Below are 44864 nucleotides of genomic sequence, written 5' to 3'. Positions count from 1 at the left end.
TGTCGTGGGAGGGGCGCTTCGCCGCTGCCAAGAAGGTCGCGATGGCGATGGAGAGCCTGATCCGCGCCCGCTATCCGCGCGACTACTTCGCGATCGTGGGCTTCTTCACGCGCGCCGTGGAGCTCCGGCTGCGCGACCTCCCCGAGGCGAGCTGGAACATGGGCGACCCGTTCACCAACCTGCAGGACGGGCTGCGCCTCGCCGCCGACCTCCTCGTCCGCCACCCGAGCAACAACCAGCACATCATCATCATCACCGACGGCCAGCCGACGGCCTACTTCCTGCGCGGCCGGCTCTACTGCGAGTGGCCGCTGTCGTTCGGCGGCATCTCCATGCGTGCCGCGCAGGAGACGCTCAAGGAGGTCGAGCGTGTCACCCGCCGCGGCATCGTCATCAACACCTTCATGCTCGACGACAGCCCGAGCCTGCGCGCCTTCGTCGAGCGCATGACGCGCATCAACAAGGGCCGCGCGCTCTACACGCGTCCGGACCGCCTCGGCGAGTACCTGCTCGTCGACTACATGGCGAAGAAGCGCAAGCGCGTGTGAGGCGCGCGAAGGGGGACGGGATGCTCCAGAAACGGATCGGCCGCGGGCTTCGCATGCTCGCGGTAGCGGGTATTTTCGGCGCCGGCTACCTGTGCGGAGCCCTCGGGCCGCGGAGCGTCGAGGCGCAGCTCGGCGACGTCATGAAGAAGGCGGGCGAGCAGGGCGGCGCGCTCGGCTCGGCCGCCCAGCTCGGCTCGAGCATCGTCGAGATGCAGCAGCACGTCGACGGCCTCAACAAGGACCTCGAGACCCTGCGCAAGGTGAAGGCGGCGCTGGGCGGGTAGCCGCCCGTCCTGCGTCCCCGGCCCCCGAGGTGCGGCCTCGGTTCGCGCCGCAGCACCGGTAGCAGGCACCGACTCGGGCCTCGAGCCTCCACCAGTGGCGCCGGCCGGACTTCCGCGCTCCGTGACCGTCCGGGGGCGTCGGTGCCGCCCCGGCTGGGTCGCGGGCGACACAGGCGGGCGCCGACGGCACACGCCGTGCGCTCGCCTCGCCCGGGACTCCTGCCCGGCGCCATGGCCGAGCCGAGCACGATCCTTGCTCTCTCTGCGGATGCTCCCTGCCGAGACGGAACTTGCCTCGGCGGGCCGCGGGGTGGATCAGCCACCGTCTCGGGAGTCTGGAGGATCGATGCAGCTACCGACGATTGCTCGCTCGCTCTCGCTGATCGCGCTGGCGATCGGCATGGCGGCCGCCCCCGCAGCGGGGGCGCCTGGCAGGTCATCCTCGCTCTCGCCCCACCTGAGGGACGTGGTCGATCTCGGTCGCGCGCCCACCGCCGAGCGCCATCACGTGGTGGTGAGCCTCGATGTGCGCGACCGCGCGGCGCTCGAGGCCTTCCTCGCCGACGTCCAGGACCCTGCCTCGCCTCGCTACCACGCGTTCCTGAGCCAGGCGGAGTTCGACGCCCTCTACGCGCCCACCCCGGCCGAGGAGGAGGCGGTGGTCGGCCATCTCCGCGATGTCGGGCTGCGGGTCACGACGCGCTTCCCGAACCGGCTGCTGGTCGGCGCGGTGGGCAGCGTCGCGGCGCTCGAGCGGGCCTTCGGGGTGGAGATCCACCGCGTGCAGCGGGCCGGCAAGCTGCACTATGCGGCACTCGACGAGCCCTCGTTCCCCGACGCGATGGCGAGCTACGTCGTGGGAGTGATCGGGCTCGACGACCTGAGCGAGCGGCATCCCCACGTGCGGTCGGTCGAGCCCGCCGTCGCCCCGCGGGCGGCGCTCGGGTCGAACTGCTGCCACCTGAGCCCGAACGACCTCTTCACCTTCTACGACAACACGGCGGCCCTGGCGGGCGCCGGCCAGACCATCGTCATCGCCGGCGCCTACGCGTGGAAAGACACCGACACCTCGGCCTTCAACAGCCAGTGGGGTCTCCCCCAGCTCCCGGCAGGCAGCGGCCAGGTCTGCACCGGCCCGTCGGGGTCCCCGGGCTGCGCGTTCAGCAGTAACAACTCGCTCGAGATCGCGCTCGACGTGGAGTACGCCCACGGCACGGCGCCGGCCGCCCGCATCCTCAACTACATGGCGGCCTCGACCTCCCTCGCCGCCTTCACGACGATGTACAACCGCATCGTGACCGACAATCCCGGTCACGTGGTGTCCACCAGCTGGGGCGCGTGCGAGGCGGGCGTGTCGTCGGCCACGCAGCAGACCGACGACAACATCTTCGCGAACGGCAATGCGATCGGGCAGTCGTGGTTCGCAGCGTCGGGGGACAGCGGGAGCCGCGACTGCAGCAACATCCTCGGCGTCGACAACCCGGCGAACTCGCCGCACGTGATGGGCGTCGGGGGCACGACGCCCGCCTGCGGCAGCGGCCTGACGCCCTCGAGCCCGGGTTGCGGCGGCTACGGCTCGGAGACCGGGTGGAGCGGCTCGGGCGGGGGCGTGAGCCAGGTGTTCGCGCGCCCGGCCTTCCAGCAGGGCTGCGGCGTCCCGGCCGGCACGATGCGGCTCGTCCCCGACGTCGCGCTCGAGGCCAACACCTCGCCGGGCAACTACGTCCTCGAGGGCGGCTCCTGGTACATCGTCGGCGGCACGTCGGACGCGGCGCCGCAATGGGCGGGCCTCGCTGCCGAGCTCGTCCAGCAGCACGGCGGGGCGCTCGGGAACCCGGGCGCGCTCCTCTACGGCCGCTGCGGGACTGCCGCCCTCCATGACATCACGTCGGGCTCGAACGGCGACTACAGCGCGGGCGTCGGCTACGACATGGTGACGGGCCTCGGGAGCTTCGATGCGCGGAACCTGCTCGCCGCGGTGGCTCCGACCAGCACGACGACGACCTCGACCACCACCACCACCACGGCCCCGCCGACCACCACGACGACGACGGCACCACCCATCACCACCACGACGACCACGACCGCGCCGAGCACCACCACGACCACGGCATCGACGAGCAGCACCACGACGACGACGCTCGCCGCGTGCCTCGTGTCCGGTTCCACCTGCACCGGGAACGCCGACTGCTGCTCGAAGAGCTGCAAGCGCAGCCGCCAGGGGAGGGTCTGCAAGTAGCACGCTGCCCCCGGACTGCCTGACGGCGGCCGGCCCGACCCGTTGCGGGTCGTGGCGGCCGCTGGCAGAGCGAGCGGCGCTTCCGGTATATCTCCTGGACCCATGGCGGAGGCGGTCGAGGAGCGGGGGTCGGGAGGACGCCAGGGGGCGCTCCTCGCGCAGTATCTCCGCATCAAGGCGCAGCACCGCCAGGCGATCCTCCTCTTCCGCCTCGGCGACTTCTACGAGATGTTCTTCGCGGACGCCGAGGTGGCCGCGCGGGACCTCGATCTGACGCTCACGGCGCGGAACCGCGGCGACCCGGACGAGGTTCCCCTGTGCGGCTTCCCGGCGCACGCGGCGCAGCCCTACGTCACGCGGCTCCTCGCCAAGGGCCACACGGTCGCGGTCTGCGAGCAGACGCCGGCGCGCGGGCGCGGGCTCATGGAGCGCGAGGTGGTGCGCGTCATCACGCCCGGCACGATCCTCGAGGAGGAGAGCCTCGAGCCGGACGCGCCGAGCCTCCTCGCCGCGCTCGCCGCCGAGGAGGAGCGCTTCGGCATCGCCGTGATCGACTTCGCGAGCGGCGCCTTCCGCGCCACCGAGGTGCATGGCTGGGAGCTCGCGCGCGACGAGCTCGAGCGCCTGGCGCCGCGCGAGCTGCTGCTCGCGCCCGACCTGCCGCCGGCGATCGACGCCGCCTGCCGGGCGGGCCGGCCGTGGGCGACGGCGCCGCTGCCCGAGCCCACCCCGGTCGAGGGCGACCTGCCGCGGCTGCCCGCACGTGCCGCGGGCGGCGTGCTGGCCTACGTCGACGCCGCCTGCCGGCGGCGGCCGGCCCACCTCCGGCCGCCGGAGGCGTACGCCCCGGCCGGCTTTCTCCAGCTCGACGCGGCGACGCGCCGGAACCTCGAGCTGCTGCAGACGCTCGGCGGCGAGCGGCGCGGCTCGCTCCTCTGGGTGCTGGACCAGACGGCCACGCCGATGGGCGCGCGGCGGCTGCGCGAGTGGCTCATCTATCCGCTGCTCGATCCCGCCGCGATCGGCCGGCGGCTCGACGCGGTAGAGGAGCTGGTGGAGCGCCTCGAGCTGCGCGGGGCGCTCGGGGCGGGGCTCGGCCGCATCGGCGACCTCGAGCGGCTCGCGGGGCGGGTCGGTGCGCGCAGCGCCGGTCCGCGGGACGTGGCGCACCTGGCGGTCGCGCTCGGGCGGGTGGGCGAGGCGCAGGCGGCCCTGGCCGGCGCCCGGGCCGAGCTGCTGGGTACCCTCGCCGGCGCGCTCGATCCGCTCCCCGGGGTGGCGGCGGAGATCGCCGCGACGCTCGTCGATGCGCCGCCGCCGCATGCGCGCCTCCCGGGCTTCATCCGACCCGGGCGCGACCGGGAAGTCGACGAGCTGCGCGAGACGGCGCGGGACGCGAGGGGCTGGCTCGCGCGCTTCGAGGCGGCGGAGCGCCAGCGCACGGGCATCGCGTCGCTCAAAGTCCGCCACAACAAGGTCTTCGGCTACTACGTCGAGGTAACGCGCCCGAACCTGCCACTCGTCCCCCCCGACTACGAGCGGCGGCAGACGCTGGTCGGCGCCGAGCGCTTCGTGACCCCGACCCTCCGCCAGCACGAGGCGCGCGTGCTCGGCGCCGAGGAGCGCCTGCGGGCGCTCGAGGTGCACCTCTTCGAGGCGTTACTCGACACCGTGGCGGCGCACCACCCGACGCTCGCGCGCACGGCGGACGCGCTCGCGGCGCTCGACGCGCTCGCCGCCCTGGCCGAGGTGGCGCACCGGCGGGGCTACGTGCGGCCCGCCATCACCCGCGCGCCCACCCTCACCATCCGCGCCGGCCGCCATCCGGTGGTCGAGGCGGTCGCGGGCGGCGGCTTCGTGCCCAACGACACGCGCCTCGATCCCGAGGCGGAGCAGCTCCTCGTCATCACCGGCCCCAACATGGGCGGCAAGTCGACCTACCTCCGGCAGGTCGCGCTCATCACGCTGCTCGCGCAGACGGGCAGCTTCGTCCCCGCGGCAGAGGCGGAGATCGGGCTCGTCGACCGCATCTTCACGCGCGTCGGCGCGAGCGACAACCTGGTGGGCGGCGAGTCGACCTTCATGGTCGAGATGCGCGAGACGGCAAACATCCTGGCCGGGCTCACGCCGCGGAGCCTCGTCGTCCTCGACGAGATCGGGCGTGGCACGAGCACCTTCGACGGCATCTCGATCGCGTGGGCCGTGGCCGAGCACCTGCACGACGCGCTCGAGCGGCCGCGGACGCTGTTCGCGACGCACTACCACGAGCTGACCGCGCTCGGGGCGGAGAAGCCGCGGGTGCGGAACCTCTCGGTGGCGGTCGCGGAGTGGAAGGGCGAGATCGTGTTCCTGCGCCAGATCGTGCCCGGCCCGGCGCCGCGGAGCTACGGGGTCGAGGTGGCGCGCCTCGCGGGCGTGCCGGAGCCGGTGGTGGCGCGGGCGCGAGCGCTGCTGGAAGGGCTCGAGACGGGGCAGGGGCCGGTCGGGCGCGGGCCGGAGCCGGCGGCGGCGCAATTGTCGCTGTTCTCGGCGGACGAGGAGCGCATCCGGCGGGAGCTGGCCGGCATAGACCCGGAGCGGCTGACGCCGCTCGAGGCGCTGGCGGTGCTGGCGCGGCTCGTGGAGATGGCGGGGCGATGAGGGGCTCGCGGCGTTCGAGCCGGTCGCAGATCAGTGCAGCATGGGCTCCGCCGGCTCGACCGGCCTTGCCTCGGCCTTCGCCTTCGGCAGCTCGAACCAGAAGACCGAACCCGCGCCGGGCTTCGAGCTCACGCCTGCCTCGCCGCCGTGCGCTTCCGCGAGTCTGCGCACGGTCGCGAGGCCGAGGCCGAGGCCCGCGACGCCGTAGTTCCCGCCGCGCACGTACGGCTCGAAAATCCTCCCCAGGAGCTCGGGAGCGACGCCGGGGCCCGTGTCCTCGACCTCGAATCGCAGGCGAGCGCCGCGGTCCACGACGCGGATCTCGACCTCCCGCGGGAGGCTCTCGCCCATGTACTTGAGGGCGTTTCGCGCGAGGTTCGACACGAGGCTCGTCAGGATGCCCGGCTCGCAGGCGACCGCCTCGTTGGGAAGGGGTTGCACGAGGAGAGACACACGGCCCTGGCACGCATCCTCGCGCAGCTCATCGACGACTTCCTCGACCACTTCGCGGACGTCCGCGCGCGCGCCCGGCTCGGGCTTGGCCGCCGCCCGCGCGAACGCGAGGAGCCCGTCCGTCAGCGCCTCGACGCGTTTGAGCGCGCGCTGACCCCGCGCGAGCGACGCGGTTGCCTTCTGGTCGGCGGAGCGCGCGGCGGCGGAGAGCGAGAACTGCACCACCTGGAGCGGGCTCAGGATGTCGTGCGCCACGCGGCCGCTGAACGACTCGAGCTCGTCGGCGCGCCGCTTGAGGAGCCGTTCGTTCTCCGCAGTCAGGAGTTGCGCGCGCCGAAGGACCCGCCACAGGAGTGCGGCCGCGAAGACGGCGAACACCCCGCACATCGCGTCGAGCGCCCAACCCAGGACGATCGCCCGGTGCCGGATCGCCTTGATGTCGCGGGCGAGCGCGCCGCCCCGCTCGGCGTTGAAGCGGATGCCGCGGTAGGCGATCTCGACGATCGTGTCGGCCGTGTGCCGAACGTCCTCGTCCAGGGTCCGCCGTGCTCGGGCGTAGCTGCCGAGCTCCACCTGGTCCATTGCCCGCTGGGCGGCGCGCTGGTAGGCGAGCGACGCGGCCTGGAGCTCCTCACGCAGCCCCTCCTCGTCCGGCAAGCGCGGCAGGAGGAGGTAGCGCCGTTCGTCGTCGGTCAGTCGCTGGAGCGAGGCCTCGACCGCGGCGTCGTCGGCCTTTCGTCCGCTCGCATGCTTTTCGAGCCAGTCCCCGAGCAGGAACTCGCTCTGCCATACCTCGCTTCGCAGCGCGGCGAGATGCTCGATGCTGGGCGCGGCGTTCGAGACGATGGCGTCCGAGGCGAGGTCGACGTCGCGTGACGCGTACTGCTCCAGGACGCCGGCGGCTACAAAGCTCGCGACGACAGTAGCGAACGCGCCGAACAGCAATCTCGACGAGTTGATGCGCATGGCCGTGCTCCAAGACTGGAGATTACCTACCACACCGGACGCGCAGAGCGTACATGCGCATGAAGTGGTCGCCTCAAGGTGCCGGGGCGTACCTCCGGGAGGGGGCGTGCCAGCTGGCTCCCGGGGGCTCCTTGATTCCCTCCCCCGGCTTCCCTATCCTCGCTGCCCGTGCGGAAGGGGTGGTGGTGGTGGTGGACCGCGCCGCTCGGTGCGAGCCTCGCCCTGGCTGCGGCGCACGGTGACGCGGCCGAGCTGCGGCGCTTGGAGGTGACGCCGGCCCCCGGGGGTGCGACCGCGGTCCTGCTGCTCTCGGCCCCGGTCCGGGCCACGGTCCGCGACGTTGCCGCTGCGGACGGGACGCCGGCGCGCGTGTACGTCGATCTCCCGCGCGGGACCCGCCTCGGTCGCGGGGCGCTCCGCGCCGTGCGGGCGTCGGCGCCGGTCGGGCGGGCGCGGGTCGGTGTGGGAGAGCGCGGCCAGGTCCGCGTCGTGCTCGACCTCGAGTCGCCGGCGACCTACCGGGTGCAGGGTGACGGGCGCCGGCTCGCGCTCGCGTTCGCGTTCGCCGCGCTGGCCGAGCGCCCGGCGCCCGCCGCGCCCGCGCCCACCGTCCGTGCCCCCCCGCTTCACCCGCGCCCGCGGATCGTCCTCGACCCCGGCCACGGCGGGCACGACCCCGGCGCGCGCGGCTACGCGGTCGAGAAGGACGTGACGCTCGCCATCGCGAAGCGTCTCGCCGTGCTGCTCCGCGAGAGCCTCCACGCGGACGTCGTGCTCACCCGCAGCGCCGACACGACGCTCCCCCTCGCCGCCCGCACCGAGCGCGCCAACGCCGAGGGCGCGGATCTCTTCGTCTCCATCCACGCCAACGCGAGCCCGCGCCGGCAGCGCCACGGGGTGGAGACCTACTACCTCGACAACGCGCACGACCGCGGCACCATCCGGCTCGCCGCGATGGAGAACGGGCTCAGCCTCCCGACGCCCGCGCGCGGTGGCGCCGAGCTGCGCTACATCGTGAGCGACCTGGTGCAGGCGGCGAAGATGGAGGAGTCGATCGCCCTCGCCACCGCCGTGCAGCGCGGCCTGGTCGACCATGTCGGCGCGCGCTACCGCGGCGTCGCCGACCTGGGGGTGAAGCGGGGCCCGTTCTACGTGCTCGTGGGGGCCTACATGCCGTGCGTGCTGGTGGAGACCTCCTTCCTCACCAACCCCACCGAGGGACGGCGGCTCGCCGCCCCCGCCTATCGCGACGCGGTGGCCGAGGGCATCGAGACCGGCGTCGCCCGCTTCCTCGCCGACGCGCGACGCGCGCGGACGCTATAGGAGGCTGTCCGGGTAGGCATGGCGGATGCGGCGAACGATCCGGGGACAGCGTCCTGAGCGCGCAGCCCTGGAGCCTCGCGTGCAAGCAGGCTATCGTCGCTCGGTGATCCTCGCCCGGCCGCCCAGCTTCACGCCGTTCGCCAGCGCGGCGCTGCTGCCCGAGGCGCTGGAGGACGTGGCGCGCGCCGGCGCCGTCGCCCGCGAGTACCTCGGGCGGGTGCGGGCCGAGGTGCGTGCGCGTCACGAGACGGGGGCGGGCGGGCTCGAGCTGGTGGCCGCCTACACGGACGCGGTCGACCGCCTGGTGCGCTTCCTCTGCACCAACGCGAGGGCGCACTTCATGTCGCGCTTCGCGCGCCTCAACCAGCAGTGCACGGTCATCGCCCAGGGCGGCTACGGGCGGGGCGAGCTCAACCCCGCCTCCGACATCGACCTCCTCTTCCTCTACCCTTGGAAGGTGAACCCGTACGTCGAGACGGTCGCCGAGGTGATCCTCTACGCGCTCTGGGACGCGGGGCTCCAGGTGGGCAACGCGCTGCGCAACATCCGCGAGTGCGAGCGGCTCTCGGGGCGCGATCTCAAGGTCAAGACGGCGCTCTTGGACGCGCGCTACCTCGCGGGCGACGAAGCGCTCTACGCCGACTTCGACCGCCGCATGCTGGAGGAGGTCTGGGGCCAGAACCCGACGCACTTCTTCAAGGAGAAGCTCGCCGAGAACAACGACCGCCACGCGCGCTCGGGCAACTCGGTCTACCTTCTCCAGCCGCAGCTGAAGGACGGGCAGGGCGGGCTGCGCGACCTGCACACCGCGCTCTGGATGGCCAAGGTCCGCTTCAAGGTGCGGAGCTTCCGGGAGCTGGTGACGCTCGGGGTGATCGGCGAGGCGGCCGTCGCCGAGCTGGAGACGGCGCTCGACTTCCTGTGGCGCGTCCGCAACGCGCTCCACCTGGCCGCCAACGGCCACCAGGACCAGCTCACCTTCGACCTCCAGGAGCGGATCGCGCCGACGCTCGCCTTTGGCGAGGACCGCGCCGGCGTCGAGGCGTTCATGCGCGCGTACTACGAGCACGCGACCACGGTGGCGCGCTTCGGCGAGGCCGTCATCGCGCGCTGCCTGCAGCCGGCCGAGCCCTACCGCGGCACGCACCCGACGAGCCGCGTGGTTCGCGACGGCATGCGCATCCAGGGGCGCACGCTCTCGGTCGCCGGCCGCGAGGTCTTCGTGGAGGAGCCCGCCGCGCTCGTGCACGTCTTCGCCGAGGCGCAGCGCCACGGCGTCACGCTCTCGGCGGCCACGCGGGAGCTCATCCGCGAGTGCCTCCCGCTGCTCGCCCCCGAGCGGGCGACGCCGGCGGTCGCGGACGCGTTCCTCGGCATCCTCCGGGCCAAGGGCCACGTCTACGAGACGCTCTTCGAGATGCACAAGCTCGGTGTGCTGAAGGAGGTCGTCCCGGAGTTCGGGCACATCGACTGCCTGATCGCGAAGGACCCGTTCCACGTCTACACCGTCGATCACCATTCGCTGATGGGGGTGCGCGAGGTGGAGCGCCTGCGGGCCGGCGAGTTCGCGCGCACGCTCCCGCACCTGACGCAGGTGATGAACGAGCTGCCGCGGCCGGAGCTCCTCTTCCTGGGCATGATGTTCCACGACGTCGGCAAGGGGCATGGGCACGACCACGCGGGCCGCGGTGCGCGCATGATGGGGGACATCGCGGCGCGCCTCGGGCTCAACGAGGACGAGAGGGCGGCGTGCGAGTTCCTGGTCCAGCACCACCTCCTCATGTCGCACCTGGCCCAGCACCGCGACGTGGACGACGACCAGCTGATCGTCGACTTCTGCCGGACGGTCGGCAGCGTCGACAACCTCCAGCGGCTCTACATCCTGACCTACGCCGACATGCGTGCCGTGGGGCCGGGCGTGTGGAACAACTGGCGCGACACGCTGCTCGCGGACCTCTACCTCCGCGCGCGTGAGTTCCTCGAGAAGGGGGCGGTCGAGCCCGAGGACCGCGCCGCCCGGGCGATGCGGGTGCGGGCGCGCATCGCGGCGGCGGCGCCCGCCGCGGCCCGCGCCGAGGTGGAAGCGTTCGCGGCCAGCATGCCCGACGGCTACTTCCTCGGCACCCCCGAGGACACGATCCCCCAGCACGTCGACCTCCGCCGCCGCTTCGCCGCGGCCGAGGCGGCCGGCGAGCGGCCCCCGGTGGCCACCCAGCTCGCCCACTTCCCCGAGCGCGACTACAGCGAGTTCGCGGTCTGCACGCGCGACCGCCCGGGTCTCTTCGCGATGCTGTCCGGCGCGCTCGCCGCGCACGGCATGAACATCCTGGCCGCGCGCATCACCACCAGCCGCGACGGGGTGGCGCTCGACGCCTTCCGCATCTCGCACGACGAGGGCGACGGCGCGCCCGACGCGGAGCGCTGGGAGCGCGTCGAGGGGGCCCTCCGGCGGGTGCTGGCGGGCGAGGTGAACGTCGAGGAGCTGGTCGAGCGCTCGGCGCGGCCCTCGATCCTCGCGCGGCGGCGGCGCCGGGTCCCGACCAACGTCGAGATCCACAACGAGGTGTCGCGCGAGTACACGGTCGTCGACGTCTACACCGGCGATCGGGTCGGGCTCCTCTTCACCATCACGAACACGCTCTACCACCTCTGGCTCGAGATCCACCTCGCCAAGATCACCACCATGGTCGAGCAGGTGCTCGACGTCTTCTACGTGACCGACCACGAGGGGCGGAAGATCGAGGACCCCGCGCGCCTCGAGACCGTCCGCCAGGAGCTCATGCGGGCGCTCGAGAACGAGCCGGTGCCGGCCGCGGCGCAGGCGGCGGGCGCGTGAGCCTCGACCAGGCGGTCGACGCCTACCTGGACCACGTCGCGACCGAGCGGGGGCTCGCCCGCAAGACCGTCGAGGCCTATGCGCGCGACCTCGCGGCCTTCACGCGCTCGCTCCTCGCGCGCGGCGTGCGGAGCCCTGCCCGCATCGGCGCGACCGAGGTCCGCGCCCATCTGGCGGGGCTCGCGGAGCACGGCCTCTCCGCCCGGAGCCAGGCGCGGGCGCTCGCTGCGGTGCGCGGCCTGACGCGCTTCCTCGCCCAGCGCGGCGTGCTGGCCGACGACGTGCTCCGCCACGTGCGCGTCCGCCGCCCGCCCGCCCGCCTCCCGCGCGCGCTCGGCACGGGCGAGGTCGGCTCGCTCCTGACCCAGCCGGACCACCGGTGTCGCGGGCTCCGCGACCGGGCGCTGCTCGAGCTGCTCTATGCCTGCGGCCTCCGGGTCTCGGAGGCGACCCGGCTGCGCGGGGCGCAGGTGAACCTCGCCGCGGGCTTCGTGACCGTCCTCGGCAAGGGCGGCAAGGAGCGCGTGGTGCCGCTCGGGCGGCACGCGCGCGCGGCGCTCGAGGCGTACGTCCAGCAGGAGCGGCCGCGGCTGCTCCGCGGCCGGCCGAGCCCGTTCGTTTTCCTCGGGCCCGGCGGGCGGCCGCTCACGCGCCAGGCGGTGTGGAAGCTCGTCGGCCGCCGCGCGCTCGCCGCCGGCCTCGGGCGCCGCGTCTCGCCGCACACGCTGCGGCACACGTTCGCGACGCACCTCCTCACCGGCGGCGCTGACCTCCGCATCGTGCAGACGCTCCTCGGACACGCCGACATCGGCACGACGCAGGTCTACACGCACGTGGCACCAAGCCGGCTGCGCGAGGTGCACCGGCGGCACCACCCGCGGGCGTGAGGCGCGGGGGGCCCGGTGGCCCGCGCGTTGACCGGCGACGGTTTTGTACAGGATGGATGTGCATGACCGTCCTGCCGATCGGAGAGGCGCGGCGCCGGCTGCCCGAGCTGGTGCGGAAGGTGGCGGGCGGCCACGCTCCCATCCTCATCGGCAGGCGCGGCCGCTGCGAGGCGATCCTGGCGGCCGCGGCCGGGGCCCGGGACGCGGTCGTACGGCGGCCGCTTGAAGGACTGGTAGAGATCGTGGGGGCCTGGAAGGACGTCGAGCGGGCTCAGGAGGAGATCCGCAACGAGATCGCGGCGTCTCTGGACCGGACCGCGCGCCTCATCGCGGGGAAGCCTCCGAAGCGGCCGACTCGGCGCCGCCGGCGCGGATGAACCTCGTCGCAGATACGCACGTGCTCGTGTGGTATCACTCGGGGCAGCTCCGCCGCCTCAGCCGCCGTGCCCGGCACGCGTTTGCCGAGGCGGAGGCGGCGCGGTGGAGCCTCCGAGTTCCGACCGTCGTCCTCATGGAGATGGTCCTGCTCGAGGAGCGGGGGCGGATACGACTCTCGTATCGCGAACTCCGCGAGCAGCTTTCGATCCGTCCGGGCATACCGATCGAGCCGCTCACGCCGGAGGACGTGGACGAGGCGCGCGCGCTGGCGGCGCTCCGCGATCCGTTCGACCGTCTGATCGTGGGCACCGCCCGGCGTCTCGGCCTCGCCTTGCTGACGAACGACCCGGCGATCACCGGGGCCGGCGCGGTGGCCGCGCACGGGTGAGAGGCGGGGCAGAAGGCTTGGGATAGGTCAGCATGTGGAACACCCGCCTTGGTGCGTGGGGTCAGGCCGAGAGCCGAACAGCGGGCGAACGGCCCTGCTTCCCGGGCGCCGCTCGATTCCTTGCATCGTGGCGACTGGGCGAGTACGACCCGGGTCGATCGACCATGGGCTGGAGGACGGACGGACCGTCGGTGCGTGTGTGTCCCGTCGTGGCTCTGCTCGCCGCCGTCGTGTTCGTGCTGGCCGGTGGTGCGGCACACTCGGGGACGTCGCCTCCGAAGCCGCGGAACATCCTGTTCATCCTGACCGACGATCTCGACCGCGCCGAGGTGTCCGTGATGCCGAGGCTGAAGGCGCTGATTGCCGCCCGCGGCGCCAGCTTCAGGAACTTCTTCGTGAGCGTGTCGCTCTGCTGCCCCTCGCGAGCGACGTGCCTGCGCGGGCAGTACTCCCACAACACGGGCGTCCAGACGAATGGCGGGACGAACGGGGGATTCGAGACCGCCCACGCGCTCGGCATCGAGCAGTCCACCGTGGCGACGTGGCTGCACGACGCGGGGTACCGCACGGCGCTCATCGGGAAATACCTGAACGGGTATCCGAACACGGCGGGGGTCGCGTACGTGCCGCCGGGGTGGGACGAGTGGGACAGCCCCTCGCATGGGGATCCCTACAGCGAGTTCAACTACACGCTGAACGAGAACGGGACGCAGGTGGCGTACGGCGCCGGCGCCGGCGACTACGGGACGGACGTGTACGCCCGCAAGGCCGCCGAGTTCATCACCGCAGCGGCGCGCGAGGGCCGTCCCTTCTTCGTCTACCTCGCCCTGTACGCGCCCCACCAGCCTGCCACGCCCGCTCCTCGACACGCCAAGCTCTTCCCCCGCGCGCGGGCCCCGCGGACCCCGAGCTGGAACGAGACCGACGTGAGCGACAAGCCGCAGTGGCTCCGGGGAGCTCCCCTCATGACGCCCGACGTCGAGCGGCAGGTGGACGCTCTCTATCGCCGCCGGCTCCGGTCGCTGCAGGCGGTCGACGAGGCGATCGCGACGCTCGTCGCGACCCTCCGCACGAACGGCCAGCTGAGAGACACATACATCGTCTTCACCTCCGACAACGGCTTCCACCTGGGGCAGCATCGCCTGCCGAGCGGCAAGCAGACTGCCTACGAGGAGGACATCCACGTCCCGCTGATGGTGCGCGGACCGGGCGTCGCGTCCCGGACGACCGTGTCCGACCTCGCCGGAAACGTCGACCTCGCACCGACGTTCGCCGACCTGGCAGACGTCGCGTTCCCTCCCTTCGTGGACGGACGCTCGCTGGCGCCTCTCCTGCACCGTCGGGCGCCAGCGTCGCGCCGTTGGCGGCGCGCGTACCTCGTCGAGCGCTGGCAGGAGAGCGTCACCGCGCCCACGGCGCGCAGCGACGCGCCGCTCGAGCCGCTGGACGCCGATGCGCCGGGCCCGCGCGCGCGCCGGCGCCGCGCCGCCGCCTTGAACTTCAGCCCGGAGTACCACGGCATCCGCACGCGCCGTCATCTGTACGTCGAGTACGAGACCGGCGAGCGGGAGCTGTACGATCTCCGCCGCGACCCCGCCGAGCTGCACAACGTCGCCGCCACCGCTCGCCGTCGGCTCCTGCGCCGGCTCGCCGATCGCCTCGCTCGCCTGAAGACGTGCCAGGGCGCCGGCTGCCGGGATGCGGAGGAGCGGCGGTGATCCGCCCGACGGGAGGGGAGGCGCCATGTTGAAGCTCGTCTTCCCCCTCCGCCGCCTGCCCACCTTGAGCCGCGAGCAGTTCCAGAAATACTGGTACGAGACGCACGGCCCGCTCGTCCGGCAGCACGCGCAGGCGCTCCGCATCCGGCACTACGTGCAGCTGCACACGCTGGACGATCCGATCAACGCCGCCCTGCGGGAGAGCCGTGGTGCGCAGGAGCCGTACGACGGCGTGGCGGAGCTCTGGTGGGAGAGCCGCGACGACCTCGAGGCGGCGCTCGGCACCCCCGAGGCCCAGGAGGCCGGCCCGCGCGCTCCTCGAGGACGAGGAGCGCTTCATCGACCTCGCGTGCTCGGCGCTCTGGCTCGGGACCGAGCGCCCGATCATCGCGTCCTGACGCGCGAGCGCCGGACGGGCCCCGGAGTAGTTTATTTGCGCGCCCCCCGACCGGCCGGTAGACTCCTGCGATGCTGCCGGGTGCCCAGGTGATCGCCGAGGTGGCGGTCGTCGCCGTGCTGATCCTGGCCGCCATCGTCTTCCACGAGGTGGCCCACGGCGCTGTCGCCTACGCCTTCGGCGACCCGACCGCGGCGCGCGCGGGCCGGCTCACGCTGAACCCGATCCCCCACATCGACCCCTTCGGGACGGTCATCCTGCCGGGCCTGCTCCTGCTGCTGCCGCGGCTGCTCGGGACGCCGGGGTTCGTCTTCGGATACGCGCGCCCCGTGCCGGTGAACTTCGCACGCCTTCGCCGCCCGCGCCGGGACGCCGTCCTCGTGGCGCTGGCGGGCCCGGCGACCAACCTGCTGCTGGCCACCGCGAGCGCGTTCGTGCTGCGGCTGCTGCCCCCGCCGGAGGAGGCGACGGCGGCCACGGTCGTGCTCCACCACGCGGCCCTGGCGTCGCTCGCCGTCAACTGCGTCCTCGCCGTGTTCAACCTGCTCCCCGTGCCGCCGCTCGACGGCGGGCGGGTGCTGACGGCGTTTCTGCCGGCGGGTGCGGCCCGCGCGCTCGCGCGGATGGAGGGCGTCGGCCTGGTGATCGTTCTGCTCGTCGTCATGAACAGCAACGTGGTCGTCCGGCTCGTCCGTCCCCTGATGGCCTTCCTGCTCCGGATGGTCCGCTAGCGATGGCGCGCATCATCGTGAGCGGCGCGCGCCCCACCGGACGCCAGCACCTCGGGAACTACCACGGGGCGCTCAAGAACTGGCTCCGCCTCCAGGACGAGCACCGCTGCTTCTTCTTCGTCGCCGACTGGCACGCGCTGACGACCGACTGGGCGTCGCCCGAGGCGCTCGAGGAGAACACCGTCGAGATGGTCCTCGACTGGCTCGCGGTGGGCCTCGATCCCGCGCGCGCCACGCTCTTCCGGCAGTCGGCGGTGAAGGAGCACGCCGAGCTCTACCTACTCCTCGGCATGCTCACCCCCGTGCCCTGGCTCGAGCGCAACCCCACCTACAAAGAGCAGCGCGCCGAGCTCCAGGACCGCGACCTGTCGACCTACGGGTTCCTGGGCTACCCGGTGCTCCAGGCGGCCGACGTCCTCATGTACCGGGCCTGGGGCGTCCCGGTCGGCATCGACCAGGCGCCGCACATCGAGCTGACGCGCGAGATCGCGCGGCGGTTCAATGCGACCTACGGCGACATCTTCCCCGAGCCGCGGACGCTGCTCACCGACACGCCCCGGATCGCCGGCACCGACGGCCGCAAGATGAGCAAGAGCTACGGCAACGCCGTCTTCCTGACCGACACGGCGAAGGACGTCGAGCAGAAGCTCTCGCGCATGATCACGGACCCGCGCCGCGCGCGGCGCACCGACCCCGGCGACCCGAACGACTGCCCGGCCTTCCAGTCCTTCCACCGCCACTACTGCACGCCCGAGGAGCTGCGCTACCAGGAGGAGGGCTGCCGCACGGCGGGCATCGGCTGCCTCGAGTGCAAGCAGATCATGATCAAGCACGTGCAGGCGGAGCTGGAGCCGATCCGCGCCCGGCGCGCGCGCCTCGAGCCCGCCGACGCCCGCGCCGCGCTCGAGGCGGGCAACGCGACGGCCCGCGCCGTGGCGGCCGAGACCATGGCGCAGGTGCGCAAGGCGGTCGGCCTGTGAACCCGTCCTGCACCGTGCGGCTCCCCATCTTCGAGGGCCCGCTCGACCTCCTCCTCCACCTGATCAAGAAGAACGAGGTCCAGATCACCGACATCCCGATCGCCAACATCACGGACCAGTATCTCGCCATGCTGGAGGAGCTGCCCGAGCTGAACCTGGATGGCGCGGGCGAATACCTCGTCATGGCGGCGACCCTCATGTACATCAAGAGCCGGATGCTGCTGCCCTCGACGGGCGAGGACGAGGAGGCCGAGGAGGACCCGCGCGCCGAGCTGGTGCAGCAGCTGGTCGAGTACCAGCGCTTCCGCGAAGTCGCCGTCGCGCTCGGCGAGCGGAGCGTCCTCTATCGCGACGTGTTCGCGGCCCCAGGCGAGGCGCTGCTGCCCGGCGGCGACGACGAGACGCCGCCGGTGCGCGATGCGAGCCTGGCCGACCTGCTCGACGCGCTGCGCGACGTCCTCCGGCGCACCCGCCCGCCCGGCGCGCACGACGTCCAGCGCGAGCGGCTCTCGATGCGCGAGTGCGTGTCGCGTATCCTGGCCCGGTTCGTGCCGAGCCCGAAGCGTGAGTTCGCGAGCCTGTTCGCGTCCGACGCCGACCGCGCCGAGGTGATCGTCGTCTTCCTGGCGCTCCTCGAGCTGATCCGGTTGGGCGTCCTGCGCGCTCGACAGGCGGAGCGCTTCGGGCCGATCGCGCTCGAGCTGGCGGTGGGGACGGTCGAGGAGGCGGCGGAGCGCGTGCGCGACCTGGGAGAGATCGAGGACCGGAGGGGAGGGGAGGGGCGACATGGAGACGCCAGGGTTGGTGATCGGTAGCGAGAACGGGAGCCGCAACGGCAGCGGCGCCCAGGCGGCGCCGGACGGAGACGGCGGCGTGACGGGCGCCGAGGATCTCGGGCGCCTGCCCGCGCTGGTGGAGAGCCTGCTCTTCGCCGCGGGGCGGCCGGTTCCCATTTCCGAGCTGGTCGAGGCGCTCGACGGGCCGAGCCGCGCCGAGGTCCTGCGCGCACTCGAGCACCTGGTGGCGAGCTGCGAGCGCGAGGGGCGCGGGCTCCGGCTCGTGCAGGTGGCGGGCGGCTGGCAGCTGCGCACGCCGGCGGAGCACGCCCCGTGGATACGCCGGCTCCTGCGCGAGCGGCCACCGCGGCTCTCGCGCCCGATGCTCGAGACGCTCGCCGTCGTCGCCTACCGCCAGCCGTGCACGCGCATCGAGATCGAGGCGGTGCGCGGCGTGGACGCCGAGGCGGTGCTCACCACGCTCATCGAGCGGCGCCTGGTGCGCATCGTCGGCCGCAAGGAAGCCCCCGGGCGCCCGCTCCTCTACGCCACGACGCGCGAGTTCCTGGAGGTCTTCGGCCTGCCCGACCTGAAGGCGCTGCCGCCGCTCCGTGACCTGGGCCAGGGTGCCACGCTGCTCGCGGCGAGGGAGCCCGAGGTGGGCCCCGGGGGGGTGGAGGTCAGGCTCGCGTCGCCGCCCGCGCCGGGCGAAGACGTGTAGCCGCTGGCGGAGCGCCTGCAGAAGATCCTGAGCGCTGCGGGCGTCACCTCGCGGCGCCATGCCGAGGCACTCATCCTGGCCGGCCGGGTCACGGTGAACGGCGCCGTGGTGCGCGCGCTCGGCACGCGCGCCGATCCCGCGCGCGATACGATCGCGCTCGACGGCGAGCGCATCCCAGCGCCGGGCCCGCCCCGCACCGTCGTGCTGCACAAGCCGCGCGGGGTGGTGAGCACGCTCGCGGACCCCGAGGGGCGGCCGACGGTGGCGGCGCTGGTCGCGGGCGCGGGGCGGCGGCTCTATCCGGTCGGCCGTCTCGACGTGAGCTCGAGCGGCCTGCTCCTGCTCACCGACGATGGCGCGCTGGCCGCGAGCCTCCTCCATCCCCGGCGCGCCCTGGCGCGGGTCTACCGCGTGAAGGTGCGCGGCGCGCCGCCCGAAGATGCGATCACGCGCCTCAGGCGCGGCGTGCGCCTGGAGGACGGCAAGACCGCGCCCGCGCGCGTGCGCGTGCTCGGGCGGCTCCCGACCAAGACCTGGCTCGAGGTGACCGTGTTCGAGGGGCGGACCCACCTCGTCCGGCGCATGTGCGAGGCGGTCGGGCATCAGGTCGACAAGCTGGCGCGGCTGCGGCTCGGGCCGATCGCGCTCGGCACGTTGCCGCCCGGCGCGTGGCGGGACGTGACCCCGCGCGAGCTCGCCGCGCTGCGCGCCGCGGCGGGCCTCAGGCCCCGCGCAGGCGGCGGCGCCCCGGCACCGCCACGCCGAGCGCGCGACACGCGCCCCAGAAGACCGCGACCGCGACCGGGATCACCGCCGCCAGTCGCAGCCCATGCTGAAGCGTCCGCGCCGCCGGGAGCGCGCCCGCCAGGCCGGTGTCCACGCCCCAGGCGACCGCGGCCATGACCGCGGTCGCGAGCGCGATGCGGCCGATGGCCGCCGCCCGCCCGAAGCCCCCGACCCGGCGGCGGAGCACGACCAAGAGGATGCCGAAGTTGCCGAGCGCGACGGCAGAGGTGGCGAGCGCGAGCCCCACGTGCCCGAAGCCGAGCCGCCGCACGAAGAGCCAGTTGAGGACGTAGTTGGTGACCATCGAGAGGACGCTCACCCGCATCGGCGTGCGCGCGTCGTCGAGCGCGTAGAAGGCCGGCGCCAGGACCTTGATGCCGGCGTAGCCCGCGAGGCCGAGCGCGTAGCCCGCCAGCGCCCGGGCCGCCGCGTCCGTGTCGGGCGGGGCGAAGCGCCCGTGCTCGTAGATGAGGCCGATCACGGGGACACCCATCAGCGCGAGCCCGGCGGCAGCGGGCAGGCAGAGGAGCGCCACCAGCTCGAGCGCCTGCCCGACCGTGGTGCGGAAGGCCCGCGTGTCGCCGCGCGCCCCGTGGCGCGACACGAGCGGCAGCGTCACCGTCCCGATCGCCACGCCGAAGACGCCGATCGGGAGCTGCATGAAGCGGAAGGCGACGTTCAGCCACGAGACCGGGCCGTTCCCGAGGTAGGAGGCGAAGTTGTTGTTGACGAACACGTTCACCTGCACGGCGGCCGCGCCGATGGTGGCGGGCCCCATGAGCCGCATCACCTGCCGCAGCCCCGGGTCGCGCAGGGCGACGAGCGGCCGGTAGCGGAAGCCGACCCGCCAGAGCGACGGCACCTGCGCGAGGAGCTGGAGGAGGCCGCCCGCGAGCGTGCCGATCGCCATCCCCGTCATGGCGCGCGTCGCGAGCCCCGGGTCGGGCGCCGGCCCGCGGCCGAGGATACCCGCCAGGTAGCCGGGCGCGAGCCACGCCGCGCACCCGAGCCCGCCCACGATCGAGCCCAGGTTGAAGAAGGCCGAGGCCGCCGCCGGCACGCCGAAGACGTGGCGCGTGTTGAGGACGCCCATCGCCACCGCCGCGAGGGCGACCAGGAGCAGGAACGGGAACATGATGCGCGTCAGCTCGACGGTCAGCTCGGCCTTGCCAGGGATGGCGGCGAAGCCGGGCGCGATGGCGGTGACCAGCGCGGGCGCGAGCCAGATGCCGGCGAGGGTGAGGGCGCCCACCACCATCGCGAGCGCATTCACGACCAGGTTGGCGAGCCGCCAGGCCGCGGCCTCGCCCTCGTGCTCGAGCCGCCAGGTGAAGGTGGTGACGAAGGCCGCCGAGAGCGCCCCCTCGGCGAACAGGTCGCGGAGCAGGTTCGGGATGCGAAAGGCGGTGATGAAGGCGTCGAGCTCGCGGCCCGCGCCGAAGAAGACGGCGAACACCTGCTCGCGCACGAGCCCGAGGATGCGGCTCGCGAACACGGCCGCGCTCACCACCCCCGCGCGCCGCGCGAGCTGCGCACTCCCGCCGGTCTCGACGGGCGACAGCGCCGCCGCCCTCTCCTCCGCTCCCATCGCGCCCCCGGGCTCGATACGCGAAGGCCCGTGCGGCCGCAAGCGCGCTAGCCCGACGCCTGCGCCACACGCGCGCCCGCCGCACCGACCGGCAGCGTGATGCGGAAGGTGCTCCCGGCGCCGGACGTGCTCTCGACGTCGATCCGCCCGCCGTGGGCGGCGACGACCGAGTGGCTGACAGCGAGCCCGAGCCCGGTCCCGCCGCCCACGTCCTTGGTGGTGAAGAACGGGTCGAAGATGCGACCGAGGACGTCGGGCGGGATGCCCGCCCCGTCATCGCGGATCGCGACGCTCACGCCGGCGCCGTCGGCGCGGGTCGTGATCCAGATGTCGCCGGTGCCGGCGATCGCATCGCAGGCGTTGGCGAGCAGGTTCATGAACACCTGGTTCAGCTGGCCCGGATCGCACTCGACCGGGGGCAGCGTGCCGTAGTCGCGGTGGATCGCGATGCGCTCGCGCCAGCGCGGCTCGAGGAGGCGGAGCGTCACCTCGAGGCCCTCGTGCAGGTCGGCGGCCTTGCGCGCCGCCTCGCCGAGACGGGAGAAGCTCCGCAGGTCCTTCACGATCGCCGCCGTCCGCGCGGCGCCGCGCGCCATGATGCCAGCCAGCTCCTCCGCCTCGCGCAGCGCCCCCTGGGTTTGCGGGGGGGCGATGGCCGCCGCCTGCCGCAGGTGCCGGGTGAGGGGCGCGATGCTGGTCGAGATGAAGCTCACCGGGTTGTTGATCTCGTGCGCGACGCCGGCGACCAGGCGGCCGAGCGAGGCCATCTTCTCGGAGTGGACGAGCCGGGTCTCCGCGCTCTTGAGCTCGCCATAGGCCTGGGCGAGCTCGCGGTTCGCCTGCTCGAGCTGCGCGGTGCGCTCGCGCACGCGATCTTCCAGCCGCGCGTTCAGCTCGACCACCGCCTCGTAGGTGCGCGCGTTCTCGAGCGCGATCGCCGCCTGCTGGGCGAGAGCGCGCAGGAACTCGGCGTCGCCCGCGGTGTAGAAGAGGCCGCTCAGCTTGCTGCCCGCGGTGAGGACGCCCACCAGCTCGCCGCGCAGGCGGAGCGGCACGGCGACCTCCGCCCCGAGCGTGGTGAGGGCCGCACGTACCGCCTCGTGCGTCGCCGGGTCGGGATAGAGCTCGGCGGGGTCGTACACGGTGGTGAGGCGGCCCTCGCCGAGCGTGCGGCGGAGCACCCGCGGTACGCCCCGGCCGTCGCCGGTCTCGGCGAGGCGGCCGTCGGGCTCGCGCACGAACAGGTGGGTGGCGGCGTTGGGAATCGCATGCGCGACGGCCGCACGCACGAGGGCGACGATGCGCTCCCGTTGGAGCGCCGAGGCGAGCTGGCCGCCGACCGCCGCCAGCTCGCGTGCGCCGTCGTAGGCGGTGCGGAAGAAAACGCGGTCGACGAACGCCTGGAGGCGGGTGCGGAGCGGGTTGAAGACGAGGAGGACGGCGAGAGTGAAGAGGAGGGGGAAGAAGACCGAGTCGGTGACGGCGTTGGCCTCGAGGACCAGGTTCAGGACAACGACCGAGCCGACGTAGGCCGCTCCGACGGCGCCCGTGAGCACGAGGTAGTAGGCGCCGCGCTTCACCATCGCGTCGATCTCGAAGAGGTCGTGTTTGACGATGGCGTAGGCGAGCGACAGCGCGAAGAGGAAGGGCGTGAAGGCGGCGATGTTCATCGCAACCCGCCCCCACTGGACGGCCGAAACGAGGAGGACCAGGCCTGGTAGGCCAAACCCGAACAGCGTGCCAAGAGTCGTCACCCGGACCCGTTGGCGTGCGAGCTGAGAGCGCCCGCTCCAGTACTCGGAGAAAAAACGAATCCCTAGGAACACACCGACCAGGCCGAGGTAAAGCATGTTGAACATTAAAATAGTCGAGAAGAGATCAGGCCGATCCAGGAAGAGCTGGTATGCGAAGGTAAGGACGAGGGCCGGCACGTACCCCGCGAAACGCCAGCGAGCATAGCGATGCGGCTGCGGGAAAAGCATGACCATCTGCAGTGCGGCGGCCGCCGCGAGCGGTTCGATCGCGGCGTGCAGCCGCGTAAGCGTCCCGGGACCGTACACGTCCATCGCGGTAAGGAAGAACGCGGCCCAGGTGGCGCCGAAGGCGAGGAAGCTGCGCGCGAGCGCGGAGTGTGGTCGCAGGACCCATACTACCAACCCACAGGTTAGATAAATGAAGCTGTTGAGCAGATACGCGCCGAAGAGCAAGAGCCAGTCGCGACTTGTGAAGACTTGCGACACAAGGGTGACCTCGCGATCGACGCCCCTGGTCCGGAGGCGGTAGCGTATCGGTGTCCCCGGCGGCGACGCGCCGACGGCAGCGTACACCTGGCGCGCCGAAGTCATGCGCTCCCCATTCACCGCAACGACCTGGCTCTGATAGAGATCGTCCACCGTGCTGCCCGACCAGCCGGCCAGACCGATCGATGGCACGACACGGTTCACAAGGAGGAGGAAGCCGGGAAAGGTACGGCCCACCCAGGCGCTGCTCGTGAGCGTCGTGCGCGTGGCGAGGACGACACCCGCGAGACCAATGGCGACGGCGCAGAGACGGACTGTGGTGGTGGCCCGCGGCGTGCTGGGAAAGGTCTCCGCCATTTAGCGCCTGCGCGCCGCGAAGTGTAGCGCAGCCGAGCGGCCCCCTTCCACTGCTCGGCCGGCGCGACCGCCCACGAAGTCGGAGCATGCACCCAGCCGTCGGCCGGCGAACTGGAGGTTTGGACCGGAGCGGCGTATCCATCCTGCGGGTCCCAACGCGGAGCTGCTTCGTCGTTTTGGGCACACCCTCATGTACTCCCGACCTTTGGTAAGGAAGTGCCACGCGAAAACTGTGAGTTTCCGCACGGCGACAGCGACGATCCGTGCCCGCGATGCGCGCGGGTGCGCGATGGGAATGCCCGGAGTGGGCCGGGCCTCCTCCCGCCGACCCACGCCGCCTCCCACCAGCAAACGGAACCGTCTTCCCTTGCTTCGTGATCGCGCCGAGCGGGCTGCGGGTCGAGGTCGAGATACCCGATCAGTTTGATCGGGCTGGCTAGCCTTCTCTGAGTCTCAGAAGGGCAGTCACAGCGACTCCGACACACACGAACGCGAAGAGATCACCGAGACGAACATACGGTGTGAGTGTTGATCGGCCTCCGACCTTCGTGATGAGAACACCTGTCGTGCCCGGGGGCAACGAGCCGACCAGCCGGCCGTAGGGGTCAACCACGGCGGAGTTGCCTGTGGTCGCGGCACGGACCAGGTACCGTCGCGTCTCCACCGCACGGAAGACCGCCATCGCGAGGTGCTGCCGACCGGCGAATTCGTAGCCTAAGTCGAGCCACCCGTCGTTGGCGATGTTGACCAGCAGCTCGGCACCATCCCGCACCGCCTGCGCAATGAGGTCGCCGTGAACGATCTCATGGCAGATCGACACCCCTAAGGCGACGAAACTTTGCAGCACGCCGGAGCGCGCGCCAGGAGTGAACTCCTTCGGGCTTTCATTCGGCGTTGGGGTTGAGGAGAGAATAAGCCGCTTCTCTTCCGCGAAAAGCAGGAGGCGTTGCTTGTCGTAATAGCCGCCGTTCTCCCCGGAGGCGGTGATGAGGCGGGCGGTATTGAATATTCGTCTCCCATCGGACCGGGGCCCGCCGAAGAGCAGATCCGCGCGGTGGCGGACGGCCACGCCGGCGAGCTGCGCGGCGAGCCCGGGCTCGGTCTCAAGATAGCGGGGCACGGAATTCTCCGGCCACACGATCAAGGCGGGGTGCGCCGTGCTAGACAGCCCGTCGGTCGCGCGCAGGTGAGCGCTCACCTGCGCGTCCGTGTATGAGCGTGTCCAGTGGAAGGCCGGTTCGAGGTTGGTCTGCACGATCGCCACCTCGTGCTCGCCGAAGCCGCCCGCCGGGCTCGTATGCGCGAAGAGTGCGCCGCCTGCCCAGCATGCCGTTATGACCGCGGCCGGAGCAAGAATGGAGTGCAGGGCGCGACCCCTTCCCCTGCAGAGGCGCACGATGGCTTCGGCGAGCGCTACACTGCCGAGTGCCAGCAGAAACGAGACCCCATACACACCCGTCAAAGCGGCCAATTGGATGAGACCGAGATGGCCGTGCTGCGTGTAGCCGAGCAGCCCCCAGGGCTGCCCCATCCAGCGACCGCGAAGTACTTCCGTGGCGACCCAGAGGGCCGGTATCAAGACACCAGCGCTTCTGAAACGATATGAGCGCAGAATGACCGCACTCGCCGCGGCGAAGAGCCCGAACGGTACACCACACACGACCAGGTACCAAAGGGAAAGACCGACCACAGCGAGTGGAAGCGACAGCTGGAAGTAGCGAGCGGCCGCGTCCGCGAAGCACCACGTGACGGCCCAGCCGGAGGTGTACCCTAGCAGTGCGCCATAGCAGAAGGCGGATCCCGCTGGCTCGCTCCGGATCGCGAGCAGCAGCGGGACGAGGGTGAGCCAGCCAAACGCTGCCAAGTCGAAAGGCGGTAGGGCGAGGGCGTAGCAGATGCCGCCCATCAGTACTGCCGCGAGTCGCATCCGCGCTTCCGCGGCGCCGCTACTGAAGGTTGTTGCTCGCCGCCGGCGTCGAGGTCAGCACGAGGCGAAACGGCGGGGTCGGCCCGGGCTGCGGTTTCTCACCGTTTGCGAGCGTGCCGGAGATCGCCACCACCAAGTGATAGTTGTCGACGTGGGGCGTGCCATCCACGTGCCACTCGCCGTCGAGCGTGCGCCGTGCATCGCGCTTGCGATGGTCTTCCTTGTAGGTCCGGAACTCGTGGCGCCAGTAGTCCAGCGCGCTGCTCGTCCAGGGCCCGCCCGGCTTGATCCGGAAGAGACCGCGTGAGTCCGGATCGAGCACTTCCCCGAGGAAGCCCTGGGCGTTGAAGATCGCGACGTTTCGTCCCTCGAAGCGGAACGGGTATCCGAGGGCCATCCCGCTGTAGGTCGTCGCCTCGGTCATCGCCTTCAGATCGAACGCGAGATAGACGGTGCCGTCCGCGCCCACACCGGTCTGATAGTCGTCGCGCGTGATCGTCTCCTCGAAATCGTGCAGGACGATCGGCTCCGAGGTCACCGTGAACTGGTCGTCGTCGAGCGCATACACGAGAGAGTCGCGGCGGTAGACGCTGATCCGGGAGGGGCCGAGCGAGACGGCAGGCACGGCGACCCGGAGCTGGCTGCGAAGCTCACCGTCCGCGAAGTCGCGCTTCGTGACGGCCTTGCCGCGGCTCCAGTCGCTGACACCGCCTCTCGAGGTGAACTGGACCGTGTAGCGGGATCCAGGGACCAGGCGGTCGTCAAAAAGCGTGATCGTCTGATCGGGGTAGCCGACGAACGGTCGCACGTTGGCGAGCGGAGGCGGAGGCTTGTCACAGCCGCAGAAGCCGTACGCCCGGGGCGCCGCGCCGAGCGCGATCAGCGCCAGCAGCGTGCCGCCGAACCACGTACGCATGCGCATCTCCTCCCCACGCCTGCCGCCCCCGTACACATGGGGCCCCGTGACGTGCATGTTTCGCGCCGCTCCACGCCTCGGTGGAAGTGCTTGAATTTCAGCGCGGAAAAGGCGTGAGGTGTGCGCCGTGGCGTGTCACTTGGCGCACGCTGCGACGCACGCGTGCCGCCAGCGGCACAGGCTTGCCGCCCGCCTCAAGCAATGTGGCCAGCCGGCCCGGCCGGAGCGTCCGCCGCCGCCGGAAGCGTGACGGTGAAGGTGGCGCCCTGCCCGACGGCGCTCTCGAGGGTGATGTCGCCGCCCATCAGGCGCGCGAAGCGGCGGGCCAGCGCGAGCCCCAGGCCCACGCCCTTGCGCCGTCCGTCCGCCGGACGGAGCTGGCGGAACATGCCGAACACGGCCTCGTGGTGCTCCGGCGCGATCCCGGGCCCCGTGTCGCTCACCCGGATGGCGACGCCGCCGTCTGCGAGCGCGGCGGCGGTGAGGTGGATGTGCCCCTCGGCCGTGAACTTCGCGGCGTTCGAGAGGAGATTCTGCACGACGACGCGCAGCTTCGCGGCCTCGGCCGCGAGCGGGGGCAGACCGGGGGGGATGTCGGCCTCGAAGGCGAGGTGCTTGTCGCGCACGAGGATCGAGAACCAGTCGGCGAGCTCGCGCAGGAGCGGGATGGGATCCACCGTCTCGCGGCGCCCCGACGTGGTGTCGGCCTCGAGCCGGGAGAGGTCGAGGAACTCCTCCGCCAGCTCGAGGAGGTAGGCGGCGTTGCCGCGCACTTTGTCGAGGACCGGTCCGGTCGCGGGGTCGCACGCGCCGAAGGCGCCGTCGCGCAGCAGGTCGACGTAGCCGACGATCACGTTGAGCGGGGTGCGGAACTCGTGGGACACGCCGCCCAGCAGCTCGGTCTTGAGCCGCTCCGCGAGCTGGAAGCGCGTGAGCTCCCGGTGCGCGGTGACGGCCGCGTCCACCAGCACGAGGAGACGCTCCGGCCCGTCCGCCATGGCGTGGTAGCTGTGGAGGCCGAGGCGGCGAAGAAGGTCGCGCGGCGGCGCCTCCTCCCGGTCGGCAGCCGCGACGACGACCTGGGCGGCCGCATCGCGCTCGCGCAGGCGGCGGGCGAGGACGTCACCGTAGACGGCGCACAGGCGTTGCTCGACGATCAGCACGGCTGCCGCCTCGGCATCGAGAAGCGTGAAGGCGGCCCGCGCGCTCTCGGCCGCGAGCGCGCGGTGGCCTTCGGCCTCGAGCACCGCGCGCAGGGACCCGAGGAGATCCGCGCGCTCGCTCACCACGAGGAGCGTGACCCGGCTCACACCCGGCTGCGATCGACCGTTCATGTGTCATGCGCCGCCCGCGACACACGGCGCCAACCGGCGCTCTGCACGTTCCGCGCCGCGCGCGAGCCGAGGGGCGGCCTCGGTTTTCCAACGGCGCCGCGCCGCGCAGGGGCGCTGGAGCGTGGCACACGTGTCAGCGCGGACACATCGCGGCACCCCGAATGCGGGATTGACAGCGTTCAGATGCCCCACCTAGGGTGGTGTCTGTGCTTCGTCCACTGGTCCTCGCCCTCCTGCTGGTCGCCGGGCCGTTGGGTGCGGAATCTCCGCCGCCGTGCCCGTTCGGGCCGGGCGATCTTCCGGCCGTCACGCTGCCACCCGGGACTCTCCACGGGGCGCAGATCCCGATCGACAACGTCGTCGTGATCATGCAGGAAAACCGGGCCTTCGATCATTACTTGGGGCAGCTCCACCGAGAGGGGCAGCCCCAGGCCGAGGCGGAGCCGAAGAACGCGTCGAACCCGGATCCGACCAGCCCGAACGGTCGGCCGATCACGGCCTTCCATCAGACCCGCTACTGCGAGTGCGCTGACCTCGATCATTCCTGGAACGGCACGCACCGCGAGTGGGACAACGGCGCGATGGACGGCTTCACGGCCGCCAACGTCGATCCCTGCGACCCGACCGGCAGCCGCACGATGGGCTTCTACGACAAGCGCGACTTGCCCTTCTACTACGGGCTCTACAAGACGTTCGCGATCGGGGACCGCTTCTTCTGCTCGACGCTGACCCAGACGTTCCCGAACCGCTTCTACCTGCTCGCCGGCACGTCGTTCGGCCACATCCAGAACGATCTGCCGAGCAGCCCCACCGAGTTCTCGCAGCGGACCATATTCAACCTGCTCGACGAGGCGGTTCCACCCGTCACCTGGAAGGTGTACTTCTCGCAGGTCGCCTTCGCCGACATATTCGCGTACGTGCGCAATACCCGCCAGGTGAACGTCGTGCCGATAGACCAGTACTTCAGCGATGCGGCGGCGGGGACGCTCCCGCAGGTGTCGTTCGTCGACCCCATCTTCCTCGGCCCGAAGAACGTCGAGAACGACGAGCACCCGCCCGCCAACATCCAAGTGGGCCAGGAGTTCGTCTCCCGGGTGGTCCGGGCGCTGCTCGCGAGCCCGCAGTGGCCCCGCGCGGCCCTCTTCCTCACCTACGACGAGCACGGCGGCTTCTTCGACCACGTGCCGCCGCCGCCGGCCTGTGTGCCGGACGGCATCCCGCCGATGCTCGAGGCCAGCGACGTGCCGGGGGCCTTCGACCGCTACGGCATCCGGGTGCCGGCGGCGGTCGTGTCGCCCTTCTCGCGCCCCCACTCCGTCTCCCACACGCCCCACGACCACACCTCGATCCTGCGCTTCATCGAGACGCGCTTCGACCTCCCGGCGCTCACCGCCCGCGACGCGAACGCCGACCCGATGCTCGAGTTCTTCGACTTCACGGGGCCTCAGTTGCTGAAGCCGCCCTCGCTGCCGGCCGCGACCATCGACCCCGCGCACTTCGCAGAGTGCGCATCTGGATAGCCGAGGAGCGCGGTCGCCTGCTCTCGCCCGCAACCAGCGGGCGGGCGTGAAATTCGACCCGCAGCGCTCGCTGCCCGCTCCTCCAGAGGCCCGGGTGCCGCCGTGCGTCGCGAGCCGAGGCAACCTTGACAAACCGACGATGCACCGGATACTTGCCTCTCGCTCAGCGTCGTGCCGCGGGGTGGAGCAGCCAGGTAGCTCGCGAGGCTCATAACCTCGAGGTCGGTGGTTCAAATCCACCCCCCGCAATGTCCGAGCCGCGCCCTGGCCGCGGGCTCGACGGTCAGGCGGGTCCGGGCGATCTCGTCCCGGGCCCGCCCGCCTCGTCCTCCGCGCCGACGATGGCGCGCAGGCCGCGGTCGTAGGTGAAGTAGTTCCACGCCCAGTCCACCAGCACGACCAGGCGATTGCGGAAGCCGATCAGCATGACGAGGTGGACGACGAGCCAGGCCCACCAGGCGAGGCGGCCCGTGAGACGCACGCCGTTCACGACCGCGACGGCACGGCTCCGCCCGATGGTCGCCATCGAGCCCTTGTCGGCATAGCGGAAGGGGAGGAGCGGCTCGCCGCGGCGCGCACGCCGCACGTTCTCGGCCGCGAGCTCGCCCTGCTGGATCGCCACCTGCGCCACCTGCGGCAGGCGCTCAGCGCCCTCGACCAGCGCCACGTCCCCGGCGGCGAACACCGCCGGGAAGCCGGGGACCTGGAGCGTCGGCGCGACGCACAGCCGCCCGCTCCGCCCGGTCGGCAGCCCGAGCCGCGCCGCGACCGGCGCCGCGCGGATGCCCGCCGCCCAGATGACCGTCCTGGTCGCCAGGCGCTCCCCGCCCGAGAGCTCGACGTGATCCCCGGCCACGCGCTCGACGCGCCGGCCGGTCAGCACCTCGACGCCGAAGGCCTCGAGGTCGCGGCGGGCACGCGCGCGGAGCGCCGCCGGGTAGGGCGGGAGGACGTGCTCGCCTGCCTCGAGGACGACCAGGCGAAGCTCGGCGGGATCCACCGTGCGATAGTCGCGCGGCACCACGTGGCGGCGGAATTCGGCGAGCGCGCCTGCCATCTCGACCCCGGTCGCGCCGGCGCCCACGATGAGGAAGGTGAGGAGCGCGGCGCGGGCCGCGGAGTCGGTGCACACGGCGGCGCGCTCGAGCGTGCGCAACACGTGGTTGCGCAGCGCCCGCGCGTCGTCCAGCTGGTAGAGGTGGAAGGCGTGCTCGCGCACGCCGGGGATGCCGAAGTCCTCCGCCGCTCCGCCGGTGCACACGATGAGATGCGAGTAGGCGATGCGCTCGCCGCCCGCGGTCACGAGGGTGCGGCCCGCGGGGTCGCCCCCGACCACGCGCGCCAGGCGGAAGTCGACCGCGCGCAGGCGGCGGAGGATGCTGCGCGCGGGGTAGGCGATCTCCTGGGGCTCGAGGCCGGCGGTCGCCACCTGGTAGAGGAGGGGCAGGAAGCAGTGGTAGTTGTGCGCGTCGACCCAGAGGGTGCCGACGCCGGCGCGCCCGAGCCGGCGCACGGCGCGCAGCCCGGCGAAGCCGGCGCCCAGCACGACGACGGGCGGAGACGCGGGCGCTCCCATCCACTTGCTCTCGCGGGACGCCCTCATCTAGCATCACGTGCCGTGCGGACCTACACGGGCGGCTGCCACTGCGGGCGCGTCCGCCTCGAGGTGACGGCCGACCTGACCCGCGTGAGCGAGTGCAACTGCTCCATCTGCACGCGCAAGGCCTACCTTCACCTGATCGTGCCGCCCGACCGCTTCCGCCTGCTGGCCGGCGAGGCGGACCTCGCGACCTACCAGTTCGGCACCATGACGGCGCGCCACCACTTCTGCCGCCACTGCGGCGTGGCGAGCTTCTACGTGCCGCGCTCGCACCCCGATTCAATCGACGTGAACGTGCGCTGCCTCGACGGCGTGGACCTCGCCACGCTGACGCCCCGGCCGTTCGACGGGCGGCACTGGGAGGCGAGCATCGGCACGCTGGAGGTCTAGGTGCCTGCCCCGCGCGACCCGTACGAGGGCCTCCTCGAGCCCATCGCCGTGCGCCGTGCGCTTCGGCTGCGGCGCATGTTCGGCTGCTGGGCCTACTACGCGGACGATCGCCTGGTGTGGGTGAGCGCGGCCGGGCGGCCGCCGTGGCACGGCATCCTCGTGCCGACCGCGCGCGAGCATCACACGGCGCTGCGGCGCGCGGTCCCGGCGCTGCGCGTCCATCCCGTGCTCGGCAAGTGGCTCTATCTCCCGGCGCGCCATCCCGAGTTCGAGGCGGTCGCGGACCTGGTCGCCGGGCTCATCGCCGACGGCGACGCGCGCATCGGCGTCGTGGCGCCGCCCCGCCGGGGTCTCGGGACGAGAAAGGAGCGTTCGCATGACCGCCAGGGCAGCTGTCCTCCTCGGGCTCTTCCTCGTGCTCGCCGCGCTCGTGCACGGAGGCTTCTACGCCGCGGGACACGACTTCGTGGTGAACCGCTTCACGGGTCGCTTCGAGTTCGTGCCCGCCGAGGCCGAGGACGAGGCCAACACCCCGGTGCGCTCCGTGCATGCCTTGACCTCGCGCAGACCCGAGGCTAGGGTCGACCGCTCGGTGCGCGGGGCGGCGTGGCAGGCAATCCGTGCCGGGAGGTGATCCCATGGCAGGTGGACGAGCGTTCAAGAGCAACGTGCGCGAGCGGCGCGAGGCCGAGCGCCGCATGAAGGCCCTCGAGAAACGGCAGAAGAAGGAAGAGAAGCGCCGGCAGGCGGCCGAGCAGGCGGCGCCGCAGCCGCCGCCGGGCACCCCACGTTAGCTGGCGTCATTTCGCTCACCCCGTCCCGGCGCGCGCGCCGGTCGCGTTGACACTCCCGTCTCCCGCCAGTATGAGGCCGTTCGCACGGCGGCGTACCCAAGTGGCTAAGGGAGAGGTCTGCAAAACCTCCATGCACCGGTTCGAATCCGGTCGCCGCCTCTCACGCGCCGATGCGCGCTCTCGTTGCGAGTGTCCTCCTGGCGGCCGTCGCCGCCGGCTGCCGCCTGGCTGACGAGCGCGCCGCGGCGCCGCTGCCCGGCGCCCCACCGTTCGAGGCGGCGTTCGCCCGCCGCCTGGCCGCGGCGGGGTGCCGCTGACCGAGCAGCTCCGCAAGACCGCGCCGCTGACGTAGGCCGGCTCAAGACACGGCGGCCAGCTCGTTCACCTTCGCGGCCATGATGAAGTCGTTCTCGTGCAGCCCCTTGATCTTGTGGGTGTAGAAGACGACGCGGCAGTAGCCCCAGCCGAAGCTCACGTCGGGGTGATGGCCCTCCACCTCGGCGACCTCGGCGATCTTCTCGACCAGCCGCAGCGCGGAGGCGAAGTCGTCCGTCGTGAAGGTGCGCTCGATGCGGGTCGCATCGGCGGCGAGGGTCCAGCCCGGCGTCTCCCGGAGGAGACGCTCCGCCTCGGCGCGGGAGAGCGGCGGGACGCCGCCCCGACAGGGCGTGCACTGCTTGGCGGTGAGACTCATGGCGACCTCCTAGCCGCTTTGCGCGGCGGATCCAATGGGCGGTGGCATCCGCCTCGGCAGTCGGGCTATGGTCCGCGCCCGTGCGCGAGGCACGCAGCCGCGACGAGCAGCAGTCCCCCCTCGAGGCCGCCGCCGCGCTCGCCCCGCGCATCCGGGCCGCGGCCGAGGCGACCGAGCGCCAGCGCCGGCTCTCGGCCGAGCTGGTGCACGCGCTCGCCTCCGGCGGCATCTTCCGCATGTGCGTGCCGCGCGCGCTCGGTGGGGGCGAGGTCGACCCGTCGACGATGATCCAGGCGATCGAGACCATCGCCGCGGCCGACGGTGCCGCCGGCTGGTCGGCGATGATCGGCGCCACGAGCGGCGTGGCGAGCGCCTACCTCGCCGAGGACGCGGCCCGGGAGATCTACGGGAGCGACCCGGACGTCGTGACCGGCGGCGCCTTCGCGCCCCTCGGGAGGGCGACGGTGGTCGACGGCGGTTACCGCGTGACCGGCCGCTGGCCGTTCGCGAGCGGCTGCGAGCACTGCGGCTGGCTCATGGGCGGCAGCGTCGTGCTCGACGGCGGGCAGCCCCGGCTCCTTTCGAGCGGCACGCCCGACAACCGCCTCATGCTCTTTCCCGCCGCCGCGGTCCGCATCATCGACACCTGGGACGTGGCCGGGCTGCGCGGCACGGGCAGCCACGACATCGCGGTCGAGGATCGCTTCGTGCCCGCCGCCCGCTCGCTCTCGCTCCTGACCGACCGGCCGTGCTTCGGCGGGCCGCTCTACGCCTTTCCCGTCTTCGGCCTCCTGGCCCTCGGCATCGCCGCCGTCGCGCTCGGCATCGCCCGCCGCGCGCAGGGTGAGCTGATCGCGCTCGCGCGGGGCAAGACGCCGAGCGGCAGCCGCCGTCTCCTCGCGGAGCGGCCGGTCATCCAGGCCGAGGTCGCCCGGGCGGAGGCGATGCTCGGTGCGGCGCGCGCCTTCCTCCTGGAGACGGTGGACGCGGCGTGGGAACGCGCGCAGGCGAGGGGCGCGATCGAGGTCCGGGAGCGGGCGCGCCTGCGGCTCGCGGCGACCCACGCCACTCTCGCCTCGGCGCGCGCCGTCGATCTCGCGTACGGCGCGGGCGGCGGCACGGCGGTCTACGCGGCGAGCCCGCTCCAGCGCTGCTTCCGCGACATCCACGTGGCGACGCAGCACATGATGGTGGCGCCCGCGACCCTCGAGCTCGCCGGCCGCATCCTGCTCGGCCTCGAGGCCGACACCGCGATGCTGTGAGGAGCGAGGACTTCACGGATGCGCTCAACGTCGCCTTCGACACCTCGACGGCGCTCGAGCTGCTGACCTTCCACAGCGAGGACCACCGTGAGGCGCTGGCGGCGCTGCGTGAGAAGCGGCCGCCTGTGTTCAAGGGACGGTGATGCTGATGGACCTCTTCGAGGCGCTCTCCACGACGCGGGCCGTGCGCCGCTTCACCGGCGAGCCGATCTCCGCCGCCGACATCATGACCTGCATCCGCGCCGCGACCCAGGCGCCGAGCGGCGGCAACATCCAGCCGTGGCAGTTCCTGGTGGTGACCGACGCTGTGACGCGCCGCGCACTCGGCCAGGTCTACCGCCGCGCCTACGATCGCTACGAGCCGGCGTTGCTCCGGGCGCGGGCCCCGGCGCGCACGCCCGAGGAGGAGGCGAGCTTCGCGCGCATGCGAGCCGCGTCCCGCCACCTGGCCGAGCACCTGGGCGAGGCGCCCGCGCTGGTGCTGGTCCTCATGCCCAATATCTCGATGACGCTCGAGGACGCCGAGGGGCCGCTCGACGTGGGCACGCCCTTCGCGTCGGTCTACCCCGCGGTGCAGAACCTGATGCTCGCCGCCCGCGGGCTCGGCATCGGCACGACGCTGACGACCGTCTACCGCGTCTACCAGGACGAGGTGCGGACGATCTGCGGCATCCCCGAGCGCTACGAGATCGTGGCCCTCGTGCCGATGGGCCGACCCGTCCGCCCGTTCCGCGTCGGGCGCCGGCGCCCGGTGGAGCGGGTGACGCACTGGGACCGCTTCGGGGCGAAGCGGGGCTGAAGCGTCACGCGCCGCCAGCCCGCGGGGCGGGCCAGCGTCGCGGCCGGCGGCTGCCCGCTGGTCGACATCCAGCGCGCGCGGTGGAAGGCGGTCGCGGCGAGCTCCATGCGAAGCGCGCGGGGCGGCGACCCCTCCACGCCGAGCGCCTTCCACGGGATGCGCACCTCCGCGGTGATGCGCGGCTGGTCGGCGCCGAAGTAGGTCACGACCGCAGCGGGGACCGGCGTGCACCGGTCGCCGTCCATCCGGCAGAGGACGGGCCGCATCTCGTACCTGGCCGCGGGCGACGGGACGACGCGCGGCGGGACGACGTAGAGCGCGAAGCGACGCGGCCCGTGCCCGGCGTCGATCCCCCAGTCGACGTGGAAGCACTCGGCGAGCGGGAGGTCCTGGTCGGCGGCGAGCAGCTCGGGCGCGTAGTAGTCCATGGCGATGGTGGCGAGCGAGAGACCCTCGCGGTCCCAGGCGACGTACAGGTCACCGAAGACGACCTCGGGCGCAGGCGCTTCGAGGGCGACGAGGGCCCGCTCCTTCGGCCAATCGGCGAGGGAGCGGTCGCGCGGGTCGATCGCGGCCTCGGGAAGCTCCGCGCGCGGCGGCGGCGCGGGGCGGGCGTCGCGGTGGAGCGCCGCCAGGCGGGCGTTCACCTCGCCGAGCGCGCTGACCAGCCGCCCGTAGGGCCGGTCGTCGACGTCGACCAGCCCGAAGTTGTAGTCCTCCCCGTCGTCGCGCCCGCCGCGCGGATGGTCGTAGTACTGGAACCAGTGCGCGCCGATGATCTCCGGCTCGCGCCCGAAGCGCGCCGCGGCGGCGGCCGCGCCGCGCGCCCGCTCGGCCTGCGTCGCGACGGTCATCAGGTGGCCGTTGTTGCGGTTCCCGGTGCGGTTCTCGTTCGCGGCGAAGAACCACTCCGAGACGAGGATCGGCTTGCCGCCGCTGAGCGCGCGGAGGCCGTCGAAATAGTAGCGCGCGATCCAGCCGTCGGGGCTGTCGACGTTGTAATTGGTGGCGATGGCGTCGACCCAGGGCGCCATGGCGCGCACCGCCGCCGGGTCGTAATAGATGGGGAGCCGGTCGCCGAAGAGGAGCGCGTCGGGATCGGCGGCACGGAGCGCGTCGTGGGCGAGATGGTAGTAGCGCTCGGCGACGATGCCGGTCCAGCGGCGGACGACCTGGATGCCGCTGCCACCCGGCCGCAGATGGGGCGCCGCCCCCTCGTGCCGCAGGAGGTCCGCGAAGGAGGCGACACCGGGCGGCGGGATGAAGTCGGCGGCGAAGCGCTCCCAGTCGTCGCCGTAGGCTTCGCGCAGGAGCGCCACGAGCCGCTGCTTGGTGTGATTCATCTCGGCCTTCTCCAGGTAGAAGGCGAAGAGCGCGCCGTTCCACCAGCCCACCTCGTTGTCGGAGAAGTAGCCGATGCGGAAGGGGCTGTGCTCGTACGGCGCGACCAGGCGGCGGGCGGCGACGCGCATGCGCTCGTCGGTCGCGGGGTCGAAGGGATCGACCCAGTGGAAGCGCGCGCTGCGGCCGAGCTCCAGGTCGGGGATGGCGGGGAGCGCCAGGACGTCGGGCGAGAGCGACGTGGCGCCCGCGGTGTTGAAGCCCCACGCCGTTGCACGGGCGCGCGTGGTCGCCGACCAGGCATCGAGGCTCGGGTAGAAGGAGCCCCAGTAATAGGCGGTGCGCCCCCCGACTTCGGGCGCGGGTGCACCGCCGTCGAGCGTGTTGAGGCCGACCGAGAAGAACAGGTCGCCGCAGGGTGTGACGAGCCAGTCGACGCCGTGGCGCGACACGAGGCGCCAGCGCGCGCCCGGTGCCTGCGCGAAGTCGCGGCAGGCAGGGGCGCGCCCAGGGCTCGCGAGCACCAGGGCGGCGGCGAGGAAGGCGAGGTGGACGAACCGGTTCGTGCCGGATGGTCCTATATCATTTGGAGTTGGCAGCAACGGGACCCGGGGAGGCGCGGGGCGCCTCACCGGGTGCCCTGGGTCGCTACTTCGTCGCCGGGGCGTGGGCGGCCTTCGGCTTCGTGAGGCTGTGACGCTTGTGCCCGCGACGGTGGGTCGCGGGCCTCTTCGCCATGGCCAGGTTCTTCGACTCCGACGTGGCGGGCGCGACCTTGGCGCTGTCCGGCGCCTTCTTGCGGGTGGCATCCGCGGCCTTGGTCGCGGGGGCAGCGGGGGCCGTCGCCGCGGGCGCCGTCTCGGCGGCGAGCACCGGGGCGGCGATCAGGCCGACGGCCAACAGGGACACGGCGATTCGCTTCATCGTCAGGGATCCTCCTTGGGCGCCGTGTACACGGCAGCGGGCCGCCGGGTTACGACAGCCGGGTCACGCGGGCCTTGACGGCGACGGCCCGTTTCGGGACTGATGCCGGACGCCATGGCCCCTGCGTCGCCCGGCTTCGCCGCGCCTTCCCCCGTCGAGCGCCTGTTCAACCGGGTGTTCGGGCTCCTCGTGGGCTTGGGACTCGGCCTCCCCCACAACTACCTGCTCGAGGTGCGCGGGCGGAAGAGCGGGCGGCCCTACTCGACGCCGGTGGACGTGCTCGAGCACGGCGGCCGACGCTTCCTGGTCGCGGGGCGCGGGGAGACGCAGTGGGTCCGGAACGCGCGCGCCAGCGGGCAGGTCACGCTGCGCAGGGGCATGCGGCGCGAGGAGTGCCGGTTGCGGGCCCTCTCCGACCAGGAGAAGCCCGCGGTGCTGAAGGCCTACCTGGATCGCTTCAAGACGACCGTGCGGCGCTACTTCCCGATCCCTGCAGGCTCGCCGGTCGAGCGCTTCGCACCCGTCGCCGCGGGCTATCCGGTCTTCGAGCTGCTCGCGGAGAGGGCGACCGAAGGACATCCGAGCAGTGCCGACTGAGCGAGTGCGGCGGGCCGTGGCATACCTCGAAGGGGGAAATGCCGATGTCGCGTCCCTCCACGAGATGGGGCTCACGGCCGCGGACGTGGACGAGGTGCTGGGGCTCGTCGCCTGGGGCGACAAGGCGTCGCTGGAAGTGAAGGACGCCCTCGAGCGCCTGTACGAGACGCGCGTCACGGAGGAGGAGAGGGCGGGCCTGGCGACGCCGCTGGTGGTGGTGAAGGAGCAGAGGGGGCGGTCCAGGCGCCTCCTCATCCTGCTGGCCGGGATCGGCGCCCTGGTCCTGGCCGTGCTCATATGGAGGGCGCGTCACCCGTAGGCCCCGGGATCGGGATTCAGCATTGGATCCCGGTGACACAGCGCGTCGGGGCGGGGCGGCGAGCCGCCAACAACATCATCTCCGCTCGCCCGGACACGGTATTGCCCGCGCGCCGGCCCCGGATCTTGTATGGACTCGAAGGAAGTCGCGTGTCCGGTACGAAGGAGATCCTGCATGTCGAGGTGGACCGGGGACGAGCTCTCGTCAGCCGCAGCCTGGAGCTGCACAGGATCTGGTCCGCAGTGCAGCGTGTCGCTCCCGCCGACGGTCCCGTCCTGATCACCGGCGAGACTGGCACCGGCAAGGAAAGCGTCGGACGGCTGATTCACAAGCTGAGCCCGCGCGCCGCGAAGGAGTTCGTGTCCCTGGACTGCGATGCGGTCGCGCCCTCGTCGCTCGAGAGCGAGCTGTTCGGACACGAGCGGGGCGCGTTCACCGGAGCCGACCGCCGCCGGGTGGGCGTCTTCGAGCTGGCGCACGGCGCCACACTGTTCCTGGACGAGATCGAAAACCTCCCTCTCGAAACGCAGGCGAAGCTCCTCCGCGTCCTGCAGGATGGCAAGTTCCGCCGGCTCGGGGACCACCAGCCGATCCGCAGCGGCTTCCGCCTCGTCATCGCGGCTAGCACCGACCTGGGCGCCGCCGTGCGGGCGGGGGCCTTCCACGAGGATCTCCTTCACCGCCTGCAAGTCGTCCACATCCATCTCCCGCCGCTGCGCGAGCGGCGCGAGGACATCCCGCTCCTGGTGAGCTACTTCGTCGATCAGAAGCGACTCATGCGGAGGCGGCCCCGTGTCCAGCGAGTGAGCCACCAGGCGGTCGATCTCCTCATGTCCCACGACTGGCCCGGCAACGTGCGCGAGCTGGAGAACGTGATCGAGACGGCGGTCGTTGCCTGCTCGAGCGATACCATAGAGCCGGCCCACCTCGTCTTCGGGGGAGCCGGGGCCGCCCCGGGACCGTCGGCCGCCGAGCTCGACCTGCCTTTTCGCACCGCTCGCCAGCGCACGCTCGCGACCTTCGAAACGCTCTATCTTCTGGCCCAGCTCCGCCGCTACAGGGGGAGGACCGTGCTCGTAGCCCAGCATGCCGGGATCACCCCGAAGCACGTCCGTGCACTCATGAAGCGCCACGGGATCAGGCGCCGCGACTTCCGCCCTCCGGTTCGGCCCCGCCCGATCTCCGCATCCGAGAGGCAGGATGGGCAGGACCTGCACGCCTGAGCGCCCGAGCGGACCCATCGGCGCCGTGTGCATTCGGCTGCAATGACGTCCCCATGAGCCCATAGACTTGTAACGTTTACCTACTCTTACTGTAACTCCTACCTTGCTCGCCCTGGCCTCTCGGCCGTCGGGAATCGCCCGGACGCAGCTCGGCTGAACGTACCCGGGAGGTGCGTTTGTCCGGGCCCGAGGGCCTGAAATCGCTGGACCGTCGCCCATGCGCAATCGCACCGCGGCGGTGCCTTTCCTGCTCCCAGCAGATCGCCCGCTGGACGGCGGCGTTTCGAGTCGAGGCAAACCTCCGCGGTACGTTGTCTTACCGGGACTCGGGCTCGGGGACATCGCAGCTTGGCACTAGCGCGGTCGGGCTGATCCGGTCCCGCGCGACGAGATGAGACCTTGGTCCCCGGCGAGGCGTTGGTGTCCCGACGGGAGCGCCGCGGCATGGTCGTTGCAAGTCACCTCCGCGTCATCGCGTAGAAATCGAGAGGAAGAAAACCGCCGCGACCCAGCCTCGAGCCGAGAAGTCCGCCGTGAAGTGTCCCTGCCTCTACAGCAGCGTCGCCCCCATCTGTCGTGCGGACACCGAGTCAATGCGCATTCCACCCACCGTGCATCTGAACCGCTTCTGCCTGAGCGAGCACTACCGGCGCTGCGACCTCTACCGCCGCTTCCTCGGAATCCTCGCCGAGAAGCCGGAGAAGTGGCGCGCGCTGCGCGCGCGCGGGGAGCGCACCGGCGGCGAGCCCGCTGGCTCTCGGGAAGATATCCCCGCGCTGAAGCCCTAGGAGATGCGTCCAGCCATGCAGCCCGGAGAGACGAGCGTGAGAGCACCCCTCGGAGGGGGGCGGTGGCCCGCTGGGGCGATGCTCTTCCTTCTCCTTTGCCTGGGGCTGGTGCCGCCCGTGCGGGCAGACGTCTCCCCATCGCTCCGGTGTCGGCGCGGGACGGTGCTCGTGCGGACCGACATCAAGACCTGCCCGACCGAGCGCGGCCGACCGGCGAGCACCGTCGAGCGTGCCTGCTGCCAGGGGAGGAGCGGGAAGATCCAGTGCATGCACTACCCCCAGTGCCCGACTCGATCTCCCTCGTGAGCCGTGAGGCGCAGAGCATGCTGAGCGTCGAGAGGAAAGGGAAGCGGCGCCCGCGAGAGCGGGCATCCCGCCCGATGCGGGGGTTGGCCACCACGGTCGCTACGGTGCTGCTCCTCGGGCCGCTCGGCGGCGGCTGCGCCCCGGGACCGAAGCCGCGGGCGAAGACTGCCGCCGCGGGAGCACCAGGATCGCCGGCCGTCGCTCCGGGCGACGTGATGAGTTCCCGCGACCGCGCCCGTCTCGAGGCCCTTGCGGCCGAGCGCACGAAGGAGCGGGACGACGGCTATCGGATCGGGCCCGACGACCTCCTCGACATCCGCATCCCGGACCTGCTCGAGGGGCAAGGATCGGGCGCGGTGCCCCGGCCGACCCCGGGGACCCTCGGGCCCTCGGCGGTGGCGGGGGCGCCGACCTCCCTGGGCCTGCGGGTGAGCGCCAGCGGGGATGTGAGTCTGCCCCTGATCGGCCCCGTGCACGCCGAGGGGCTCACCCCGACCGAGCTGGAGGCCGAGATCGCGCGGCGGCTCGTGAAGGGAGGGATCCTGCGTGCGCCCCAGGTGAACGTGCAGATCGCGGAGTACCGGAGCCGGGTCGTCGCCGTGGTGGGCAGCGTGGAGCGGCCAGGGCCGTATCCCCTGACGCGGCCCCGGGCGACGCTTGCAGATGTGATCTGGGCGGCCGGGGGACCGAACAAGGAGGCGGGGCGTGTGGTCGAGTTCGTGCCCGCGGCAGGCACGGCGCCGTCCCCGGCGGAGGATGGCGCCCAGGGCCCGGCGCCGATCCGCGTCGATCTCGAGGTTCTGCTCCACACGACGGCCGACCACGGCGGCGGGCTCAACCCGCGCGTGCGCCCGGGCGACGTCATCACGGTCGCCCCCGCCGGCAGCGTTCTCGTCGACGGCTGGATCGAGAAGCCCGGCTCGTACCCCGTCACCCGCGGGCTCACGTTGAGCGGCGCGATCGCGGCGGCAGGCGGGTACCTGTTCCCCGCCGACCGTAGCCACGCCACGGTGAAGCGGGTGCTCGCCCCGGGCGAGGAACGCTCTTTCACCATCGACCTCGGAGCCGTGGCCGAGGGTCGTGCGGGGGACGTGCCCATCACCGACGGTGACGTCGTACGCGTCCCCGCCTCCACCATCCGCCTCCTCCCGTGGGGCGTCTACAGCCTCGCCCGCGGCCTGGTCTACGTGGGCGGCAGCGTGCCGCTCTTCTAGGGGGAGGGAGGTCCAGTGATCGCCCGAACTCCAGTCCCCCTGCGCGGCGCTTCGGCCCCGGAACAGCTCCCCCCTGGGGGCGGATATCTCCCTCCGCCGATCTTCGACGCCGAGTTCAGCGAGCAGCCCCGCCACCTGCGCGCGCACCTCTCGGTCCTCCACAAGCACCGCTGGCTCGCGGTCACGTGCTTCGCCGTGACCGTGGTATCGACGGCCGTCCTCACGCTCCTCACACCCCGCCTCTACACCGCGTCGACGCGTCTGGAGGTCGCGCGCCAGTCACCCATCCAGCTGCGCCTCGAGGGCAACGTGCTGCGCCTGGGCGAGAGCGACCGCGACGCGAACGGCGCCGCGACCTTCGTCGGCATGCAGGTGGCGGCGTTGCGGAGCCGGGATCTTGCGGAGCGCGTCATCCGCGGGCGCGGGCTTGCGGCGAACGATGCCTTCCTCGACCCTCGCCCTCGGCGGCACGGGCTGCTCTCGCTGGGCGAGAGCATGCCGCGGCCCGTCCGTCCGCGCGGTTTCGAGACCGCCCCGGCCCGATCCTCCGCACCGGAGGCGGCGACTCGGACGTCGATCGATCCGGCGCTCATCGACCGCTACATGCGCTATCTCGCGGTCGAGGAGGTGCGCGGGAGCGACGTCGTGGAGGTGCGGTTCACGACCCCGGACCCCTCCCTGTCGGCCTTTCTCGCGGCGGCACACACCCAGGCGTACCTGGAGGCCAACGAAGAGGCGCGCCGCGCCAACGACGTCACGGCCCAGGAGTTCCTCGGGCGCCAGCTCGACGAGTCGCGGCAGCAGGTGGAGCGCGGCGAGGCGGCCCTGAGCCGCTTTGCAGCCGAGCACCCGAACGTCGCTGTCAACGAAGAGCAGAAGACCGTGGCCCAGCGGATCACCGACGTCTCGAGCTTGCTCACGAGGGCGGAAGGGACGCGGGTCGAGCTCCAGACCCAGAACGACTCCCTCGCCAAGAAGCAATACGGCGACCTGCTCGCCTTCTTCCTCGATCGTCCGGGCATCCAGAAGCTGCACCTCGCCCTGCTGGAGCTGCGGGCGCAGCGCGCGGGTCTGGAGGGGCGGCTCGGCCCGAAGCACCCGCAGACGCTGGAGCTGCGGCGCCAGCAGGCGGAGATCGAGGACCAGCTGCGGGCCGAGGTCACGCAGGAGGTCGAGGCGATCCGCGCCCGTTACGACGCCGCGCGGCTCCACGAGGAGGATCTCCGGCGCAAGCTCGCCCGTCTGGGCGCAACGGCGATCCAGCTCCGTGACCTCGGAGCGCGCTACCAGCTTCTCAAGAACAACGTGGAGGGCGCCCACGCCCTGCACGCGTCGCTGCTCAAGCAGCGGAACGAAACGGCGGTGAACGCCGAGCTCGTCGCCTCCAACGTTCGGGTCATCGAGCGGGCCGAGGTGCCGCGCCGACCGAGCAAGCCGAACGTCCCGCTCAACCTCGTCCTCGGAGCACTCGCCGGGCTCGTGCTCGCCGTCGGAGCAGCCTTCGCCTGCGAGTACTTCGACCAGAGCGTCAAGAGCCCCCAGGAGGTCGAGGAGCTGCTCCTGCTGCCGACGCTCGCAACCATTCCCAACTTCGACCAGGCCCGGCGGGGGACGGCGCGGGGCCTCCAGGCCCTCCGGCTGCTGGCCTCGAGCAACGGAGACGGAGCGGCGGCGAGCAACGGGGCGGGGACGACGGAGAGGCTCGACGGCCTCGGCGAGCTGGTCGTGGTGCAAGAGCCATGGTCGCAGGTCGCCGAGGCCTTCCGCAGCCTGCGCACCGCCGTCCTCTTCACGGCCCGAGGCGCTCCGCCCAAGGTCGTCCTCGTGACCAGCGCGCTGGCGGCGGAAGGCAAGACGGTGGCGAGCCTCAACCTGGCCACCGCGCTCGCCGACGCCGGCTCGCGCGTGCTCCTGCTCGACGCGGACCTACGCCACCCGCGGTGCCATCGGACGCTCGGGGTGGACGCCGCCCGGGGGCTGTCGAGCTTTCTTGCGGGACAGCAGGAGCTCGAGAGCGTGATTCACGTCCTCGACAGGCCCGGGCTCTTCTTCATCCCGGCGGGGCCGCCGCCCAAGAACCCCGCCGAGCTCGTGAGCTCCGCGCGGATGCGCCGGGCCCTCGAGGACCTGAAGGCTCGATACGACTTCCTGATCATCGATACGCCGCCCGTGCTGCCGGTGACGGATGCCGTGGTGCTCGCGAGGGAGGTCGACGCCGTGGTGCTCGTGGTGAAGGGGCACGGCACCCCGGGCGGGCTGGTCCGCGAGGCGCGCGATCGGCTGTTGATGGCCGGCGCTCCCATCCTGGGCGTGGTCATGAACGACGTGGATCTGACCTGGGGGGACCTGTACCTCTACGACGGCTACTACGAGCCACCACCGGGCGAGGTGCCCGCATGAGCTCTGCCGTGGTCAGCAGGAGTCCGCGGTCGCGGCCGCCGTCCGGGGTCGTGGACGACGTCGACCGCAAGGTGCTCCTGGCGCTTCAGGCGCTCGTGGTCGGGCTGCCGCTCTGTCTGGGCGGGCGCCAACCCTGGGCAGTGGCCGTCTCCTCGGCAGTGGTACTCGTGTTGCTCGCGGTCACGATCCGCGCACGGCGGCGGCGCGCCGTGGCGCCCCATCCCCCGGGCATCGTCGCGCTCGCCGGCCTGGTCGCGCTCGCCGTGGCGACGACCCTGTCCCTGCCGCCGGCGATGCTCGGGCTGGTCGCCCCCGCCACGGCACGCCTGTACGCCGAGATGCTCCCCGGCTGGCCGGGTAGCGGGGGTTGGACGGTCTGGCGACCCCTCGCCATCGACTCCTACGGTGTCTGGGCGGAGCTCAGCCGGCTGTCGATCGGGCTCGGGGCGTTTCTCGTCACCGTTGCCTATCCCTGGCGCGCGGCGGTCGAGGGAGAAGATGCACGCGCGGTGGTCTTCGATCGGCTGCTGCTCACCTTGCTCGCCGCCGGCGCTCTTCTCGCCGGCTTGGGGCTCCTGTCGGAGGCGACCGGCAACGGCCGGGTCCTCTGGATCACGGGAGCGCCCACCCTCGCCGGGCGCGTGTCGGGCCCCTTCGTGAACCCGAACCACTTCGCCGCCTGGCTCGAGACGCTGATGCCCGCCGCCCTGGTCTACGCCGTGGCGATCGTCGGGCTCGCGTACGGCCGCGTTCGCGAGACCATCGCTGCCGCGCGGGCAAAAGGCATGCACGCGCGGCAGTCCTGGGTCTCAGCGCTGGTCGTCCATCAGCGACGTCTCTGGGCGCCGCTGCTCACCTGCACGGCCCTGCTGATGATGGGAGTCGCACACGCCGGGAGCGGCTCGCGGGGTGGAACGGCCGCGCTGCTCATCGGCCTCGGCGTCGCGAGCACCGGGATCGGCTGGAGCATGCGCTCGGGTCCGAAGCGCACGATGAGTCGGGGACTGACGGCTGCCGGGCTCGCCCTCGGGGCTGCGAGCGGCCTCGCGGTGGCGCTCTGGCTCGCCGCCGAGGCAAGCCCCGCGCTCACCGCCGAGGCCTATGACGTCAGCCTCGCGAGCCGCCTCGCCGTCGCCGCCCAGGGAAGCGCGATCGTACGCGACCATCCGCTGCTCGGCACGGGCCTCGGCTCGTGGCTCCCTGCCTTCCGCCCCTACCAGGCGCCGCCCGTCGAGGGAGGCATCTGGGACCACGCGCACAATGACTACCTCGAGCTGGCG

General features: G+C 72.3%; 35 protein-coding genes, 2 tRNA genes and 2 pseudogenes. 29 read left to right on the top strand and 10 right to left on the bottom strand.

Features of this window, described 5'->3' with window-relative positions:
• Positions 1-41 precede the first annotated feature (41 nt).
• The 4 genes from E6J59_14195 to mutS all read left to right on the top strand — a co-directional run bounded on the left by E6J59_14195 (position 42) and on the right by mutS (position 5711).
• Complete coding sequence (locus E6J59_14195; GenBank protein TMB18639.1) at positions 42-548, top strand: hypothetical protein; 507 nt, start codon at positions 42-44, stop codon at positions 546-548.
• 20 nt (positions 549-568) lie between these two features.
• Positions 569-832 carry a hypothetical protein gene (locus E6J59_14190; GenBank protein ID TMB18638.1) on the top strand — a complete coding sequence of 88 codons (264 nt, stop codon included), beginning with the start codon at positions 569-571 and terminating at the stop codon, positions 830-832.
• Positions 833-1100: 268 nt separating this feature from the next.
• Positions 1101-3071 (top strand): hypothetical protein, encoded by a 1971-nt coding sequence (locus tag E6J59_14185; protein TMB18637.1) that lies wholly within the window; start codon positions 1101-1103, stop codon positions 3069-3071.
• A gap of 102 nt (positions 3072-3173) precedes the next feature.
• The gene (gene mutS / locus E6J59_14180; GenBank protein ID TMB18636.1) at positions 3174-5711 is read left to right on the top strand and encodes a DNA mismatch repair protein MutS; all 2538 of its coding nucleotides are present in this window, start codon (positions 3174-3176) and stop codon (positions 5709-5711) included.
• Between the two features lie 30 nt (positions 5712-5741).
• On the opposite strand, the gene E6J59_14175 is transcribed toward mutS, so the two are convergent.
• A complete protein-coding gene (locus E6J59_14175; GenBank protein ID TMB18635.1) occupies positions 5742-7130 on the bottom strand; it encodes a sensor histidine kinase in 1389 nt (462 codons plus the stop codon).
• Between the two features lie 162 nt (positions 7131-7292).
• Here E6J59_14175 and E6J59_14170 point away from each other — a divergent pair, with 162 nt between their 5' ends.
• The 12 genes and pseudogenes from E6J59_14170 (at position 7293) to E6J59_14115 (ending at position 18988) form a co-directional block, all read left to right on the top strand.
• Positions 7293-8453: an N-acetylmuramoyl-L-alanine amidase gene (locus E6J59_14170; protein TMB18634.1), complete on the top strand. Its 1161-nt coding sequence runs from the start codon at positions 7293-7295 to the stop codon at positions 8451-8453.
• Positions 8454-8478: 25 nt separating this feature from the next.
• Complete coding sequence (glnD, locus tag E6J59_14165) at positions 8479-11289, top strand: [protein-PII] uridylyltransferase (protein ID TMB18633.1); 2811 nt, start codon at positions 8479-8481, stop codon at positions 11287-11289.
• Positions 11286-12176, top strand: coding sequence for a site-specific tyrosine recombinase XerD (locus tag E6J59_14160; protein TMB18632.1), 891 nt, complete (start codon positions 11286-11288; stop codon positions 12174-12176). Before glnD ends, E6J59_14160 begins: the two co-directional genes overlap by 4 nt.
• A 56-nt stretch (positions 12177-12232) precedes the next feature.
• A complete protein-coding gene (locus tag E6J59_14155) occupies positions 12233-12553 on the top strand; it encodes a type II toxin-antitoxin system Phd/YefM family antitoxin (protein ID TMB18631.1) in 321 nt (106 codons plus the stop codon).
• Positions 12550-12942 carry a type II toxin-antitoxin system VapC family toxin gene (locus tag E6J59_14150; protein TMB18630.1) on the top strand — a complete coding sequence of 131 codons (393 nt, stop codon included), beginning with the start codon at positions 12550-12552 and terminating at the stop codon, positions 12940-12942. The genes E6J59_14155 and E6J59_14150 overlap by 4 nt, the downstream gene beginning before the upstream one ends.
• Before the next feature lie 164 nt (positions 12943-13106).
• Positions 13107-14660, top strand: a complete 1554-nt coding sequence (locus E6J59_14145; protein ID TMB18629.1) for a sulfatase — start codon at positions 13107-13109, stop codon at positions 14658-14660.
• A 25-nt stretch (positions 14661-14685) separates the two neighbouring features.
• Positions 14686-15058: pseudogene (locus tag E6J59_14140) on the top strand (EthD family reductase).
• Positions 15059-15128: 70 nt separating this feature from the next.
• The gene (locus E6J59_14135) at positions 15129-15788 is read left to right on the top strand and encodes a site-2 protease family protein (GenBank protein ID TMB18628.1); all 660 of its coding nucleotides are present in this window, start codon (positions 15129-15131) and stop codon (positions 15786-15788) included.
• 2 nt (positions 15789-15790) lie between these two features.
• A complete protein-coding gene (gene trpS, locus E6J59_14130) occupies positions 15791-16768 on the top strand; it encodes a tryptophan--tRNA ligase (protein ID TMB18627.1) in 978 nt (325 codons plus the stop codon).
• Between the two features lie 14 nt (positions 16769-16782).
• Positions 16783-17583 (top strand): segregation/condensation protein A, encoded by an 801-nt coding sequence (locus E6J59_14125; GenBank protein ID TMB18641.1) that lies wholly within the window; start codon positions 16783-16785, stop codon positions 17581-17583.
• The gene (gene scpB / locus E6J59_14120; GenBank protein ID TMB18626.1) at positions 17555-18265 is read left to right on the top strand and encodes an SMC-Scp complex subunit ScpB; all 711 of its coding nucleotides are present in this window, start codon (positions 17555-17557) and stop codon (positions 18263-18265) included. The genes E6J59_14125 and scpB overlap by 29 nt, the downstream gene beginning before the upstream one ends.
• A gap of 3 nt (positions 18266-18268) precedes the next feature.
• Positions 18269-18988 (top strand): annotated as a pseudogene (locus tag E6J59_14115) (rRNA pseudouridine synthase).
• Here the strand turns inward: E6J59_14115 and murJ are convergent.
• The 5 genes from murJ to E6J59_14090 all read right to left on the bottom strand — a co-directional run bounded on the left by murJ (position 18987) and on the right by E6J59_14090 (position 27413).
• Positions 18987-20639 carry a murein biosynthesis integral membrane protein MurJ gene (murJ, locus tag E6J59_14110; protein TMB18625.1) on the bottom strand — a complete coding sequence of 551 codons (1653 nt, stop codon included), beginning with the start codon at positions 20637-20639 and terminating at the stop codon, positions 18987-18989. The pseudogene E6J59_14115 and the gene murJ sit on opposite strands and share 2 nt — an antisense overlap.
• A gap of 47 nt (positions 20640-20686) precedes the next feature.
• Complete coding sequence (locus tag E6J59_14105; protein ID TMB18624.1) at positions 20687-23236, bottom strand: GAF domain-containing protein; 2550 nt, start codon at positions 23234-23236, stop codon at positions 20687-20689.
• 436 nt (positions 23237-23672) lie between these two features.
• On the bottom strand, positions 23673-25163 hold the full coding sequence (gene lnt, locus E6J59_14100) for an apolipoprotein N-acyltransferase (protein TMB18623.1): 1491 nt from the start codon (positions 25161-25163) through the stop codon (positions 23673-23675).
• 19 nt (positions 25164-25182) lie between these two features.
• The gene (locus tag E6J59_14095) at positions 25183-26079 is read right to left on the bottom strand and encodes a hypothetical protein (protein ID TMB18622.1); all 897 of its coding nucleotides are present in this window, start codon (positions 26077-26079) and stop codon (positions 25183-25185) included.
• Positions 26080-26273: 194 nt separating this feature from the next.
• Complete coding sequence (locus E6J59_14090; protein ID TMB18621.1) at positions 26274-27413, bottom strand: HAMP domain-containing histidine kinase; 1140 nt, start codon at positions 27411-27413, stop codon at positions 26274-26276.
• Between the two features lie 206 nt (positions 27414-27619).
• On the opposite strand from E6J59_14090, the gene E6J59_14085 reads away from it, so the two are divergent.
• On the top strand, positions 27620-28933 hold the full coding sequence (locus E6J59_14085; GenBank protein ID TMB18620.1) for an alkaline phosphatase family protein: 1314 nt from the start codon (positions 27620-27622) through the stop codon (positions 28931-28933).
• A 175-nt stretch (positions 28934-29108) separates the two neighbouring features.
• Positions 29109-29182 (top strand) — tRNA-Met (locus E6J59_14080).
• 34 nt (positions 29183-29216) lie between these two features.
• Here the strand turns inward: E6J59_14080 and E6J59_14075 are convergent.
• On the bottom strand, positions 29217-30509 hold the full coding sequence (locus tag E6J59_14075; protein TMB18640.1) for an NAD(P)/FAD-dependent oxidoreductase: 1293 nt from the start codon (positions 30507-30509) through the stop codon (positions 29217-29219).
• 42 nt (positions 30510-30551) lie between these two features.
• Between E6J59_14075 and E6J59_14070 the strand changes: the two genes are divergently transcribed.
• The 3 genes from E6J59_14070 (at position 30552) to E6J59_14060 (ending at position 31876) form a co-directional block, all read left to right on the top strand.
• Positions 30552-30923 (top strand): GFA family protein, encoded by a 372-nt coding sequence (locus E6J59_14070; GenBank protein TMB18619.1) that lies wholly within the window; start codon positions 30552-30554, stop codon positions 30921-30923.
• A gap of 376 nt (positions 30924-31299) precedes the next feature.
• Positions 31300-31557 (top strand): hypothetical protein, encoded by a 258-nt coding sequence (locus E6J59_14065; protein ID TMB18618.1) that lies wholly within the window; start codon positions 31300-31302, stop codon positions 31555-31557.
• 246 nt (positions 31558-31803) lie between these two features.
• A tRNA-Cys gene (locus E6J59_14060) sits at positions 31804-31876 on the top strand.
• 199 nt (positions 31877-32075) lie between these two features.
• Here the strand turns inward: E6J59_14060 and E6J59_14055 are convergent.
• Complete coding sequence (locus E6J59_14055; protein ID TMB18617.1) at positions 32076-32411, bottom strand: 4a-hydroxytetrahydrobiopterin dehydratase; 336 nt, start codon at positions 32409-32411, stop codon at positions 32076-32078.
• An 80-nt stretch (positions 32412-32491) separates the two neighbouring features.
• Here E6J59_14055 and E6J59_14050 point away from each other — a divergent pair, with 80 nt between their 5' ends.
• Together E6J59_14050 and E6J59_14045 are read left to right on the top strand one after the other, a co-directional pair.
• Entirely contained in the window at positions 32492-33673 is a 1182-nt protein-coding gene (locus tag E6J59_14050) for a hydroxylase (GenBank protein ID TMB18616.1), read from the top strand.
• Between the two features lie 142 nt (positions 33674-33815).
• Entirely contained in the window at positions 33816-34472 is a 657-nt protein-coding gene (locus E6J59_14045) for a nitroreductase family protein (GenBank protein ID TMB18615.1), read from the top strand.
• Here E6J59_14045 and E6J59_14040 read toward each other — a convergent pair.
• Positions 34355-36415 (bottom strand): hypothetical protein, encoded by a 2061-nt coding sequence (locus E6J59_14040; protein ID TMB18614.1) that lies wholly within the window; start codon positions 36413-36415, stop codon positions 34355-34357. The genes E6J59_14045 and E6J59_14040 overlap by 118 nt on opposite strands.
• A gap of 46 nt (positions 36416-36461) precedes the next feature.
• Positions 36462-36737: a hypothetical protein gene (locus E6J59_14035; protein TMB18613.1), complete on the bottom strand. Its 276-nt coding sequence runs from the start codon at positions 36735-36737 to the stop codon at positions 36462-36464.
• A gap of 102 nt (positions 36738-36839) precedes the next feature.
• Between E6J59_14035 and E6J59_14030 the strand changes: the two genes are divergently transcribed.
• From E6J59_14030 to E6J59_14005, 6 genes are all read left to right on the top strand, one after another.
• On the top strand, positions 36840-37334 hold the full coding sequence (locus E6J59_14030) for a nitroreductase family deazaflavin-dependent oxidoreductase (protein TMB18612.1): 495 nt from the start codon (positions 36840-36842) through the stop codon (positions 37332-37334).
• Positions 37335-37350: 16 nt separating this feature from the next.
• Positions 37351-37653, top strand: a complete 303-nt coding sequence (locus E6J59_14025) for a hypothetical protein (GenBank protein TMB18611.1) — start codon at positions 37351-37353, stop codon at positions 37651-37653.
• On the top strand, positions 37632-38876 hold the full coding sequence (locus E6J59_14020; GenBank protein TMB18610.1) for a sigma-54-dependent Fis family transcriptional regulator: 1245 nt from the start codon (positions 37632-37634) through the stop codon (positions 38874-38876). The genes E6J59_14025 and E6J59_14020 overlap by 22 nt, the downstream gene beginning before the upstream one ends.
• Positions 38877-39267: 391 nt before the next feature.
• The gene (locus E6J59_14015) at positions 39268-41184 is read left to right on the top strand and encodes a hypothetical protein (protein TMB18609.1); all 1917 of its coding nucleotides are present in this window, start codon (positions 39268-39270) and stop codon (positions 41182-41184) included.
• 15 nt (positions 41185-41199) lie between these two features.
• The gene (locus tag E6J59_14010) at positions 41200-43584 is read left to right on the top strand and encodes a polysaccharide biosynthesis tyrosine autokinase (protein TMB18608.1); all 2385 of its coding nucleotides are present in this window, start codon (positions 41200-41202) and stop codon (positions 43582-43584) included.
• A gap of 50 nt (positions 43585-43634) precedes the next feature.
• Positions 43635-44864: O-antigen ligase family protein (locus E6J59_14005; GenBank protein TMB18607.1), on the top strand; the 1230-nt coding region annotated here is incomplete at its 3' end.

Source organism: Deltaproteobacteria bacterium (assembly GCA_005879795.1).
In the GTDB taxonomy this organism is placed as follows: Bacteria; Desulfobacterota; Binatia; order DP-6; family DP-6; genus DP-6.
The sequence above is the reverse complement of the archived record's forward strand: the minus strand, read 5'-3'. Positions and strand labels throughout refer to the sequence as shown.

Coding starts and splice junctions, on each gene's coding strand:
- E6J59_14195 (TMB18639.1), top strand. CDS start 42: ATGGCGATGGAGAGCCTGATCCGCGCCCGCTATCCGCGCGACTACTTC.
- E6J59_14190 (TMB18638.1), top strand. CDS start 569: ATGCTCCAGAAACGGATCGGCCGCGGGCTTCGCATGCTCGCGGTAGCG.
- E6J59_14185 (TMB18637.1), top strand. CDS start 1,101: ATGCTCCCTGCCGAGACGGAACTTGCCTCGGCGGGCCGCGGGGTGGAT.
- mutS (TMB18636.1), top strand. CDS start 3,174: ATGGCGGAGGCGGTCGAGGAGCGGGGGTCGGGAGGACGCCAGGGGGCG.
- E6J59_14175 (TMB18635.1), bottom strand. CDS start 7,130: ATGCGCATCAACTCGTCGAGATTGCTGTTCGGCGCGTTCGCTACTGTC.
- glnD (TMB18633.1), top strand. CDS start 8,479: ATGCGGCGAACGATCCGGGGACAGCGTCCTGAGCGCGCAGCCCTGGAG.
- E6J59_14155 (TMB18631.1), top strand. CDS start 12,233: ATGTGCATGACCGTCCTGCCGATCGGAGAGGCGCGGCGCCGGCTGCCC.
- E6J59_14150 (TMB18630.1), top strand. CDS start 12,550: ATGAACCTCGTCGCAGATACGCACGTGCTCGTGTGGTATCACTCGGGG.
- E6J59_14145 (TMB18629.1), top strand. CDS start 13,107: ATGGGCTGGAGGACGGACGGACCGTCGGTGCGTGTGTGTCCCGTCGTG.
- E6J59_14135 (TMB18628.1), top strand. CDS start 15,129: ATGCTGCCGGGTGCCCAGGTGATCGCCGAGGTGGCGGTCGTCGCCGTG.
- trpS (TMB18627.1), top strand. CDS start 15,791: ATGGCGCGCATCATCGTGAGCGGCGCGCGCCCCACCGGACGCCAGCAC.
- scpB (TMB18626.1), top strand. CDS start 17,555: ATGGAGACGCCAGGGTTGGTGATCGGTAGCGAGAACGGGAGCCGCAAC.
- murJ (TMB18625.1), bottom strand. CDS start 20,639: ATGGGAGCGGAGGAGAGGGCGGCGGCGCTGTCGCCCGTCGAGACCGGC.
- E6J59_14105 (TMB18624.1), bottom strand. CDS start 23,236: ATGGCGGAGACCTTTCCCAGCACGCCGCGGGCCACCACCACAGTCCGT.
- lnt (TMB18623.1), bottom strand. CDS start 25,163: ATGCGACTCGCGGCAGTACTGATGGGCGGCATCTGCTACGCCCTCGCC.
- E6J59_14095 (TMB18622.1), bottom strand. CDS start 26,079: ATGCGTACGTGGTTCGGCGGCACGCTGCTGGCGCTGATCGCGCTCGGC.
- E6J59_14090 (TMB18621.1), bottom strand. CDS start 27,413: ATGAACGGTCGATCGCAGCCGGGTGTGAGCCGGGTCACGCTCCTCGTG.
- E6J59_14075 (TMB18640.1), bottom strand. CDS start 30,509: ATGGGAGCGCCCGCGTCTCCGCCCGTCGTCGTGCTGGGCGCCGGCTTC.
- E6J59_14065 (TMB18618.1), top strand. CDS start 31,300: ATGACCGCCAGGGCAGCTGTCCTCCTCGGGCTCTTCCTCGTGCTCGCC.
- E6J59_14055 (TMB18617.1), bottom strand. CDS start 32,411: ATGAGTCTCACCGCCAAGCAGTGCACGCCCTGTCGGGGCGGCGTCCCG.
- E6J59_14045 (TMB18615.1), top strand. CDS start 33,816: ATGCTGATGGACCTCTTCGAGGCGCTCTCCACGACGCGGGCCGTGCGC.
- E6J59_14035 (TMB18613.1), bottom strand. CDS start 36,737: ATGAAGCGAATCGCCGTGTCCCTGTTGGCCGTCGGCCTGATCGCCGCC.
- E6J59_14030 (TMB18612.1), top strand. CDS start 36,840: ATGCCGGACGCCATGGCCCCTGCGTCGCCCGGCTTCGCCGCGCCTTCC.
- E6J59_14020 (TMB18610.1), top strand. CDS start 37,632: ATGGAGGGCGCGTCACCCGTAGGCCCCGGGATCGGGATTCAGCATTGG.
- E6J59_14015 (TMB18609.1), top strand. CDS start 39,268: ATGAGACCTTGGTCCCCGGCGAGGCGTTGGTGTCCCGACGGGAGCGCC.